Raw genomic sequence first — 55,063 nt, forward strand, 5'->3', positions numbered from 1 at the left:
CGCCTTCGGCCATCAGCTCGCCCTCGGCGCGGACTTCGCCGGGAACGGCCCGGCCCGGGCCGCCTGGTACGCCCTGTACCTGGGAGCGGCGGGGCTCGTGCTGTGGTTCCGCGTGCTGGTCCCCGTCCGCCTGAACCTGCGGCACCGCCTCCACGTCGTGGGCACGGTACGGGAGGCGCCGGGGGTGCACTCGGTGCTGCTGGGCGGCCGCCGGCTGGACGAGCTCGGGGCCGAACCCGGGCAGTTCCTGCGCTGGCGGTTCCTCGCGCCGGGCATGTGGTGGACCGCCACCCCGTACTCGCTGTCCGCGCCGCCCTCACCGCGGGGACTGCGGATCACCGTCAAGTCGCTGGGCGACCACAGCGCCGCGGTGGCCGCGCTCCGGCCCGGGACCCGCGTGTGGGCCGAGGGACCGTACGGGGCGCTGACGGCGGGCCGCCGCCGGGCGGCCAAGGTCCTGCTCGTCGCGGGCGGGACCGGCATCACGCCACTGCGGGCGCTCTTCGAGACGCTGCCCGCGCGCCCCGGCGACCTGACGCTGCTGTACCGGGCCCACCGGCCCGAGGACCTGGCGCTGCGCGGCGAGCTGGAGGCCATCGCCGCCGCCCGCGGCGCGCGGCTGTTCTACGCGCTCAACTCCCCCGACGGCACCCGGGCCCGGATCACCGCGGACGGGCTGCGCGCGGTCGTGCCGGACCTGAGGCGCCACGACGTCTACCTGTGCGGGCCGCCCGGCATGGCGCTCGCCTGCCACGACGCACTGCGCGCGGCCGGTGTGCCCGCCTCCCGCATCCACCATGAGTCCTTCGAACTGTGAGAGCCGTGAGAACGCATCCGCTGCGGCGCACCGCCGTGACCGCCGCAGCCACCGTGTCCGGGATCGTCCTGCTGCCGGCGCTGAAACCGCACACCCCGGCGGTCCCGCTCGCGGTGGCCCCCACTCGCGTCTCCTCGTCCTCCTCGTCCTCCTCCGCGCCGTCGGCGGCGCCGTCCGGCCCGGCGGCCGCGGGGGCGCGCACCGCCGACGGCGAGACCGCGCAGACCCGCTACGGGCCGGTGCAGGTACGGGTCACCGTCCAGGACGGCCGGCTCACCGCGGTGACGGCGCTGCAGGTGCCTTCGGACAACCCGCGCGACCAGCAGATCAACGGCTACGCGGTCCCCGTGCTGACGCAGGAGGCCCTGGACGCGCAGAGCGCGGGCATCGACGCCGTCTCCGGCGCCACCTACACCAGCGAGGGCTATATCACATCGCTGCAGAGCGCGTTGGACAAAGCGGGGCTTTGAGCGCCGCAGCAGAACCGCCCGTACAGATGCGCATGGCGGCCACGACCACGATGATCCACAACAGCAGGGCGGGCAGGCGGCAGTCCATGCGCCGGATCCGGCCCCGCCGTTCCCCAGCGATCCCCCTGCTCCTCCTCGCCTGGGCGGGCGCCGCCTGGGTCGTCTGGCTGTGGTGGGGCAACACGCCCTACATCCAGCCGACCACGGCCCGCTGGCTCACCGCGGCCGGCCGGATCACCGGTCTGCTCGGCGGCTACACCATCGCCCTGGTCGTCCTCCAGATGGCCCGCGTCCCCGCGCTGGAGCGCCGGGTCGGCAGCGACCGGGTGGCCCGCTGGCACGCGATGAGCGGCCGCTACGCGATCTCCCTGGTCGTCGTGCACGTGGCGCTGATCCTGTGGGGCTACTCCGAGCAGTCGGGGCAGCCGATCGTCCAGCAGTCGGTGTCCGTCGTCCTGGACTACCCGCGGATGATCGAGGCGACGGCCGGCACCGCGCTGCTCCTCGTCATCGGCTTCGTCTCGGCGGGCGCGCTGCGCCGCCGGCTGCGCTACGAGACCTGGTACTACATCCACCTGCTCACCTACGCCGCGGTCTATCTGACCTTCTGGCACCAGCTCGCCACCGGGGCCGAGTTCGCGGGCAGCGCCACCGCGCGCGGCATCTGGTACGCCCTGTACGGGGCGGTGACGGGGCTGGTGCTCTGGTACCGGGTGCTCGTCCCGGTCCGGCTGAACATGAAGCACCGCATGCGGGTCGCGGAGACCGTGGAGGAGGCGCCCGGTGTCGTCTCGGTCCTGATCAAGGGGCGCCGGCTGCACCGGCTGGGCGCCGAGCCCGGCCACTTCTTCCGCTGGCGTTTCCTCGCCAAGGGCCTGCGCTGGAGCGCCAATCCGTACTCCCTGTCGGCGCCCCCGCGGCCCGACCTGCTGCGGATCACCGTCAAGGCCGTGGGCGGTCACAGCTCGGCGCTGGCTTCGCTCCAGCCCGGCACGCGGGTGTGGGCCGAGGGCCCGTACGGGGCGATGACGGCCTCCCGCCGCCGTGGCGGCAAGGTGCTGCTGCTGGCGGGCGGGGCCGGGATCACCCCGCTGCGGGCGCTGTTCGAGACGCTGCCGGCCGCCCCCGGCGACCTCACGCTGCTGTACCGGGCCCGCAGCAGGCAGGACCTCGCGCTGTGGGCCGAACTGGAGGAGATCGCGGCGGACCGCGGCGCGCGCCTGGTGTACGCCGTGAACGGCCCGGACGGCGCCCGCCCGGAGATCACCGCGCACGGGCTGCGGCGGATGCTGCCGGACATCGACCAGCACGATGTGTACCTGTGCGGCCCTCCGGGGCTCGCCGAGGAGTCGTACTCCGCGCTGCGCGAGGCCGGAGTGCCGGAACGCCGTATCCACCACGAGTCCTTCGAGCTGTGAGGTCCCCGTGAAGAAGAAGCACCCGCTGCGCCGGATCCTCCTGAGCAGCGTGACGACCGTCTCCGGCGTCGTGCTGCTGCTCGCCCTGAAGCCGACGACGTCGCCCTTCACCTCGCAGGCGGGCGCCCCGGCACAGCAGCTGCCGCCGGTCTCCGCGGCCCCGTCGGCCGCCGGCCCGGACCCGTCGGTGCCGGTGGCGTCGGCCCCCGCGGGCGGGCGGGGCTCCGGCGGGGCGAAGTCCCCGGGGAACGGGAACCAGGGCGGCGCCCCCGCGCGGAAGACCGTCACCGGCGACGTGGCGCAGACCAGCTACGGCCCGGTCCAGGTCAGGATCACGGTGGAGAACGGACGGATCACGTCGGCCGCCGCCGTCCAGGCCCCCCGCGGCACCCCCACCAGCGACCAGCTCACCGCCACCGCCGTCCCGAAGCTCGACCAGGCCGCGGTCACCGCCCAGAGCGCGCAGATCGACACCGTCTCCGGGGCCTCCTTCACCAGCGAGGGCTACCGGAAGTCGCTGCAGAGCGCGCTGGACAAGGCCGGTGCCTGACGATGTCCGACAACCCCCCGCGACTGCGGCACGTCGAGCACTGCATGGGAACGGTGTTCTCCTTCGACGTGCGCGGCGCCCGCGATCCACGCGTCCGGGCCGCGCTGGAGGCGGCCGTGGCCTCCCTGCACCAGGTCGACGAGGTGTTCTCCACCTTCCGCCCGGACAGTGAGATCAGCCGTCTGGGCCGGGGGGAGCTCGCCCTCGCCGACTGCTCCCCCGAGGTGCGCGAGGTGCTGGCACTGTGCGAGGACGCCGAGCACCGCACCGACGGCTGGTTCACCCTGCGCTACGCGGGCGCGGACACCCCGCCCGACCCCACGGGCCTGGTCAAGGGCTGGGCCGTGGAACGGGCCGTACGGACGATCGCGGTGGCCGGGGCGGAGAAGGTCTGCCTCAACGGCGGCGGTGACGTCCAGTTGGCCGGCGGCCCCTGGCGGGTCGGCATCGCCGATCCGCTGCGGCCCGGCGGGCTGGCCACCGTCGTCGAGGCGGACGGCGAACTGGCCGTCGCCACCTCGGGTCCCGCCGAGCGCGGCTGCCACATCCTCGACCCGTACACGGGTGCGCCGCCGTCCGCCGGGCTCGCGTCCCTCACCGTGGTCTGCCCCTCCCTCGTCGAGGCGGACTCCTGGGCGACGGCCGGTTACGCCATGGGCGGCCGGGCCCGGGAGTGGCTGGAAGAGCTCCCCGATGTGGAGGCCTTCGCCGTCGCTCCCGACGGCACCACCTGGCACACCTCGGGATTCGGGCGATTCGTAGCCAAATTGAGCGCTTGACGATCAGCTGTTCCAGGTGGCAAGAATTCGTCACATGGATCTGCAACTGAACGACAAGGTCGTGCTGGTGACCGGAGGGTCCGACGGACTCGGCGCGGCCCTTGTCCGGCGGCTGGCCGCCGAGGGCGCCAAGGTGGCGCTGTGCGGACGTGACCCCGAGCGCATAGAGCACGTGGTGAAGGAACTGGGCGCCACGGGCGCCGATGTGGTGGGCGTGCCCGCGGACGTCACCCGTCCCGAGGACCTCGAGCGCTTCGTCGCCGCCGCCGACGGACGCTGGGGACGGATCGACGCCGTGGTCAACAACGCCGGCCGCAGCGCGGCCGGGTTCTTCGAGCGCCAGGACGACGCGGTGTGGGAGGAGGACCTGCAGCTGAAGCTGCACGCAGCCGTACGGCTGACCCGGCTGGCCCTCCCCCATCTGCGTGCCGCGGGGGGCGGCGGCGTCGTCAACACCCTCGCCGTGTCGGCCAAGGCCCCCGGCGCGGGCAGCACCCCGACCTCGGTCTCCCGCGCCGCGGGCCTCGCCCTGACCAAGGCGCTGTCCAAGGAGCTCGGGCCGGACAACATCCGGGTCAACGCCGTCCTGGTCGGCCTGGTCGAGAGCGGCCAGTGGACGCGGCAGGCCGAGGAGCGCGGCGTGGCCGTGGAGGAGCTGTACGCCACCATGGGCCGCGAGTCCGGCATCCCGCTGGGCCGGGTGGGCCGCGCGGAGGAGTTCGCGGACCTGGTGGCCTTCCTGCTGTCCGGACGGGCCGCCTATGTGACCGGCACCGGCATCAACTTCGACGGCGGCCTCAGCCCCGTCGTCTGATCCGGCCGGCGCCGGGCCCGCTCTACGCGCCGCCCCCGGCCAGGCGCAGCAGGTGGTCGGCGACCGCCTGCCCGCCTGCCGGGTCGCGGCTGATCAGCATGACCGTGTCGTCGCCGGCGATCGTGCCGAGGATGTCGTACACCTCGGCCTGGTCGATCGCGGACGCGAAGAACTGGGCCGCGCCCGGGGGCGTGCGGACGACGACGAGGTTGGCGGAGGCCTCGGCGGAGATGAGCAGCTCGCCGGCGAGACGGCGCATCCGCTCCTCCTTCACGGACTCCCCCAGCGGCGCCATGGGCGTGCGGAAACCGCCCTCGCTGGGCACGGCGTAGATGAGTTCGCCGTTGTTGGTGCGGATCTTGACCGCGCCCAGCTCGTCGAGGTCGCGGGAGAGCGTCGCCTGGGTGACGTTCAGCCCGTCGTCGGCGAGCAGCTTGGCGAGCTGGCTCTGGGACCGCACCGGCTGCCGGTTCAGGATGTCCACGATCCGCCGGTGGCGTGCCATCCGGGTCTGCGGTACGGCCGCGGTTCCACCGCCGTTGTGCTGCTGCGCCTCACTCATCGTCGTGTCATTCTCCGGATCGCGATTCCTCTACGGCGTGTACGGCGTCGAGGACGCCCGGCAGCGCCCCGAGGAACGCTTCCACCTCGGCGTCACCGAGGATCAGCGGCGGGGCGAGCCGCACCGTGTCGGGTACGGCCGCGTTCACCAGGAGTCCGGCGTCCTGAGCCGCCGTCTGCACCTGGGCGGAGAGCGGCTCGGTGAGCACGATACCCAGCAGGAGGCCCGCACCGCGCACGTGATCGACCAGAGGATGGCCGAGCGCCTCGACGCCCTCGCGCAGTTTCTCGCCCTGGCGCTTGACGTTCTCCAGCACGCCCTCGTGCTCGATGGTGTCCAGGACGGCGAGCGCGGCGGCGCAGGCCACCGGGTTGCCGCCGAAGGTGGTGCCGTGCTGACCGGGGGTCAGCAGGTCGGCGGCGGGGCCGAAGGCGAGGGCTGCGCCGATGGGCAGGCCGCCGCCGAGGGCCTTGGCGAGGGTGACGACATCCGGCTCGATGCCCTGGGCCTGGTGCTCGAACCAGTGGCCGGTGCGGCCGATGCCGGTCTGCACCTCGTCCAGGACGAGCAGGGTGCCGGTCGCGCGGGTGATCTCCCGCGCGGCCGCCAGGTAGCCGGCCGGGGGCACGACGACGCCGTTCTCGCCCTGGATGGGCTCGATGACGACGAGCGCGGTCTCCTCGGTGACGGCGGCACGCAGCGCCTCCGTGTCGCCGTACGGCACATGGGTGACGTCGCCGGGCAGCGGGCGGAAGGACTCCCGCTTCTTGGGCTGCCCGGTGAGCGCGAGGGCTCCCATGGTGCGGCCGTGGAAGCCGCCGTCGGTGGCCACCATGTGGGTGCGGCCCGTCAGCCGGCCGATCTTGAAGGCGGCTTCGTTGGCCTCGGCGCCCGAGTTGCAGAACAGCACCCGGCCGGGGCGGCCGGAGAGCTGGAGCAGCCGCTCGGCGAGGGCGACGGTGGGTTCGGCGATGAAGAGGTTGGAGACGTGGCCGAGGGTCGCGATCTGGTCGGAGACCGCGCGGACGACCGCGGGGTGGGCGGTGCCGAGCGCGTTGACGGCGATGCCGCCGAGGAAGTCCAGGTACTCCTTGCCGTCGGCGTCCCAGAACCTCGCGCCCTCGCCGCGGACCAGGGGCAGCCGCGGGGTGCCGTAGTTGTCCATCAGCGAGCCCTGCCAGCGCCGGGTGAGCCCCTGGTTCCCCTGGCCGCCCTGGTCGCCGGTTCCGGTGCCGGTCATGCCCGTCCCCCTTCGTTCGCGGATGCGCCCGCCGAAGCGTTCGCGGCGTCGGGCACGACCATCGTGCCGATGCCCTCGTCGGTGAAGATCTCCAGCAGGATCGAGTGCTGGACCCGCCCGTCGATCACGCGGGCGGTGTGGACGCCGTTGCGCACGGCGTACAGGCAGCCCTCCATCTTGGGCACCATGCCGCTGGACAGCTCGGGCAGCAGCTTCTCCAGCTCGCTCGCGGTGAGCCGGCTGATCACCTCGTCGCTGTTCGGCCAGTCCTCGTACAGGCCCTCGACGTCCGTGAGGACCATCAGCGTCTCGGCGCCGAGCGCCGCGGCCAGGGCCGCGGCGACGGTGTCGGCGTTGACGTTGTAGACGTGGCCGTCGTCGGCGCTGCGGGCGATGGAGGAGACGACCGGGATGCGTCCGTTCTCCAGCAGGGCCTCGATGGCGCCGGTGTCGATGTCGGTGATCTGGCCGACCCGGCCGATGTCGACGGCCTCGCCGTCGATCAGCGGGCGGTGCTGGGTCGCGGTGATGGTGTGGGCGTCCTCGCCGGTGAGGCCGACGGCGAGAGGGCCGTGCTCGTTGAGCAGGTTGACCAGCTCGCGCTGCACCTGACCGGCGAGCACCATGCGGACGACGTCCATGGCCTCGGGCGTGGTGACCCGCAGCCCGGCCTTGAACTCGCTGACCAGCCCCTGCTTGTCGAGCTGGGCGCTGATCTGCGGGCCGCCGCCGTGCACGACGACGGGCTTGAGGCCTGCGTGCCGCAGGAAGACGACGTCCTGTGCGAAGGCGGACTTCAGCTCCTCGTCGACCATGGCGTTCCCGCCGAACTTGATGACGACGGTCCTGCCGTGGTGGCGGGTGAGCCAGGGCAGCGCCTCGATGAGGGTCTGCGCCTTGGGCAGGGCGGTGTGCTTGCGGGTGCTCATGAGCTGTAGGCGCTGTTCTCGTGGACGTACTCGGCGGTCAGGTCGTTGGTCCAGATGGTCGCCGTCTCGGTGCCGGCGGCGAGGTCGGCGGTGACGTGGACCTCGCGGTAGCGCATGTCCACCAGTTCGCGGTCCTCTCCGACGGAGCCGGACTTGCAGACCCAGACGCCGTTGATGGCGACATTGAGGCGGTCGGGCTCGAAGGCGGCGGAGGTGGTGCCGATCGCCGACAGCACCCGGCCCCAGTTGGGGTCCTCGCCGTGGATGGCGCACTTGAGCAGGTTGTTGCGGGCGATGGAGCGGCCCACCTCGACGGCGTCGTCCTCGGTGGCCGCGTTGATCACGTCGATCCTGATGTCCTTGGACGCGCCCTCGGCATCGCGGATCAGCTGGCGGGCGAGGTCCGAGCAGACCTGCTCGACGGCGGCGGCGAAGGACTCGTACGCGGGGGTGACGCCGGAGGCGCCGGAGGCGAGCAGCAGCACGGTGTCGTTGGTCGACATGCAGCCGTCGGAGTCGGCCCGGTCGAAGGTGGTGCGGGTGGCGCCGCGCAGGGCCCCGTCGAGCGTGGCGGAGTCCAGGTCGGCGTCGGTGGTGAGGACCACCAGCATGGTGGCCAGGCCCGGCGCGAGCATGCCCGCGCCCTTGGCCATACCGCCCACCGTCCAGCCGGCTCCCTCGAACACGGCGGTCTTGTGGACGGTGTCGGTGGTCTTGATGGCGATGGCGGCCTTCTCGCCGCCGTGCGCGGAGAGTTCGCCCGCGGCCTTCCCGATGCCCGGCAGCAGCTTGTCCATGGGCAGCCGGACCCCGATCAGCCCGGTGGAGCAGACGGCCACCTCGCCCGCGCTGTGCCCGAGGGCGTCGGCGACCGCCTCGGCGGTGGCGTGGGTGTCCTGGAAGCCCAGCGGGCCCGTGCAGGCGTTGGCGCCGCCGGAGTTGAGGACGACGGCGGAGACCTGCCCGCCCTTGAGGACCTGCTCCGACCACAGGACGGGGGCGGCCTTGACGCGGTTGGAGGTGAAGACGCCGGCCGCGGCGAGGCGTGGACCGTTGTTCACCACGAGGGCCAGGTCCGGGTTGCCGTTCTCCTTGATCCCGGCGGCGATGCCCGCCGCCGTGAATCCCTGTGCTGCCGTGACGCTCACTGTGCCGTCTCCTTGTCCGCTTCTGCGCCGGCCCACCGCAGGGGCGCGGCCTTCGCCGTGATGTCCGTGTGCCGTCCGGCCGCCGGGGCCGTCCCCCGCGCCTCGGCGCCCGTGTCGCAGGGCGTCGCCCGGGTGAGCAGGACGGCGACGGCGCGGCGGGCGCGTGCGGCGGGGCGGGGGGTCATGGCGCGACCCCCGCGGTGGTCAGGCCCAGCCCCTCGGGAAAGCCCAGGGCGATGTTCATGCTCTGCACGGCGCCGCCCGCGGTGCCCTTGGTGAGGTTGTCGATGGCGCTGACGACGACGACACGGCCGGCGGCCTCGTCGTACGCCACCTGGATCAGCGCGGCGTTCGACCCGTACACGGCGGCGGTGGCGGGCCACTGGCCCTCCGGCAGCAGGTGCGCGAACGGCTCGTCGGCGAGCGCCTTCTCGTACGCGGTCCGTACGGCCTCCGCGGTGACGCCGGGCCTGGCCTTGGCGCTGCACGTGGCGAGGATGCCGCGCGGCATCGGCGCGAGGGTCGGGGTGAAGGAGACCGAGACCCGCTCCCCGGCCACCGCCGAGAGGTTCTGGATCATCTCCGGGGTGTGCCGGTGCGTGCCGCCCACCCCGTACGGGCTCATGTTGCCCATGACCTCGCTGCCGAGCAGATGCGGCTTGGCCGCCTTGCCCGCGCCCGAGGTGCCGGACGCGGCGACGATCACGGCCTCGGGCTCCACCAGGCCCGCCGCGTACGCGGGGAACAGCGCGAGCGAGACCGCGGTGGGGTAGCAACCGGGGACCGCGATGCGCTTGGACCCCTCCAGCGCGGCGCGGGCACCCGGCAGTTCCGGAAGACCGTACGGCCACGAGCCGGCGTGCGGGGAGCCGTAGAACCGCTCCCAGTCGGCGGCGTCCTCCAGTCGGAAGTCGGCACCGCAGTCGACGACGAGCGCCGTGTCGCCCAGTTGCTCGGCGACGGCGGCCGACGCCCCGTGCGGCAGGGCGAGGAAGACCACGTCGTGCCCGGCGAGCGCCTCCGCGCCGGTGGCCTCCAGCACGCGGTCCGCCAGCGGCAGCAGATGCGGCTGCAGGCCGCCGAGGCGCTGCCCGGCGTTGGTGTTCCCGGTGAGCGTGCCGATCTCGATCTCGGGGTGGTTCAGCAGCAGGCGCAGCACCTCTCCGCCCGCGTACCCGCTCGCTCCCGCCACCGCTGCCCGGAATGCCATGGACCCTCCTCCTCGATGGCATGACTATACGGCGTCCGGAACTTTTATGCAAAGCTTTCCGGCCCACCGGCCCGGGCCGCTGCGACGGCGGCCGATGGCGGTCCCCCGACCCGGCGAGCCGAACCTACGCCGCAGACCGATCACGGTAAGTGGCGATCTCCGACGAAGATATGTACACACCGTGTACATCATGGTGCTCTCCCGGCGGGGTGAACGCACCGGCGGAGGGCTCGCCTGCAGCGAGCCCTCCGCCGTGGCGCGGGTACGGGATCGACCGAGATGGGAACCGGTTCTCAGCGCTTGGTGGTGCCGTTGAACAGCGAGCGCGACCAGACGTAGCCCACCAGGGCGATGCCGGCGCACCAGGCGAGCGAGATCCAGCCGTTGTCGCCGATCGCCGAGCCGGAGAGCAGTCCGCGCAGCGTCTCGGTCATCGGCGTGAACGGCTGGTTCCCGGCGAACCAGCGCAGTCCCGGCGACATCGAGTCGGCCGGCACGAACGCGGAGCCGAGGAACGGCAGGAACTGGACCAGCAGCGGCTTGTTGCTCGCGGACTCGACGGTCTTGGAGATCAGGCCGAGCGCCGCCGACAGCCAGGTCACCGCGAACGCGATGGCCGCGAGGAGTCCGGCGGCGGCAAGCCATTCGAGCGGGCTCGCGTCCGACCGGAAGCCGACGGCGAGTGCGACGCCGACGACCAGGACCATGCACGCCATCGTCTGGACGACGCTACCGATGACATGCCCCGTCATGAACGACGAACGTGTGATGTTCATGGTGCGGAAGCGGTTGATGATGCCCTCGGTCATGTCGGAGCAGACCGCGATCGAGGTCGACATCGAGCCGGCGGCCACCCCCATGATGATGACGCCGGGCGTCAGATACTCCAGGTAGGCGTCCCGGCCGCCGCCCATTCCGGCGCCGATCGACTCCCCGAAGGCGTACACGAACAGCAGCAGCATCAGGATCGGCGTCATGGCGCTGCCGAACCCCACGGCCGGATAGCGGATCGCGTGCTTGAGGTTGCGCCGCAGCATCGTCGTCGAGTCGTGCACGGCGTGGGCGAGGGTGCTCATCACAGGGTCTCCTTGGCGTGAAGCGGGGCGCCTGCGCCGGTTCCGGTGGCGTCGCGGCCGGTCAGGGCGAGGAACACGTCGTCGAGGTCGGGGGTGTGCACGGAGAAGTCGGCGGCCCTGATGCCGGCCGCGTCGAGCCGGTCGAGCAGGGCGCGCAGCGCGTCGAGGCCGCCGTCGCCCGCCACGCGCAGGGCGAGGTTCTCGTCGTCCCGGGCCGCGCCGGGGAAGGCGGCGGCCGCGCGCTCGTACTCGGCGGAGCCGGTGAACCGCAGCCGTACGTGGCTGCCGGGGATCTGCGCCTTGAGCTCGTCGGCGGTGCCCTCGGCGACGATCCGGCCGCCGTCGAGCACGGCGATCCGGTCGGCCAGCTGGTCGGCCTCCTCCAGGTACTGGGTGGTGAGGAAGACGGTGGTGCCCCCCGCGACCAGCGAGCGCACCGTGTCCCACATGGTGCGGCGGCTGCGTGGATCGAGTCCGGTCGTCGGCTCGTCGAGGAAGATCACCCGGGGGTCGCCGACCAGCGTCATGGCCAGGTCGAGCCGACGGCGCATACCGCCGGAGAAGGCCGCGGCCCGCTGGTGCGCGACGTCCGCGATGCCGAACCGCTCAAGCAACTCCCCGGCACGGGAGCGCCCCTCACGCTTGCCCAGGCGCAGCAGGTCGGCCATGAGGAGCAGGTTCTCCTCGGCGGTGAGCAGGTCGTCGAGCGCGGCGAACTGCCCGGTCACACCGATCGCGGCGCGCACCCCGTCCGGTGACGTGGCGACATCGTGGCCCGCGACCTGGGCCTGCCCGCCGTCGGCGGCGATGAGCGTGGACAGGATCTGCACGGTGGTGGTCTTGCCGGCGCCGTTGGGCCCGAGGAGCGCGAACACGGACCCGGCCGGGATGCGCAGATCGATGCCGTCGAGCACCGTCTTGTCGCCGTACGACTTGCGCAGACCGACGGCGGAGACGGCGGCGGGCGGCTGCGAACCGCCCCATCTTGGAGTGGGCATGACAGATGAAGGCATGGAGCCCTCCCGTTCGAAGACTGAAGTGACTGGGGTGGGTGGGCGAGTGGGCGGATCCGGCGCTCAGGCCCGGGCGCGGCGCACGTCGATGTTGCCCCAGCGGGTCCGGGCGCGGACCGTGACGGCGTCCTCCGTCTCCTCCGGGGGGCCGGAGGCGGCGAGCGTGTTGCGCACCTGCCCGCGCTCGGAGCTGACGTCGAGCCAGGCGGCGGTACCCTCGCGGATGCCGACCTCGATGGCGCCGTAGGAGGTCTCCAGCTGGACGGTGCCGCGGGCGACCTCGGCGACGCGCAGGTTGCCGTGGGCGACGGTGGCCGTGACCGAGCTCTCGGCGCGCTCGACGTCGATGTTGCCGTGGGCGCCGCTCACCCGCAGGTCGCCGGTCACGGCGCCGACGGTCGTGGTGCCGTGCGAGTTCTTCAGGACGGCGGGGCCGTCGACGGTGCCGACGCGCAGGCTGCCGGAGCTGGTGACGATCTCGGCCATGCCCTCGATCCGGTCGACGGTGATCGAGCCGTGGGAGGCGGTCAGCTGAAGCGGGCCGGTCGTGTCGAGGCGGACGTCATTGGACGAGGTCTTCACCCGTACCTCGCCGAGCCGGCCCTCGCCGAGCACCTGGGTCCAGGAGCCGGTCACGTCGACGCGCGAGCCCGTGGGCAGGTCGACCGTCACGTCGACGGCGCCGGAGGGCCCGACAAGGAAGCGCTCCTTCGTCCTGACGGTCAGGACGCCGCTCGCGTACGCGACCTCGGTCTGGTCGGCGGCCCGCACGTCCTTGTCCCGCTTCGGGTCGCGGGGGCGCACCTCGACGGCGGTGTCGCGGCGGTCGCCCGCGGTGAACCGGATGGAACCGGCGCCCACGTGGGCGGTGACCGAGATCGGTTCGGGAGTGTCGAAAGAAGGCATGGCTGTACCGTCCTCGTGAGTCCTCGGGTCGTCCCCGCTGGTGGGACGTGGTGTGGGTGATGCGGGGCGGGCGCGGGCGCGGCTAGCGCACCCAGCCCGTGAAGCTCTGTCCGATGGTGCGGGCCTTCTCCGTCGTACGCGGCGGCCGGGTGCCGCCGTCGACCGCGGCCGACACGGCCCGCACCAGCCACGCGTTGACCGACAGGCCCTCGCGGCTCGCGGCCTCCTCGGCGCGCGCCTTGAGGTGGGCCGGCAGACGCAGGTTGACGCGGGCGGTGCCGCCCTCGTCGCCCTCGGCGGGCGCCTGCGCCCGGAGCGGTTCGACGGGCGCGGCGGCCGCTTCCGCGGCGCCGCTGTCGGCGGGCGGCGGCGTCACGACGAAGTCGGGGTCCAGCCCGCGCAGCCGTACGTCGACCGAGCCGGGGGCGAGTTCGCGGGTGATCTCGTCCATCGCGGCGGAGAGCACATTGAGCATGGTCAGACGGGTCGCCGACTCCAGAGGAGCGGTGAGCCGCTCGGCCAGCTCGCGGGCGTCTTCCCCGCCGGCTTCGGCGGCCACCGCGAGTTCGCGGCGCAGGCTGTCGACATACGGAGTGAGGTCCATGACGTCATGGTGGCACCACTATGGCACCACACGCAAGCCCGAATGGCACCTCGCCGTGGGCGGGTTTGAGAATGACCGCCCTGACCTGGCGAAAGACGGAGGGAAGGACCAGAGCCATGGTGGCGCCATGCATGCTCGTGCGCCTTCGGGAAGCCGAGATTGGCACCACGTGGCACCATGTGGTGCCACGCGACGCCACAAGGGGCCGGCCCGTCCGGCGACCCGCCCAGGTGCGGGCCGAACGGCGCCACCGGGAGCCCCGCACGTTCAGCGGACCTGCCGGGCGGCGCGCACAGCGCGGACCGCCATGAGGGGACGTGCTCCGGGGCGGCCGCCCGGTTACGAACGGCGGCGCGGCTTGCCGCGCTTCGCGGGGCGGGGGGTCTTCGCGGACGCCCGGCCGGCGGACCTGCCCGTGGCGGCCTTGCCTCCGGCCGGCTTGCGCCGCGCTGCGCCCTCGTCGGGGCGCTGCTTCTTCTGCTGCGCCGGTGCCGGGGCCTGCGCGCGGCCGCGCGTGCTGTTGACGGTACGACCGCGCACGATGCCGATGAAGTCCTCGACCATGTCGGTCGTCGTGTCCTCGCGCCACGACAGCGCCACCCGCGACTGGGGGGCGTCGACAACCGGCCGGTAGGTGAGGTCCCGGCGGTGGTGCAGACGGGCCAGCGACTGCGGGACGACGAGCAGCCCCACGCCCGCCGCCACGAGCTCGACGGCGTCCGCCGTCGTGGCCGGGCGCTCGATCGCGGGCCGCCCCGGGCGCTCCTGCCACTCGAGCGTGTCGTCGAGAGGGTGGAATACCACGTCGTCGGCGAGATCCTGCACGGACACCTCGTCGGCGGCGGACACCAGGTGGTCCTTGGGGACGACGACCACCGTCGTCTCGGTGTAGAGCGGGATGGCGCTGAGGTCCGTCCGGTCGATCGGCAGCCGCACGAAGCCCGCGTCCGCGTCGAGGCCGCGGAGCATGCCGGGCGCCTCGGCGGCGGACACCATGACGAGGTCCAGGGGGATGTCCGGCAGCCGCTCCTGCCAGATCCGCACCCACTTGGCGGGGGTCACGCCCGGTACGTAGGCGAGGCGGAACGAGGGGGGAGCATCCTTGCCGGTCATCCGGCCAGGCTACCCGGCAGTGGTCGGGGGCAGCGCACGCGCTCTATATCCTTGGGGCATGACGTCGCACCACTCCGCCCAGACCATGAAGCCCGCGACAGCGGCGAAGAAGCTGGGTGTGTACCTCGAGGCCACCCCCGCCGAGTTCCGGGAGGGCGTCGTCTCGCGCGACGAGCTGAACGCGCTGCAGTCCGACCCTCCCGAGTGGCTTCGGGAGCTGCGCCGCAACGGCCCGCACCCGCGTCCGGTGGTCGCGGCGAAGCTGGGCGTCTCCATCTCGGGCCTCGCCCGCGGCGGGATCACCGAGGCCCTCACCACGGAGCAGATCGAGGCCCTGAAGCAGGAAGCCCCCGAGTGGCTGGAGAAGGAGCGCGCCACCCAGGCCGAGGTGCGGAAGGAAGCGGTCCGCATCAAGGAGAAGAACGCCGAGCGGTCGCGCCGCACCGAGTCCTGACCCGCGCGGGCACCGGGCCCGCGCCCTTGGTCACACGGCGCCCGGCGGCCGCGATCACCGCCCGCTCCGGCGGGCGGACCGGCCGCGTTTCGGCGGCCCTTCGGCGGTCCTCGCCATGCGGTCGCCTTCGTTCCGCTGCGCTCACCGGCCCATCGGGGATAGGCGCCCGCGCGGTGTCCCGGTCCGTTGACAGAGCAGTGGGGACGTCGCAGACTCAGTGCTCAAACGTTCAATGAATGATAGTTCACTGTGCGAACAGGGTCGTTCGCGTCAGAACAGGGGCTGCCATGACCATCACCCGCGAACTGCTGATCGGCGGCAAGGACGTCCCGGCCGCCTCCGGACGTACGGCCGAGGACCTGAATCCCTTCACGGGCGGGGTGTACGCGACCGTCGCCGCCGGGGGCGTCGAGGACATCACCCGGGCGGTGGACGCGGCCGAGGCCGCCTTCCCGGAGTGGGCCGCGCTCAGCCCCTTCGCGCGCCGCAAGATCTTCCTGGACGCGGCCGACCTGCTGGACGCGCGCGGTGAGCAGGCCGCCGAGATCATGGCGCACGAGGCCGGCGGCACCCGCCCCTGGGCGTACTTCAACGTGGGGCTCGCCGCCAATATGCTCCGCGAGGCCGCCGCCGCCATCACCGCGCCGCGCGGCGAGGTGCTCAGCGCCCAGGAGGAGGGCGTCCTCGGCATGGCGGTGCGCGAGCCGGTCGGCGTCGTCGCCGCCTTCGCGCCGTGGAACGCGCCGATCATCCTCGGCGTCCGCGCGGTCGCCGCGCCGCTGGCGGCGGGCAACACGGTCGTGGTGAAGCCGAGCGAGGACGCGCCGGTGGCCTGCGGCCTCTTCGTCGCCGATGTCCTGCGCGAGGCGGGGCTCCCGGACGGTGTGCTGAACGTGGTCACCAACGCCCGCGAGGACGCCGCCGAGGTCGCCGAGGCCCTGATCTCCGACCCCCGGGTCCGCATCGTCAACTTCACCGGCTCGACCGAGGTCGGGCGGATCATCGGCACCCACGCGGCGCGCCGGCTCAAGCCCGCGGTGCTGGAGCTCGGCGGCAAGAACGCGATCATCGTGCTCGACGACGCCGACGTGGACTACGCCGTCGACGCCGCGGTCTTCGGCGTCTTCATGAACTCCGGGCAGATCTGCATGTCCGGCGACCGGATCCTCGTCCACGACAGCCTCGCCGAGGAGTTCACGGCCAAGTTCACCGCCAAGGTCGCCTCGCTGCCCTCGGGCGACCCCTCCCACCCGCACACCGTCGTCGGCCCGCTGGTGAGCGAGGGCTCGGCGCGGCGCGTCGCGGCGCTGGTGAAGGACGCGGTCGCCAAGGGCGCCACCGTCCTGACCGGGGGCGGCGAGCCCGACGGCGCGGTCCACCCGGCGACCGTGCTCCGCGACGTCCCCAAGGACGCGGAGATCTACTACGGCGAGGCCTTCGGCCCGGTCGTGACCGTTGCCGCCTTCGCCGACGACGACGAGGCCGTGGCCCTGGCCAACGACACCGACCACGGCCTGACCGCGGGCGTCATCACCGAGAACGGCACCCACGGGCTCGCCGTCGCCCGCCGGCTGCGCACCGGGATCGTGCACGTCAACGACCAATCGGTGGCCGACGAGCCGCAGGCGCCCTTCGGCGGTTTCAAGTCCTCAGGCTACGGCCGCTTCGGCGGCCGCTGGGGCCTGGAGGCCTTCTCCAACACCCGCTGGGTCACCCTGGCCACGCAGCAGGCGCACTACCCGTTCTGAACCGCGGGAGGACGGCCGGGGCGCCACCGAAAGGGTCGCCCCCGGTCACGGCGGCCCCGTAGGGTCCGCACATGGATGATCCGATCGGTGCGGCCCGCGGCCTGCTGACAGAACGCTTCCCCGACGCCCTCGGCGGCTTCCTCGGCGGGTCCACCGCCCGCGGCGAGGGGACAGCGACGTCCGACCTGGACGTGGTCGTCGTCCTCGACCCGCCCGCCGGGTGCCACGCCGAATCGCTCACGTGGGGCTCCTGGCCGGTCGAGCTCTTCGTGCACACCCCGCAGTCGGCGCGGGCCTTCATGGAGCACGACCGCGACCGCGGCACCGGCACCATGGCCTTCATGTGCGCGCGGGGGGTCGTCATCCTCGACCGCGACGGCACCGCCGCCCGGCTCCGCGACACCGCGGAGCGGATCCTCGACGCCGGCCCGCCGGCGGTCCCCGCCCCCGTCGTCGACCACCAGCGGTACGTCGTCACGGACCTGCGCGACGACCTCCTCGGCGCCCGCGACGAGGAGGAACTGCTCGCCGTCGCCGCCGCCCTGCTGGACCGTGCCGCCGAGCTGCTGCTCGGGGCCCGCAACCACTGGCGCGGCGGCGGCAAATGGCTGCCCCGCCGGCTGCGCGAGGCGGACCCGGAGCTGGCCGTCCTCCTCCTCGGCGGCTACCGCGACCTCGTCCGCGGCGGCCCGCGCGAGCCCTTCGCCGAGGCGGTCGACGCCGTGCTCCACGCCTGCGGCGGCCCCCTGTGGGCGGGCTACCGGCGCACGCCGGGCCCGCGCATGCTCGCGGAACTCGGCCTGCGGCCGGACTGAGCCCTGATCGCGGCCCGCACAACCTGGTTGACGACGGTCCGGCCGGCCCCGGAGCTGCTGGAGGACACCGCCCTCGTCCACGCGACGTCACCTGTTCCCCAAAGGGTGCGGACGCGGCGGCCGAACCTAGACTGGAGGGGCAAGGCTGCGGACCGCCGAGTTCTCAGGAGGTCTCCGATGCACGCGAACAAGGGTGACCGGGTCAGGCAGCACGGGCGGGTCGTCGGCCAGCACGACAAGGTCGCCGAGATCGTCGAGGTCATGGGGCAGGGTGGCGAGCCGCCGTACCGCGTCCGGTACGACGACGGACATGAGTGCATCCTGTCCCCCGGACCGGACTCAACGGTGGAGCACGGGCGGGGCGCGACCCCCTCCCGCTGAGCCGTTCAGCACGGCATCGTGCCGGACCGCGGCCGCCGCACCACGCGGCCGCGGTCCGTCGCACGCCCCGCGGCCGGTCACGTCCAGCGCGGGGTGCGGACCCGCGTCGTGTAGTGGTCGGCGACGACCCGGGCCATCGCGCCGATGGGGTCGGCCGCGACCTCCTTGGCGGAGAAGAAGACGTTGCCGAGCACCTGGGGATGGTTCCGGTCGAGGTCGAGGTGGCGGGAGAGCTCTGCCGGGTCCTGCCAGGCCGCCGCCTCGCCGGAGCCGCCCGCGCGGTACAGGGCCTCCCCGATGTAGAGCTGCACCCGGGTGCCGTCGACGACGTCGGCCCACCAGGGGACCAGCGCGGCGTAGTCGGCGACGTCGAAGCCGATGTGCCAGTAGACCTGCGGCACGATGTAGTCGATCCAGCCCTCGCGGACCCAGCCGCGGGTGTCGGCGTAGAGGTCGTCGTACGTCTGGACCCCGCCGCGGGTGTCGGAGCCGCGCGGGTCCGTGCTGCGGTTGCGCCAGACGGCGAAGGGGCTGACGCCGAAGCGGGTGGTGGGCCGCAGGGACCTGATGCGGGCGGCCGTCTCGCTGACGAGCAGGTCGATGTTGTCGCGCCGCCAGGAGGCGAGGTCGTCGAAGCCCTCCCCGTAGCGGGCGAAGGCATCTTCGTCGTCGAAGACCCGGCCGGCCACGGGATAGGGGTAGAAGTAGTCGTCCCAGTGCACCCCGTCGACCGGGTAGCGGCGGACGGCGTCGAGCATGGCGTCCTGCACGAAGCGGCGGACCCGGGGCAGTCCGGGGTTGTAGTAGAGCTTGCCGCCGTAGGGGACCACCCAGTCCGGGTTCATACGGGCGGGGTGGTCCGGGGACAGGCGTTCCGGGTCCTCGTGGTTGGCGACGCGGAACGGGTTGAACCAGGCGTGCAGCTCCAGTCCGCGCGCGTGGGCCTCCGCCACGGCGGTGCCCAGCGGGTCCCAGCCAGGGTCCCGGCCCTGCACGCCGGTCAGGTACTCGGACCATGGCTCGTACGGGGACGGCCACAGCGCGTCGGCGGTCGGACGCACCTGCATCACGACCGCGTTGAGCCGTCGTGCGACGGCGAGGTCGAGGAAGTCCAGCAGTTCGTCCCGCTGCTGACGGGCCGGCAGCCCCTGGGCGGAGGGCCAGTCGCGGTTGGCGACCGTCGCCAGCCACATACCGCGGAACTGCACCGGTACGCCGGGCCCGCCCGCCGCCGCCCCGGCCGGAGCCGCCGCCGCGGCGGCCTCGCCGGCGGCGAGGACCGTGCCCAGCGCCCCGGCCGCGCCCGCGGCGAAGGCCCTGCGTGAGAGTCGGCGCATGACTGCCCCCTGATCGCCTGTCATATTCCGCCGATAATGGGTCGAATCGACCCAACGGGCAACCTCACCCGGCTCCGGCGTGTCACCGGGCGCCGTCGCACCCCACACGCCCCGTACGGTGCGAACGCCCCCCGGGCCCGTCCGCCACGACGACGCCCGCGGGCATCCCGGGGCGCCCGCGTCCTGCCCGGTCACGGAGCAGGACCCGTCCGGCGGGGGCCCGCGCACCGGCACCGGACCGGTACGCCACCCGGGTGTAATGTCGAGCGGGCTGGTCCGGACCGCACAACGGTCCGGGTCTTCATCTCGCGATCAGGGAGAGGCTGGGCGTTGAACGACGACATCCGTTATGTCGGTGTGGTGGGCTGTGGCCAGATGGGCGCGGGTATCGCCGAGGTGTGCGCCCGGGCCGGACTGGACGTCCGGGTGGCGGAGACCACCGGCGAGGCGCTGGAGCTGGGCCGTACCCGGCTGACGAACTCGCTCCGCAAGGCGGCGGAACGCGGCAAGATCACCGAGGAGGAGCGCGACGCGACGCTCGAGCGCCTCACCTTCACCACCGACCTCGGCGACTTCGCCGACCGCGACCTCGTCATCGAGGCCGTCGTCGAGAACGAGCAGGTCAAGACCGAGATCTTCCAGGTGCTCGACCAGGTGGTGACCCGCCGGGACGCGATCCTGGCCTCGAACACCTCCTCCATCCCGCTGGTGAAGCTCGCCGTCGCGACCTCCCGCCCGGAGCAGGTGCTCGGCATCCACTTCTTCAACCCGGCGCCGGTGCAGAAGCTCGTCGAGCTGATCCCCGCTCTGACCACGGACGGCCAGACGCTGGTACGCGCCGAGAAGCTCGTCACCGACGTGCTGGGCAAGCACCCGATCCGGGCCCAGGACCGCGCGGGCTTCGTGGTGAACGCGCTGCTCATCCCGTACCTGCTGTCCTCGATCCGGATGTTCGAGACGGGCATCGCCAGCCGCGAGGACATCGACAACGGCATGGAGATGGGCTGCGCCCACCCGATGGGCCCGCTCAAGCTCTCGGACCTCATCGGCCTCGACACCGTCGCCTCGGTCGCCGACTCCATGTACGAGGAGTTCAAGGAGCCGCTGTACGCCGCTCCCCCGCTGCTCCAGCGCATGGTGGACGCGGGCCGGCTGGGCCGGAAGTCCGGCCACGGCTTCTACGACTACGTGTAGTCCGGCGGCACGCGGTCCCCGCCCGGGCTGCGCGTGGCCCGGCTACGCGTAGTCCGGCGTCCGCGCCGGCGACTCCCACCGCGCGTCGAGCCGGGCCAGCTCCGCGCGGGCCCGGGCCTCGACCGGGGCAGCGCCGACCGCCGAGCTGATCTCCAGGGCCTCGATCAGGGCGCTCCGGGCCGCCGCCGCCCGGCGAGGGCGGCGCTCGGCGGCGCCCAGCACGATCAGCGTGCGGGCGAGGTCGATGGGGAGCGAACGGCCGCGCAGCCGGTCGGCGGCGGCCTGGATGCGGGCGATGCCCCGCTTGGAACGGCCCAGCAGGCACTCGCGCAGCCCCTCGGCGCGGTCCAGCGCGGAGAGCACGCTGACGGAGGGCCGCGCCCCGGCACGGCGGCGCGCGGCGCGCAGGATCTCGGCCGCGGAGTCCGTGTCGCCCAGGATGACCGTCGCCTCGGCGAGGTCCCCGTACCAGCGCAGCATCACCGGGTCGGCGATGCCCATCGTCTCGCCCAGCCTGCGCACCTGGCGCAGGGTCTCGACGGCGGCCGCGGTGTTCTCGCGCCCTCCCGCCAGCAGTTGCGCGCGGCCGCGGACGCCCAGTGCCCGCAGCAGGAAGAGTTGGTCCCCGTCGGTCATGCAGGCCCGGATGGTGCGGTCGGCGAGCTCCAGCGCGCGGTCCAGGCGTCCGCCGGCGGTCTCGGCGAGCGCGGCGGCGTAGAGCACGGGCGGTGAGTCGTTGCCGGCCCGGACGGGGAGCACGGCGCAACGGGCAACGTTGTCCAGGGCCTCGCGGCAGCGTCCGGACCGCACTTGGATGCGGATCAGCGCCACCAGGGTGGCGGCGGTCTCCTCGACGGAGACGTACTCACCGGTCCTGCCGAGAAGGCCCGCCATCTCACGTTCGGCCTCGGTGATGCGGTCGGCGTCGGCGCCCAGGATCGCCCGGGTGCGGACCAGTTCGCGGGCGCCGGGACCGTCGGGCGGCATCGGGAGGCCGAGCGCCTCGCCGAGCGCCGCCTCGGCGGACTCCGCCTCGCCGTGCAGCGCGTGCAGCCGGGCGAGCAGCGCCAGGGCGGCCACCCGGGTGTCCACGGCGTCCGTTCCCTCGCCGCCGGCGAGCAGCGCCATGTCGGCGGCACGGCGCGCGTGGGCGGCGGCCTGGGCGGGGCGCCCGCCGATGAGGTGGCGTACGGCGGCCCACTGGTGCAGCCGGGCCTCGAGCGCGGGGTGTCCCTCGGCCTCCACCAGTCCGTCCGCTATGAGGCGGCCCGCTCCGCCGAGCGCCTGTCCGGCGTTGCCGAGCATGATCAGCCGGGCCAGCACGCGCTGCCGGGGGGAGCCGGCCTCGGCGAGTACGGTCTCCGCGGCCCGTTCGGCGTCGCCCCGCAGCCCGGCGTCGCTGGCGTACTCGGCGGCGGCGAGCAGCCGGTCGGCGCGGTCCGCCGGGCGGTCCGCAGGGGTACGGCGGGCCGCCAGGGCGGCGAGTTCGGCGGCGGTGGCGGGGGCGCCGCGACGGCGCGCGGACTCGGCGGCGGCGCTGAGCGTGGCCGCGGTGGTCTCGTCCGCGTGCGGATGGGCCAGGGCCAGGTGGCGGGCCTGCTCGACCGGTTCGGGAACGACGCGGGCGAGGAGTTTGTGGGCGGCGCGCCGGCCGTGCTCGGGGGTGTCGGCGTAGACGGCTGCGCGGATCAGCGGGTGCTGGAAGCGGATCGTTCCCTCGGCGTCGGCCACGGCGACCCCGAGTGCCTCGGCGGTGGCCAGATCGCCCTCCGGGTCCGGTACCCCGGCGGCGCCGAGCAGTGCCAGCGTGGGACGGGCCGAGGCACTGGCCACCAGGAGGGTCTGCCGGGCGGAGGCGGGCAGCAGCCGTACCCGGTCCAGCAGCAGATCGCGCAGCCGGGGCGGCACGGACAGGGTGTCGCCGGCCTCGAAGGGCGTGCCGTCGCGCAGCGCGGCGCGGCCGAGTTCCAGGGCGTACAGCGGATTGCCCGCGGCGGTGTCCTGGATGGCCCGGACGGCGGGCTCGGGCAGCCGCGCCCCGGTGTCGTCCAGCAGCAGTTCGGCCACGTCCCCGTCGGACAGCGGCGGCACGGCGAGCGCCGTGGTGCCCGGCGGGCAGCACCGCAGCCCGGGCGGCTCCTCACCCTCCATGACGCGCTCGGCGGCCAGGAAGCGCACGGCCTCACCGGGCGGCAGCCGCCGCAGGGCCAGCGAGAGAACCTCGGCACTGGGCATGTCGAGCCACTGCAGGTCGTCCACGACGATCAGCACGGGGCCGGCCGCCGCGAGGGCCCTCAGCAGTTCGACCGCCGCATCGCGCACCGCCAGCCGGCTCTGCGTCGCGACAGGCTCGTGGCCGCGCAGCAGCGCGGCGCGCAGAGCCGCGCGGGGCCCCTCCGACAGCCCGTCGACGTACTCCTCCGGCACCCGGGCGAAGAGGTCCATCAGGGCCACGAAGGGCAGCTTCGCGTCCTCCTCGGCGGGCACGCAGCGCAGCACGAAGCCGCCCGACGGGACCTCGTCGGTCAGCGCTGCGAGCAGCGCCGACTTGCCGATGCCCGCCGCTCCATGGAGCAGGACGCCCGGACCGGCGGTCAGCTGTGTCCGGGCATGGTCGAGGATCTCCCGACGCCCGATCAGGGACGGCATATGCTCATGACAACGTTTGCCCAACTGCCTTGTCAATGGCCGCAGTCAGCCTTCCACGGAGGCGTCGGTCACGCCAGCCCCTTCCGGGGCACCCCGCGTCGCCACGTGCACGCGGTGCGTGGTGGGGCTTCTCCCGGAAACCCCAACCCCAACCACACACGGCCCGCACACGGCGACACGGGGTCAGGCAACCCCATCGGGATGCGGCAACAGCACCACACGATGCGCCCCCGCATCCGCCGCCAGCGCGCTGTCACACGCCGCGACGACGGTGATCCCCGCGGCCGCGACCCGGCGCAGTTCGCTCCACGCGCCGCGGCTGATGACGGTCGTAGTCACGGAGGGACCACGGCTCCAGGGCGCGCTGTTAAGGGCGAGCTGCATCGCGGAGCGCTGCGGGCCGGGCGGGCCGACCACGGCGATCAGCTCTCCCGTGGGCGCGGACAGATCGGCTCCGGTGACGGTCGGGGTTGCCATGCCTGCCCCTCTCCTCGTTCTGGCCGGTATACGAGCAATGGGCGTTTTGCTCGGAGGTCGACCCAGGTTTACCAAGGATTGGGCCCGATCAGAGGCGCGGCACTCCGGGAACTCCGGTTGCGGTACGGGCACCGGCCGCCTGTGCGGGCACGCGTGGGGCGTCCCGGTGGATCACCAGCAGGGCCGCGTCGTCGGTCAGCCGTCCCCGCGTGTGGCGCAGGAAGGCGGCGCGCACCGCGTCGACCAGGACCGGCGCGCACAACGCACCGCCGCGAGCCGCCGACTGGGCGGCCCATTCAAGCACCGGCAGCAGCGGGAAGAACTCCCCGGCCGTGTCCCGGGCGTCCACCGCGCCGTCGGTGTGCAGGAACAGCGCCTGGCCGGGGAGGAGTTCGCCGCAGGACACGGCCTTCACGTCCGGCCCCGGGTCGAACAGGCCGAGCGGCGGGCACGGATCGCCGGCCTCCAGCGGGCAGGCGCGGAACCGTCCGGGCCGGTCGGGGCAGAGCCGGTACGGCTGCGGGTGGCCGCAGTTGACGACCTGGACGCCGCAGTCCTCGCCGACTTCCAGCAGCATCAGGGTCACGAACTCCTCGGCGGCGTGCGCACGCCCCCGCAGGTGCCGGTGGAACGCCCTGTCCAGCCGCCGGAGCACGCCCCCGAGCTCAGGCTCGTCGTGCGCGGCCTCGCGGAAGCTGCCGAGCAGCGCGGCGACCGTGCCGATGGCCTCCAGGCCGTGGCCGCGTACGTCACCGATGACCGCGCGCACCCCGTAGGGCGTCGCGAGCACCTCGTACAGGTCACCGCCGACCCGGGCACCCCGGCTGGCCGAGAGGTAGTCGCCCGCCACCGCCAGGTCGTTCACCCGTTGCGGCAGCGGGCGCAGCAGCACCTGCTGGGCGGCGACGGCGATCTCCCGCGTACGGTCCAGCTCGGCGGCGAGCCGGGCCCTGCGGTCCACGAGCCAGAAGCAGAGGGCGAGGACGGCGAGGACCGCGACCTCCGTGCCGAGGCGCTGCCCGGTGTCCGGCACCGCCACGGCCACGGCCACCACGGCGAGACCGCCGCCGGCCAGGACGCAGCGGCGCCGGCCCGTCCCCGCGCACGCGATCACCGGCGCCGCCACCACGGCGGGGACCCACTGGACTCCCCCGGGCAGCGCGTACACCATGCCCAGCACCGCGGCCACCCAGAGCCCCGGCAATGACAGGATCGCCAACCCCCGTGCCCTTCGTCCGCGTTCGCCGCTGACTGCCCTGGGTCGGATCATGCCTCGGGGCTCCCCCTGAAGCCGTTGACGCGGCCGACGACGACACAGCCCCCGCGTCGAGTGGGCCCTGGTTCCGACCGATTGTGGCGACTCGGCGCGACGAAGCGGATACCCAGCGGAATCATTTCACCCGATCGGGCTACGTGACCGGGGAGAACGCCGATGGGGCGCCCCCGGCGGACCGGGGCGCCCCACGCGGACGCGATCGAGCGGACGGGCGCCGCGGGCGGCGTCAGGCGCCGCGCAGCGTCGCTCCCGTGCGCTCCGCGGCGGCGGCGACCGCCGCGTCACGGGCCGCGGAGGCCTCGTCGGCGGTGAGCGTACGGTCGGGGGCGCGGAAGCGCAGGCTGTAGGCGAGCGACTTCCTCCCCCCGCCGATCTGCTCACCGGTGAAGATGTCGAACAGCCTCAGCGATTCGAGCAGTTCGCCGGCGCCGGAGCGGAGAGCGGTCTCCACCTCGGCGGCCGGGACGGAGGCGTCCACGACCAGGGCGACGTCCTGGGTGGCCACCGGGAAGGTGGACACGCGCGGCGCGACGACCGGACCACCGGCGGCACGCTCCAGGCGGTCGAGGTCGATCTCCATGGCGGAGGTGCGCTCCGGCAGGTGCAGCGCCTTGATCACCCGGGGGTGCAGCTCGCCGGCATTGCCGACCAGCACCTCCTCGCCGTCGACCACCGCGAGGAGCGCGGCGCAGCGGCCCGGGTGGAAGGGCGCCTGCTGGTCCTGGCGGACGATCAGCTCGACCCCGGCCTCGCGGGCGACGATCCGGCCCGCCTCGATGGCGTCCGCCGCCCCGGTGGGACGGCCCTGGCCCCACCAGCCGGCCTGCTCACGGGCACCGGCCAGGACGACGGCGACCCGCCGCGGCTGCCGCGGCAGGGCGGCGTTGAGCGCGGCGATCTCGGCATCGGTCGGGCGCCGGTCGACCGGCAGCCGCGGCGGCGCGGGCTCCTCGCCGCTGGGGCGGAAGACCAGGCCCGTCTCGAAGAGGGCGAGGTCGTGCGCGCCGCGCCCGACGTTGCGGCGCAGGGCGCCGAGCAGCCCGGCCAGCATGGTCGTGCGGAGCGCGGGCTCCTCGTCCGACAGCGGGTTGGCCAGCTTGACCGTGATGCGGCGCGGGTCGTCCGCGTCGAGGCCGAGCTGGTCGAAGACCGCCTCGCCGACGAACGGGTAGTTCTGCACCTCGACGTAGCCCGCCCCGGCCAGCGCCCGGCCGACCCGGCGGCGCAGCTTCTGCGACTCGGTCAGACCGCGGCCCGAGGGCAGCTTCGGCAGGGTGGAGGGCAGGTTCTCGTAGCCCTCCAGCCGGATGACCTCCTCGGCGAGGTCGTTGGGGTCGCGCAGGTCGGGGCGCCACGACGGCACGGTGACGATCAGCTCGTCGGCGCCGTAGACGTCGCAGCCGACCTGCTGCAGCCGGCGGACCACGGTCTCACGGCCGTACGCCATGCCCGCCACCTTGTCCGGGTGGTCGGCGGGGATGGTGATGGTGTGCGGCGCCGAGGGCGCGATGACCTCGGTGACGCCGGCCTCTGCGGTACCGCCCGCGAGCAGCACCAGCAGGTCCACGGTGCGCTGCGCGGCGGCGGCCGCGGCCTGCGGGTCCACGCCGCGCTCGAAGCGCTTGGAGGCCTCCGAGGACAGCTTGTGCCGGCGCGCGGTGCGGGCGATGGCGACCGGGTCGAAGTGGGCCGCCTCGATGACGACGTCCGTCGTCGTGGCACCCGTCTCGTCGATCTCGGTGTTGGCGCCGCCCATGACACCGGCCAGGCCGATCGGCCCGCGGTTGTCGGTGATCACCAGGTCCTCGGGGTCGAGGACGCGCACCTGGCCGTCGAGCGTGGTCAGCTTCTCGCCCGGGTGTGCCCGGCGCACGCCGATGGCGCCCTCGATGCGGTGGCGGTCGTACGCGTGCAGGGGCTGGCCCAGCTCCAGCATCACGTAGTTGGTGACGTCCACGGCGAGCGAGATCGGCCGCATGCCGGCCTTCTGCAGCCGGCGCTGCAGCCAGATCGGCGAACCGGCCTCCGGGTCCAGCCCGGTGACGGTGCGCGCGGTGAAGCGGTCGCAGCCGACCGGGTCGGCGACGCGCACCTCGTAGCCGTAGGAGTTGGGGCCGGGCACGTCCAGCAGCGCGGGGTCGCGCAGTGGCAGGCCGTAGGCGATGGCGGCCTCACGGGCGACACCGCGCATCGACAGGCAGTAGCCGCGGTCGGGGGTGACCGCGATGTCCAGCACCTCGTCGAGGAGCTCCAGCAGCTCGATCGCGTCGGTGCCGGCCTCGTGCTCCGGCGGCAGGACGATGATGCCGTCGTGGTCGTCGCCCATGCCGAGCTCACGCGCGGAGCAGATCATGCCGTGCGAGTTGCGCCCGTAGGTCTTGCGCGCGGAGATCTCGAAGTTGCCGGGCAGGACACCGCCGGGGAGGATCACGACGACCTTGTCGCCGACGGCGAAGTTGGTCGCGCCGCAGACGATCTCCTGCGGCTCGCCCGTCCCGTTGGCGGTGCCGACGTCGACGGTGCAGAAGCGGATCGGCTTCTTGAAGCCGGTCAGCTCCTCGATGGTGAGCACCTTGCCGACCACCAGCGGGCCCTTGAGGCCGGCGCCGAGCTGCTCGACGGTCTCGACCTCGAGGCCGGCGGAAATGAGCTTGGCCTGGACGTCGCGGCCGGACTCGCCGGCGGGCAGGTCGACGTACTCCCGCAGCCAAGAAAGCGGGACCCGCATCAGATCTCCATCCCGAACGGAAGGGTGAAGCGCACGTCACCCTCGACGATGTCTCGCATGTCCTCGACGTTGTGACGGAACATCAGCATGCGCTCGATGCCGAAGCCGAAGGCGAAGCCGCTGTACTTCTCCGGGTCGACGCCGCAGGCGGTGAGCACCCGGGGGTTGACCATGCCGCAGCCGCCGAGCTCGATCCAGCCCTCGCTGCCGCAGGTACGGCAGGGACGGTCCGGGTTGCCGACGGACTCGCCGCGGCAGACGTAGCAGACCATGTCCATCTCGGCGGACGGCTCGGTGAACGGGAAGTAGTTCGGGCGGAGCCGGGTCGTGATGTCCTCACCGAACAGCGACTGGACCATGTGGTCCAGCGTGCCCTTCAGGTCGGCCATGGTCAGGCCCTCGTCGACCGCGAGCAGCTCGACCTGGTTGAAGACCGGGGTGTGGGTGGCGTCCAGCTCGTCGGAGCGGTAGACCCGGCCGGGGCAGATCACGTAGACCGGCGGCTCGCGGTCGAGCAGGGAGCGGATCTGCACCGGGGAGGTGTGCGTGCGCAGCACGACGCCGCTCTCCTCGGGACCGGCGCCGGCGGGCTTGTCGCCCTCGACGAAGAACGTGTCCTGCATGGTGCGCGCGGGGTGGTCCGCCCAGATGTTGAGGGCGTCGAAGTTGAACCACTCGGCCTCGACCTCGGGGCCCTCGGCCACCTCGTAGCCCATGGCCACGAAGACGTCCTCGATGCGCTCGGAGAGGGTGGTCAGCGGGTGCCGGGCACCGCGCGGGACGCGGTCGTAGGGCAGGGTGACGTCCACCGCCTCCTCGACCAGCACGCGCTCGTCGCGCTCGTTCTCCAGCACCTCCTGCCGGGCCTTGAGCGCCTGGTTGACCGCGCCGCGGGCCTGGCCGACGCGCTTGCCGGCGTCCGCCTTGGCGTGCGGCGGGAGTGCGCCGATCTCGCGGTTGGCCAGGGCGAGCGGCGAGCGGTCCCCGGTGTGGGCCACCTTGACCTCGCGCAGCGCGTCGAGGTCGGCTGCTTCGGCGATCGCGGCGAGCGCCTCGTCGCGCCGGCGCTCGATCTCTTCCGGTTTCAGTGCCTCGACCTCGACAGGGTCGTACGACTTGTTCGGTGCCGACATTTCTTCCCGTTCCGATGTGGGTGATGGCGTGGCCGACCTGCCTGCCCGACCGCTGAATGCCAAGGGTCGAGTCTATCGGGGCCACGGGGAAAGGCTGGTCACGCCCGTCGGGGCCGGTGGATCACCACGCGATTCGCTCAGGCCGTGAAGGCCGGCGCCCCGACGGGCAGAATAAATCGGAACTGGGCGCCCTTCCCGGGCGCGCGACCCACAGTGATCGTACCGCCGTGGGCCTCGACGATGCCCTTGACGATGTACAGACCCAGGCCCGTGCCACCGCGTTTGCTACCCCGCCAGAAGCGGGTGAAGACGCGGTTCATGGACTCCTCCGGGATTCCTGGCCCCTCGTCGCTCACGGTCACTGCCGTGCCGGACCATCCCGGCTCGCGCGGGGAGACCGCCGACGCGGGTGCAGCTGCCACCTCAATGGTGACAGTTCCCTCCCCGTGACGCACGGCGTTTTCCAGCAGGTTCCCCAGGATCTGGTCGACCTTGTCGGGGTCGGCCCACAGCGACGGCAGCGACTCCGCCACCCGCACGGCGAAACGGTCCGCGGGCTGCCCGGCCGCGACGAGGGCGTCCACGTGGCGCCGCACCGCGGCGGCGATGTCGACGAGCTGCCGGCGCACCTCCAGGCGGCCGGAGTCGATCCGGGAGATGTCGAGCAGCTCCGCGATCAGCCGTGTGACACGGTTGGCGTCGGCGTGGACGGTCTCCAGCATGAGCTTCTTCTGGTCCTCGGTGAAGCGTTCCCACTTCGCCAGGAGGGTGGCGGTGAAGCCCTTGACCGAGGTGAGCGGGGAGCGCAGCTCGTGCGCGACGGTGGCGATCAGCTCGGCGTGGCTGCGCTCGGTGCGCCGCCGCGCCTCGGTGCCGCGCAGCGCGACGACCAGCCGGCGCACCGGGCCGGTCGGCCGGTCGCGGACGTACTTGGCGGAGACCAGGACCTCGCGGCCTCCGGGGAGCAGCAGGTTGCGCTCGGGTTGCCCGCTGCGGGTGGCCAGGCCCCCGTACGGGTCGGTGAGCTGCCACCAGCGGCGTCCGTCCAGGTCCTCCAGGGGCAGCGCCTGCTCGATGGGGCGGCCGACGACCTCGGCGGGGTCGAGCGCGGTGATCCGGGCGGCGGCCGCGTTGAAGCAGAGGACGAGGCCGTGCTCGTCGGCGACGACGAGGCCGTCCGGGAGTTCGTCGGGCGTGACGCCGAGTTCGGTCAGGACAGTCGGCCAGCCCTGCAGCGCGCACGGCGGCGTGCCGCCGTTCGTCCTGACGTCCATCCCCGTAACCCCCTCTCCAGGGCGGTCCCCGAGGGCGTCACACTACTAGCTCATTGTCACGGTGCGGCACCCTCCGGGAGCACGCTGCGCGCGGGCGGAGGCGTAGAGGCACACGGCGGCGGCCGTGGCGAGGTTGAGGCTCTCGGCCCGTCCGTGGATGGGGACGCGCACCACCTGGTCCGCGAGTGCGCGGGTCTCCGCCGGCAGGCCCCAGGCCTCGTTGCCGAAGATCCACGCGGTGGGGCCGCCCATCGTGCCCTCGTCCAGTTCGGCGTCCAGGTCGCGGTCCCCCGCGCCGTCGGCGGCGAGCAGCCGTACGCCGGCCCCGCGCAGGCCGCCCACCACGGTGTCCATGGGGACGCCGACGGCGACGGGCAGGTGGAAGAGGCTGCCGACCGAGGCCCGTACGGCCTTGGGGTTGTACAGGTCGACGGAGGCGTCGGTGAGGACGACGGCCTCGGCACCCGCGGCGTCGGCGCAGCGGAGCACGGTGCCGGCGTTGCCGGGGTCGCGCACGTGCGCCAGCACGGCGACGAGCTTCGGCCGGCCGCGCAGGATCTCCTCGAACGGGGTGTCCAGGAAGCGGCACAGGCCGATGATCCCCTGCGGGGTGACGGTGTCCGACATCTCCGCGACGACCTCGTCGGTGGCGGTGAGCACGGGCACCCGGGCGGCGTGGGCCGCGGCGACGATGTCGGCGTGCCGGGCGGCGGCCTCGGGGGTGACGTAGACCTCGATCAGATGGGCCATGGCCTCGCGGACGGCCTGCGGGCCCTCGGCGAGGAAGCGGCGCTCCTTGCCGCGGAAGCTGCGCTTGGCCAGGCGGCGCGCGGCGACGACGCGAGGGGATCGCAGGGATGTCAGCTCGGGGCCGGCCATGGGGGTGCACTCACTTCGGTCGGGGTCTGGCCGGGGCGCGCGGCGCGGCGCCCCGGAACACAGCACGGACCCGCAGGCACACGGCCTGCGGGTCCGGAAGAGCGGTGGGTCAGGCCGCCTTCGGGGCGTTGACGTCGCTCGGCAGGGCCTTCTGGGCCACCTCGACCAGCGCGGCGAACGCGTTGGCGTCGTTCACGGCCAGCTCGGCGAGGATCTTGCGGTCCACCTCGACGTTGGCGGCCTTCAGACCCTGGATGAAGCGGTTGTAGGTGATGCCGTTGGCGCGGGCAGCGGCGTTGATGCGCTGGATCCACAGCTGACGGAAGTCGCCCTTGCGCTTCTTGCGGTCGTTGTAGTTGTAGACGAGGGAGTGGGTGACCTGCTCCTTCGCCTTGCGGTACAGGCGGGAACGCTGGCCGCGGTAACCGCTGGCCTGCTCGAGGATCGCCCGGCGCTTCTTCTGGGCGTTGACTGCCCGCTTGACGCGTGCCACTTGAGTAACTCCTTCTAGGGGGCCGTGGGGTTCTCACGCGGCCCGAAAGCGAATGGGTCCCGGTTCACGATCGCGCCCCCTGTCGGAAGGGGGCGGCGCCGTCACTTGCCGAGAAGCTTCTTGATCTTCTTGGCGTCGGCCGGGGCCAGCACGACGGTGCCGGACATGGCACGGGTCTTCGTCGACGGCTTGTGCTCAAGGTAGTGGCGGATGCCGGCGCGCTCGCGGACCACCTTACCGGAGCCGGTGATCTTGAATCGCTTGCTCGCACCGCTGTGGGTCTTGTTCTTCGGCATGCGCCGTAGTCTCCTCGTCGCTGGCCCTCCCGTCCGCCCTGGGGCGGACGGAGAGCGTCAGTCCTTCATTGCGTTACCCGGAGCGGAACTCCGGGTCCTGGCAACGCCGTCAGACGGCGTCAGCTGGCGTCGGCGGGAGCGTCCTGCTGCTGCTCCTGCTCCTGCTCATCGGGGTCCTTCGGCAGGCGACCGGCCTTGCGGGCGGCCTGCGCCTCGCGGGCCTCGGCCATCGCCTCGGTCTTCTTCTTGTGCGGACCGAGGACCATGATCATGTTGCGGCCGTCCTGCTTCGGCGAGGACTCCACGAAGCCCAGCTCCTGGACGTCGTCGGCGAGCCGCTGCAGCAGTCGGAAGCCCAGTTCCGGGCGCGACTGCTCACGACCGCGGAACATGATCGTGATCTTGACCTTGTCGCCCTGCTTGAGGAACCGGACGACATGACCCTTCTTGGTGTCATAGTCGTGCGGATCGATCTTCGGCCGGAGCTTCATCTCCTTGATGACCGTGTGCGCCTGGTTCTTGCGCGCTTCACGGGCCTTCATGGCCGACTCGTACTTGAACTTGCCGTAGTCCATGAGCTTGCAGACCGGCGGGCGTGCGTTCGCCGCCACCTCGACCAGGTCGAGGTCGTACTCCTGCGCAAGCTCCAGTGCCTTGGCAAGCGGCACGATGCCGACCTGCTCGCCACTGGGACCGACGAGTCGCACCTCGGGGACGCGAATCCGGTCGTTGATGCGGGGCTCGGCGCTGATGGGGCCTCCTCGGTAGCACCACGCGACTGACTGGCTCGACAGCCGCGTAACGTCTGAAACTTGGTCCGGCCCGTGAGGAGGCGTGAAAAAACGCCCCATACGGGTCACAGGCGAATGCTCCTCACAACCGGGAGCACCGCCGCGATATTCCGCGGGGCGCATCGGGTACCGCGTCCTCGTCCGGGGACACGGCGCCTGACCGGTGACCCGCCGCCCTGGAAGGGGCGGCAAGGTGGGAGATCGGAGCCTCCACTTGTGGGCTGGAGCGCTCCGTTTCCGTGACGTCCACGGGGTGTCCAGCCGGTCGATCGTCAAGCATACCAGCGTCCGGCCGCAGACCGTAATCGGTCGGCGTGGCCCTATCGTGTGAGGCATGAGTGACGCCAGCCCCCAGCACGAGTCCCCCTCCGCCGACCGTCCCGACTTCGACACGCTGACCCGCGACATCGCGGACGTCCCGGCGGTCGAGGTGATCACCACGGTCGCGGTGCACCTGATGAGCGCGGCGGCGGTGAACCTCGGCCTCGCGGAGGACGGCGAGCAGCACAAGGACCTCGACGAGGCACGCAAGCTGATCACCGCGCTGGCCGGCCTGGTCACCGCCGGCGCGCCCGAGATCGGCTCCTACCACGCCGCGCCGCTGCGGGACGGCCTGAAGTCGCTGCAGCTCGCCTTCCGCGAGGAGTCCGTCATCCCCGACGCGCCGGGTGAGGGCCCGGGCGAGAAGTTCACCGGCCCCGTCCACGGCTAGAGCCGCCTGCACCGCCTCCCCATTCCAGCGCTCGAGACGGCGCCGTCCCCGACGGGGCGGCGCCGTCAGCGCGTGAAGAGCGGTTCGCCGGGCAGCTTCGTGTCCGCGGGCAGCAGTGCCAGGTCGATCCCGCGCACGAGCGCGCCGCGCAGCACGTCGTCCGCGGCGAGCGTCGCCGAGACGCGCTGCGCGACCTGGCGTACGTCGGCGGCCGGGTCCAGGACCAGCCCCAGCGTGCCGTCGGAGCCGGCGGACGGGACGAGATGGGCGCGGACCACCTCCGGCGCCGCCTCCACCGCGGCCCGCAGGGCCTCGCGGACGGCGGGGTCGGCCAGCGGATCCGCCGTGGCGCGGCCCGAGGCGACGGCGCGCAGCGCGGCGCCGGTCAGGGCGTACGGCACGGGCCCGGCCATGTCGATCAGCAGGGTGTCGGCCTTCTCGTGCGCGAGCGCCTGCAGCGCCTGTCCCAGCGGTACGGCCACCGGCCGCGCGTCCGGCCGCCAGCGTGCGAGGGCCTCGGTCGAGGTGAACGCCGGCAGCGCCCGGCGCCCGTCGGCGGCCTGGATGGTGGGCACCGCCATGTCGCTGGTCTTCTCGCGGCGCAGCCCGCCGGGGCCCTCCTCGACCTCCCCCAGCAGCGCCACCACCGGCACGAGGAAACGCGCCCCCGGGAGGGCGGCGAGCACCTCGGGTTCGGCCGACCGGTCGGCGTCGTAGGCGGCGAGCGCCGCCGCGAGCCGGGGGTCGGCGGAGCCGTCGTCGTCGGAGAAACCGGGGTCGGGGATGTTCTTGAGAGCCACGCCCCGAGGGTATCCGGGGTGCGGGGCGGGGATTTCTTACGGCCCCTTAATACGCCTCTCACGGGTCGCGCAGGTTCCGTCCCTAGGTTCCCAGGGCATGGCTTCCGAGAACCCCGCCGCACGGCGCCGCTGCCGTGCGGGCCGTCGCAGCTGTGCCCGCGCCCCCCGCACCCCGTCCGGCTCCGCCGCACCGCGCGGCATCGTGCGCGCGGTGGTGGCCACCGCCGTCCTGGCGTGCGCGGCGCTCGGCGCCGCGACATACGTGTCCGCGTCGCCGTCGCGCACCGCGGCGGCGGTGACCACCGCGCCGTCCGGGGTGACGGCGAACGTGGCGATCGGGAAGGCGGGCATGGAGCCCCAAGTGGTGTGGAGCGAGGTGCTGGAGAAGGCGCTGCGGGGGGTGTCGGGGGACCCGCGGGCGCGTTACTCGGTCGCGGTCCTGGACACCGCGTCGGGCGCCCGGGCGGTGCGCGGGGACGGGCTGTACGACACGGCGAGCATCGTCAAGGTCGACATCCTGGCGGCGCTGCTGCTCCAGGTCCAGGACGCGGGACGGCAACTGACGGCGCAGGAGAAGGCCCGGGCCGAGGTCATGATCGAGAACAGCGACAACACGGCGGCCACCGCGCTGTGGCGGGCGATAGGCCGGGGCCCCGGCCTCGACGCCGCCAACCGCCGCCTCGGGCTCACCTCGACGACGGCGGGCAGCGGGCTGCTGTGGGGGCTCACCCGGACCACCGCGGCCGATCAGCTCACCCTGCTGCAGCGGGTGTTCGGCTCGGACGGCGTGCTCGACCCGGCGTCACGCGCGTACGTGCGGCGGTTGATGGGGCAGGTGTCGGCCGCGCAGGTCTGGGGCGTACCGAGCGCCGCCGACGGCTCCTACGAGGTCAAGAACGGCTGGCTGCAACGGAGTTCGACCGGGCTGTGGGACATCAACAGCATCGGGCGGGTCCGGGCCGGCGGCCGCACCTACCTCGTCGCCGTGGTCTCCCGCGGAAGTGCCACGCAGGCCGCGGGCGTCTCCCTGGTGGAGCGGGCGGCGCGGGCGGCCGTGGAGGCGTTCAGCCGTGCCGCTGACCGTTCCGGCGCGTCGTGAACCCCGGGCGCAGCCACAGCAGGACCGCCGCGGCGACCAGCCCCGTGCCCGCGACCGCGAAGGCCGCCGCGATGCCGTCACCCAGCGCGTCCCCGTCCGCGGCGGCGGCCGCCTTCGCGGCGTCCGGGCCGGAACCGAAGTACTTGCGCGCATAGGGGACCGCGCTCGGCACGGTGCCCTCCGGCTCGAGCTTGGCCGCCGCCTTCAGCGCGGCCGCCGGGTCCACCAGTCCGTGGCCGACGGCGTCGTCGCGGCCGCCGGGCGGGGTGTCGCGGGCCGTGTCCTCCAGCAGCCGCTTGACCTGGGCGGGGCTCAGCCGGGGGTAGGCGGAGCGGATCAGCGCGGCCGTGCCGGAGACGTAGGCGGAGGCGGTGCTGGTGCCCCAGCCCTCGTAGTAGCGGCGGTTGGGATCGGCGATCACGACGTCGACGCCGGGCGCGGCGACGGTCGCGTACCAGCGGCGGGTGGAGAACGAGGCGCGGGTGCCGTAGCGGTCGACGGCGGCCACCGCGACGACGCCCGGGTACGCCGCGGGGTAGGAGGCCCGGTTGCCCTGTTCGCCGCCGTTGCCGGCGGACGCGACGACGACCACGCCCTTGCGGAGCGCGTACTGGATCGCGTCGTCCTCCTGGGCCTCGGGGTGGGCGGTGCTGCTGTCGTCGCCGAGCGAGAGGTTGATGACGTCGGCGCCGTGGTCGGCGGCCCAGCGGATGCCGTCGGCGAGCGCGCCGCCGCGGGTGGTGCGGGCCTTCTTGCGCTGCGGGTCCTTGTCCTCCAGGATCACCCGCACCGGAAGGATCCTGGCCTCCGGCGCGATGCCCAGCACCCCTTCCGAGTCGCCGGGGCCGTGCCCGTGGCCGGCGATGATCCCGGCCATGCCGGTGCCGTGCCGGGCCCACGCGGTGTCGCCGCGGCGGGCCCCGAAGCCGACCATGTCCTTGCCCTCCAGGACCTGCCCGGTCAGGTCCGGGTGGGTGCCGTCGACGCCCGTGTCGAGCACGGCGACGGTGACGCCGTCGCCCTTGGTCGTCCGCCACGCCTCCTGGGCGTGCAGCGCGTCCAGCGCCCAGTCCGCGTCCCGTACGGCGTCGGCGTGGGCCGGGACGACGGGCAGCAGGGCGAGGGCGGCGGCGGCCAGAGCGGTGGCCAGTCGCCTCATCCGGAGCCTCCCGTCGGGGTGACCGTCAGCGAGTGCGCGGCGCGGCGGGCCCGGGTGTCGACGGCGTCGGCCAGGGCCTCGGCCTCCTGGCCCAGCCCGGCCTGGGCGGGCGCGGCCGTGGCGCCCGCGGTGACGGCGGAGGCGGCCGGCTGCGGGACGCCGATGTCGCGGCCGTCGGCGAAGCCGCTCACGGCGTAGACGACCACGGGGAGGTCTGCCGCCACCGTGACCGTCCAGCTGGCGCGCTGGCGGTCGCCGAAACCGGCCGAGACCGTACCGGGGAAGGCGACCGGGCGGGGCATCAGATCGCCCCGGGAGCCGAGGCGTTCGGTGATCCAGCGGTTGCGCAGCTTGCGCATCGCGGGGGCGTCCGCCTTGGTGACGAGCAGCCCGACCGTGGTCACGGCGCTCGACGTGGCGTCGGTGTAGGTGGCGCGCAGCAGCTTGGCGCAGCCGGCGGGGCGCAGCACCTTCGCCAGCAGCGGGTCGAAGGCCTCCCGGCAGTCCCCTGCGGGGGCCACGCCGATCCGCGTCCAGGTGCGCTCCGCGCCGCCCGGGCCCAGCCCCTGGCCGTGCAGGGTGGGCGGGAAGAGCGTGTCGACGGGCGTGCTGTGCCACAGGCCGCGGGCGAGAGCGAAGTCGCGTCTGCTCGCCTCCGCCGCCGTGGGCGTGGGCGCGGCCGGGTCGTGGTTGATCCACACACCGGCTCCGGCCCCGCCGAGCAGCCCGAGGCCCAGCACCAGGCACAGGGCGGCGGCCGCCGTCCGGGGCCGCGCCTGGGCGGCGTGGGCGGGGGCGTGCGTGGGCCGGGGCGGGTACGGCGGGGGTGCCGCGGGCGGTACGGGCGACGGCCAGGCCGCGGCCGGGGCGTGGGCGGGCGCGGGCGGCACGGGTCCGGCCGCCGGACAGGCCGCCCCGACGGGGCCCCCGGCGCCGGCGGGGCGCGGGTGCGGCGGCGCCGGCGCGGGGGCCGTTCCGCACATCTCCTGGGACAGCCCGTCCTCGGGCTCGCCAGCGGCGGCGGGGCCGGCGGCCGCCCAGGGGGCGGAGGGGGTCCGGCCGGGGGCCGCGGCGGCGGCCCAGTGGGCCGGCGCGGAGGTGTGCGGGGCGGCGCCCGGAGGCGGCGGTATCGGGCGCGGAGGGGACCAGCTCGGCCGGGGGGTCACTCCCCCGTTGTCGAAACCGGTGCTCACCCGGTGCCCCCTCACGGCCGCACGGCGGTCGGCCCGTTCACGCAATGGACTGCGGCGTCACTCTACTGGTCGCGGCGACGTCACGACGCGTCAGTACGGATCACTTGCCCCTACCGCTCGGTAGGGGCATTCTGGCAAGCTTCGCGCATGCCTGATCGCGGAGCTGATCGCACCCGGTACGACCGGGCCACCGCCCACCTCGACGCGCCCGTGGCGATCGTGGACCTGGAGGCGTTCGACGCCAACGCGGACGACCTGGTCCGCAGGGCGGGCGGCAAGCCGATCCGGGTGGCGTCCAAGTCGGTGCGGTGCCGCGCGCTCCTGGAACGCGTCCTGGAACGGGACGGCTTCGAGGGGATCATGTCGTTCACCCTCGCCGAGTCGTTGTGGCTGGCGCGCTCTGGCTTCGACGACGTCCTGCTGGCGTACCCGTCGGCGGACCGGTCCGGCTACGCGGAGCTGGCGGCGGACCCGAAGCTGGCCGCCGCGGTGACCGTCATGGTCGACGACGTGGCGCAGCTCGACCTGGTCGACTCCTCGCGCGCGGGCGGCTCGGAGATCGTCCGCGTCTGCCTGGAGCTCGACACCTCCCTGAGGATGCTGGGGGGCCGGCTCCGCATCGGGGCGCTGCGCTCCCCGCTGCACCGGCCCGCGCAGATGGCGGCGCTGGCCAGGGAGGTGTCCCGGCGGCCCGGCTTCAAGCTGGTGGGGATCATGGCGTACGAGGGCCATGTGGCCGGGGTCGGCGACTCGATCGCCGGCCGGCCGCTGCGTTCGCGCGCGGTACGGCTGATGCAGGCGGCGGCGCGCCGGGAGCTCGCGGCGCGCCGGGCGGAGGCCGTGGCGGCGGTGCGGGCCGTGGCGCCCGGACTGGAGTTCGTGAACGGCGGCGGGACGGGCAGCGTGCAGAGCACGGCCGCCGAGGAGGCCGTGACGGAGATCGCGGCCGGGTCGGGGCTGTACGTGCCGCGGCTGTTCGACAACTACACGTCCTTCCGGGGCCGCCCAGCGGCGCTGTTCGCGCAGCCCGTCGTGCGGCGCCCGGGCGTCGGCGTCGTCACCGTCCTCGGTGGCGGCTACCCGGCCTCGGGTGCGGCGGGCCGGGACCGGCTGCCGGTGCCGTACCTGCCGGAGGGGCTGCGCTACGACCCCCAGGAGGGGCCGGGCGAGGTGCAGACGCCGCTGATCGGGGCGGCCGCCGACGATCTGCTGATCGGTGACAAGGTGTGGTTCCGGCACGCCAAGGCGGGTGAGCTGTGCGAGCGGTTCGACACGCTCCACCTGGTCGAGGGTGACCGGGTGGTGCGAACCGCGCCGACCTACCGCGGCGAAGGCAAAACGTTCCTCTGACGTACGGACGCCCCGGCCGGACGGACCCGGCCGGGGCGCTGCTGCGCGGGGGCGGCGGTCAGACGCCGGTGCCGCCGGATCCCGAGGTCTTGATGCCCTTGGTGATCTCGTCCATCACGGCGAGACCGGGCGCCTCGGCGTTGATGTCGAAGCCGTAGCGGACCAGCACGAGCTTGTCGTGGTTCTTGGGGGACGGGAAGACGAGCGACTGCACATAGCCGTCGTCGCCGTTCTTCGTCACGACCTTCCAGCGGACGTAGTAGCCCTTCTGGCCGGCGACGGTGACCGCGCCCGAGCCGGTCACCTGGTGCGAGGTGATGGCTCCGTAGATGTCGTCGCCGTAGGACTCAGCGGCGTTCTTCGCGACGTCCTCGGTGGCGGCGGCCTTCGGGGTGGCCGCCTTGACGCCGGCGGCGTAGGCGGGCTCCGTGGTGACGCCGCCGCGCACGCAGGTGCGGGAGGAGTCGCCGGGGCAGGCGTAGGGGCCGACGGTCAGGGCGGCGCGGCCGTAGCGGTCCGTCGTGCCCTGCCAGCCGTCCGGCACCGGGACGCTGATGCCGTCGAGCACGTCCACGGCGAAGCCCGGCTCGCTGTCGGGGGCCGTCGACGGCCCGCCGCCGGGGCCGCCGTCCAGCCCGCCGTCGCCGGAGTCGGGGTGGGGCGCGGACGCCGAGGGGGCCGGGGCCGCCGCGGGGGCGTCGCCGCCGCGGCCCAGCGCGACGACGCCGCCGATCACCGCGCCCGCCACCACGAGGGCGGCGACGACGGCTATCGCGATCACACCGCCGCGCCTGCCGCCGCCCCCGCCGGACAGGACCTCGGCGGGGTACGGCGGATGGCCCGGCGTGCCGGGCGCCGCTCCGAAGGCCGGCGCGGGGGGCGTGGCGCTGCGTGTGTACTCGGTCCACTCGGTCCCGTCCCACCAGCGCTCCAGAGCGGGCCCGTTACCTGTCTGCCCGGGTTCTGGGTACCAGCCGGGCGGGGTCGTCATGGTCACGGCGTCACCCTAAGGCCCGGGCCTTAAGATTCCCGTCAGTCGGCCGGTCACAGAGGGGTCACGTACGCCCCCGCGATACCGCCGTCGACCAGGAACTCCGCACCGGTGATGAAGGACGCGTCGTCGCTGGCGAGGAAGGCCACCGCGGCGGCGATCTCCTCCGCCTCCGCGAAACGCCCCACCGGGATGTGCACCAGACGGCGGGCCGCCCGCTCGGGATCCTTGGCGAACAACTCCCGCAGCAGTGGAGTGTTGACCGGCCCCGGGCACAGCGCGTTGACGCGGATCCCCTCCCGGGCGAACTGCACGCCCAGTTCGCGGGACATCGCCAGCACGCCGCCCTTGGAGGCGGTGTACGAGATCTGCGAGGTCGCCGCGCCCATGACGGCGACGAAGCTCGCGGTGTTGATGATCGAGCCCTTGCCCTGCCGCTGCATGTACGGCAGCGCCGCCTTGCAGCACAGGTACACCGACGTGAGGTTGACCTCCTGGACGCGGCGCCAGGCGTCGATGCCCGTGGTGAGGATCGAGTCGTCGTCCGGGGGCGAGATCCCCGCGTTGTTGAAGGCGACGTCGACCGAGCCGTAGGTGTCGTACGCGGTCTTGAACAGCGCCTCCACCTGTTCGGCGTCGGTCACGTCGACCTTGACGAACAGCCCGCCGGCCTCCTCGGCGGCCGCCTTGCCCGCCGCCTCGTCGATGTCGCCGCACACGACGTGCGCGCCCTCGGAGGCGAGCCGGCGCGCCGCGGCCAGGCCGATGCCGCTGCCCGCCCCGGTGACCACCGCCGTCCGGCCCACCAGGCGGCGGCACACCACTGCTTCTGCTTCCGTCATTGCCGGGATCACTCCTCCGTGCTGATGAAGACGTTCTTGGTCTCGGTGAAGGCGGCCAGCGCGTCCGGGCCGAGCTCACGCCCGATCCCCGACTGCTTGAAGCCGCCGAACGGTGTCCAGTAGCGCACCGAGCTGTGGGAGTTGACCGACAGGTTGCCGGCGGCGGTGCCCCGGGCCAGCCGCAGGGCGCGGCCGACGTCCCGGGTCCAGATCGAGCCCGACAGGCCGTACGGGGTGGCGTTGGCGAGCCGCAGCGCGTCGGCCTCGTCCTCGAAGGGCAGGACGACGGCGACCGGACCGAAGACCTCCTCCACCGCGACGCGCTCCCCCGGATCGGTGGGGGCCAGTACGGTCGGCGGGTACCAGAACCCCTTGCCCTCCGGGGCCGTACCGCGGATCGCGACCGGCGTGCCGGGGTCCACGTACGCGCGGACGCGGTCGCGCTGCGCCGCCGAGATGAGCGGGCCCATGTCGGTGGCCGGGTCGGCCGGGTCGCCGACGCCGACCGCGTGGACGGCGGGCTCCAGCAGTTCCAGGAAGCGGTCGTACACCTGCCGCTGGACGAGGATGCGGGTGCGGGCGCAGCAGTCCTGGCCCGCGTTGTCGAGGAAGGCCATCGGAGCCGTCCCCGCCGCTCGCTCCAGGTCCGCGTCCGCGAAGACGATGTTGGGGGACTTGCCGCCGAGTTCGAGGGTGACCCGCTTGAGGGTGTCGGCGCACTTGGCCATGATCTGCTTGCCGACGCGGGTCGACCCGGTGAAGACGATCTTGGCCACACCGGGGTGCTCGACCAGGGCCGCGCCCGCGACGGGGCCTTCACCGGGCAGCGCCTGGAGGAGATGCTCCGGCAGCCCGGCCTCCAGGGCCAGGTCGGCCAGGCGCAGCGCGGTCAGCGGGGTGGTCTCGGCGGGCTTGAGGACGACCGCGTTGCCCGCCGCGAGTGCCGGGGCGGTGCCCCAGGCGGCGATGGGCATCGGGAAGTTCCAGGGCGCGATGACGCCGACGACGCCGAGCGGTTCGAGGAAGGTGATGTCGATACCGCCGGGCACCGGGATCTGCCGTCCGCTGAGCCGTTCCACCCCGCCCGCCGCGTAGTCGAGCAGGTCGCGTACGTTGCCGGCCTCCCAGCGGGCGTTGCCCGCGGTGTGGCCGGCCTCGCGCACCTCCAGGGCGGCCAGTTCGTCGGCGTGGGCGTCGACCACGGACGCGAAGCGGCGCAGCAGCCGCGCCCGGTCGGCCGGGGCCAGGGCCGCCCAGGCGGTCTGGGCGCGGGCCGCGCGGGCGACGGCGGCGTCGACGTCCTCCCGGCGTGCCGCGGGGACGGTGGCGATCACCTCTTCGGTGGCCGGGTTGAGCACGTCCAGCGCTTCGAGCGGTTCGGGTGCTTCGGGCACTCACTGCCTCACATGCGTTCGAAGGAGCGGTAGCGCTCCCAGTCGGTCACGGCGGTGTCGTACGCGTCCTGTTCGACGCGGGCCATGTTCAGGTAGTGCTCGACGACCTCGTCGCCGAAGGCCGCCCGGGCGATCGGGCTGGCCTCCCACAGCTCGGCCGCCTCGCGCAGCGTGGCGGGCACGTGCGCCACGCCGTCGCTGACGTAGGCGTTGCCCGTGACGGGTTCGGGGAGGGTGAGCTTCTGCTCGACGCCGTGCAGGCCTGCGGCGATCATCCCGGCGACGGCCAGGTAGGGATTGACGTCTCCGCCCGGCACGCGGTTCTCCAGGCGCAGCGCGGACGGGGAGTGCCCGACCACGCGCAGCGCGCAGGTGCGGTTGTCGGGGCCCCAGGCGACGGCCGTCGGGGCGAAGGAGCCGGGCCGGAAGCGCTTGTAGGAGTTGATGTTGGGGGCGTACAGCAGCGAGAAGTCGCGCAGCGCGGCGAGCTGCCCGGCCAGGAAGTGCCGCATCGTCTCCGACATCCCGCCCGGCTCGTCGCCCGCGAAGACCGGCTGCCCGTCCTCGTCGCGCAGCGAGAGGTGGATGTGGCAGGAGTTGCCCTCGCGCTCGTTGTACTTCGCCATGAAGGTCAGCGAGTAGCCCTCCTGCGCGGCGATCGACTTGGCGCCGGTCTTGTAGACGCTGTGCTGGTCACAGGTGACCAGGGCCTCGTCGTAGCGGAAGGCGATCTCGTGCTGGCCGAGGTTGCACTCCCCCTTGGCGGACTCCACGCGCATCCCGGCGGCGCCCATCTCGTTGCGGATGCGGCGCAGCAGCGGCTCGATGCGGCCCGTGCCCAGCAGGGAGTAGTCGACGTTGTACTGGTTGGCCGGGGTCAGGTCGCGGTACCCGCCCGTCCAGGCCTGCTCGTAGGTGTCCTTGAAGACGATGAACTCCAGTTCGGTGCCCGCGTACGCGGTCCAGCCGCGTTCGGCGAGCCGCTCGGTCTGGCGGCGCAGGATCTGCCGGGGCGAGGGGGCGACCGGCGCCGAACCGTGGTCCAGGAGGCGCAGGTCGGCGATGACGAGCGCGGTCGCGGCGTCCCATGGGGTGATCCGGAGGGTGCCGAGGTCCGGGTGCATGGCGAAGTCGCCGTAGCCGCGCTCCCAGGAGGACAGGGCGTAACCGTCGACGGTGTTCATGTCGGCGTCCACGGCGAGCAGGTAGTTGCAGCCCTCGGTGCCGTGCTCCAGGACGTCGTCGAGGAAGTGGCGCGCGGCGAAACGCTTCCCCTGGAGCCGCCCCTGCATGTCGGTGAAGGCGACGACCACCGTGTCGATCTCCCCGGAGTCGACACGCCGTCGCAGGTCGTCGGTGCTGAGCGGGGCTGTTGGGTGCACCACGGGTGATCACCTCTCCTACCGGCCGACAGGTGATCCAAAAGTACGGGCAGACGGCCCAGTTGGGTACGGTGCAAAGAGAAATCCGCGCGTCGCAGGGAGGCTCCCGTGGCCCGTCCGCTGATCGGTGTCAGCACGTACTGGGTCGACTCGGCCCGCTGGGGCGGCTGGGAGCTGCCCGCCGCCCTGCTGCCGGCCGGCTATCCGCTGCTCGTACGGCGCTCCGGCGGTCTCGCGGCACTGCTGCCGCCGGACGATCCCGCGCACGCCGCGGACGCCGTGGCCCGGCTGGACGGCCTGGTGATCTCCGGCGGCCCGGACGTCGAGCCCGCACGGTACGGGGCCGAGCCCGACCCGCGCACCGACCCGCCCGGGAAGGAGCGCGACGCCTGGGAGCTCGCCCTCGTCGAGGCCGCCCTCGCCGGCGGCGTGCCCCTGCTCGGCATCTGCCGGGGCATGCAACTGCTCAACGTCGCCCTCGGCGGCACCCTCGCGCAGCACATCGACGGTCACCGCGGCCCGGCGACCGGCGTCTTCGGCGGCCACACCGTCAAGCCGGTCCCCGGCACGCGCTACGCGGACGCGGTGCCGGAGGCGGTGGAGGTGCCCACCTACCACCACCAGGCGGTCGACGCCCTCGGCCGCGGACTGGTGGTCGGCGCCCACGCCGAGGACGGCACGCCGGAGGCCGTCGAGCTGCCCGGCGGCCATTTCGTGCTGGGAGTGCAGTGGCATCCGGAGATGGACGAGGACGAGCGGGTGATGCGGGCGCTGATCGCAGCCGCAGCGATCAGAGCCGCAGCTTGAACCCGACGTGCGAGGCGGTGAAGCCGAGCCGCTCGTAGAAGCGGTGCGCGTCGGTGCGGGCCCGGTCCGAGGTGAGCTGCACCAAGGTGCACCCCAGCCGGCGGGACTCCTCGACCGCCCACTCGATCATCTGCGTGCCCAGGCCACCGCCGCGGGCGTCACGGTGCACCCGTACCGCCTCGATCACCGACCGGGTCGTGCCGCGCCGCGACAGCCCGGGGATCACCGACAACTGCAGCACCCCGACGAGCGCCCCGTCCCGTTCCGCGACGACCACGTGCTGCCCGGGATCGGCTGCCACCCGTTCGTACGCCGCGTAGTACGGCTCCAGGTCGTCCGGGGTCTCGCGGCCCCGCCCGAGACCGTCGTCGGCGAACATCGCCACGACCTCGGGGATGTCCTCGCGGGTCACGGGGCGGAAGTGGAGATCGCTCATGCCCGCAGCCTAGGGCGCAGCCTGGCACGCAGCCACGACAGGGCCGCCTCGCCCTGCGCCCGCTGGAAGGCGCGCAGCGTCGGCAGCCCCGGCGGGGCGGGACGGCGCGCGTGGCCGAGGAACATCCCGGTCAGCGCGGCCAGCGCCGCGTCCACGGCCGCCGGGTCCGCGTCCCGGGCCACCGGGTGGGCGGCGAAGAGGTCCTCCGGCTCGGGGCCGCCCTGCATGGCGACGCTGGGCAGCATGCAGAGCAGGTCGAACCACGGCGTGGACGTGCAGGCCCACGGCCAGTCCACGAACACGACCCGGCCCGCCGGGCCGTCGCCGGTGAGCAGGACGTTGTCGGCCCGCAGGTCGCTGTGGGCCAGTGTGCTTCCGGTCAGCGCCTGCGGCCAGCCCGACTCCAGGGCGGCGAGCTCGTCCAGATGCGCCGCCGCCCACGGGTCGAGGCCGCGCAGGTCGTCCGTCCCCGCGTCCCGGCCGGCGGCCAGCTCCGCCCAGCAGCCGAAGCTCGCCGCGAGGCGTTCGGCGGCCGGGGGCGCCGCGACCGGGCTCGGGGTCAGGCGGGCGGCCAGATCGGCCAGCGCGTCCATGACGCGGCGCAGTTCCTCCGTGTCCCAGGGGTCGGCCGGGGTGCGGCCGGGCACGTCCTCGAAGGCCAGCACGACCCAGTCGTCCTGCTCGAAGGAGTGCAGCAGACGCGGTGCCGGGACGTCCTCGGGCAGGTCGGCGGCGATCCGGGCCTCGGCCCGGTGGATGTGCGGGGAGTCCGGGTTCTGCGCCGGGCTCACGGCCTTCACGAAGGCGCGGCGGCCGTCGGTGAGGGTGAGGCGGGCCGCCACGCCCGGGGAGAAGCCGCCCCGCTGGTCGTCGGCGGCGGCCACGGGGGCGCCCAGGCGGGCCTCCACAGCGGCGGCGAGGTCACGGGGCAGGGCCGCCCAGGGCAGACGGGTGCGGGGCGCGGGTGTCATCCCCCGAGCATCGCGGGCTTCGCCCGCGGGGCCCAAGTGCTTTTTGTGCGGCGCCGTTGTGGTTGCGGTGGGGGGTCCGGCGCGGTCAGTTGCCGCCTCGCTGCGTACGTGGGGGGTCGGTGCCGCGCCGGGGTGCTGCCCCAGCCTTCGGCCGGGGGAGGGTGGGCGTTCTGGACGCTGACGCATATGTGTGTGCGGCATCCGGGACAGATCGAGGTCGTGCCGGCATGCACGTGAATACGCGGTCCGGAATGGCCGGCCCCGAAGGCCCCGACCCCGGCCCACCGCGAACAGCGGGCAAGACGGCGACTGACCGCGCCGGGACGCCCCACGCCAACAGAAGCCCCAACGCACCCGCACCCGACAACGGGCGGCAAGGCGCACCCCACCAACGGTCAGTGGCCGCGCCGGGCGGGGGCGGGGGCGGGGTCGGTGGGGGCCGGCGGGGGGAGGGCGGCGGCGAGGACGGCCGGCGCCTCCGCCAGGGAGGGGCCGTACCAGGTGAGGTGACGCCCGCTCACCAGGGCCGCCGGTATGTCCGGGAACGCCTCGGGTCCGTCGTCCGCCGCGAAACGGTAGGGCTCGTCAGGGAGCACGACCAGCTCCGCGCCGCTCCCGTTCAGCTCCTTGATCGGCACGCGGGGATACCGCTCCTCGTGGTCGCCGTAAACGTTCTCGACGCCAAGCCGGGCCAGCAGATCGCCGGCGAAGGTGTCGCGGCCGAGCACCATCCAGGGGCGCCGCCAGACGGGGACGACGGCCTTGCGGGGGCGCGGGAGGGGCCGCAGGGAGCCCCAGGTCTTCTCCGCGGCGTCGAGCCAGGCGGGGCGCGGGAGGCCGCAGGCCTCGACGACCACGCGGTGCAGTTCCCGGAAGGCCTGCGGGAGGCTGCGTACTTCGGTGACGAGGACCGTCAGCCCCGCGGCGCGCAGCGTCGCGAGATCCGGCTCGCGGTTCTCCTCCTCGTTCGCGATCACCAGGTCCGGCGCCAGCCGGACGATCGCCTCGATGTCGGGGTTCTTCGTGCCCCGCACCCGCGTGACGCGCAGGTCGGCCGGCTGGTTGCACCAGTCGGTCGCGCCCACGAGCAGGGCGGGCGCGGTGGTCGCCACCGCCTCGGTGAGCGAGGGGACGAGGGAGACCACACGCCGTGCGGGGCCGGAGTCGCGACGGGTCATCCCCCCACCGTATCCATCCCCACGGGGTGGGGACGGCCGGACGGCGCGGCTCCGGCGTCCGAGGGAGGGGGAGAGCCGGGTGCCGCGCCGTCCGGGTCATGGGGACGGGTCGAAAGGGACGGGGGAAGGGGGCCGGGTGACCGGGTCAGGTCACCGCGCGCCCACCGGGGCGAGCCGGTCGGCGAGACCGGGGTGACCGGCGAGCCAGTCGCGCACGCCGTCTTGCTCGTGGCCCTGTCCGGCCTTGTGCACGGCGTCCTCCAGCCCGGTGAGCTCCTTCTCGCTCAGCCGGAAGTCCTTCAGCCACTTCGCGACCCTCGGCTCGTCGCCCGCGAAGCCGTTGCGGGCGAGGGTGTGGATGCCGTCGCCCTTGCCCCAGGCGCCGAACGGGTCCTTGAGCTTCTTCAGGCTGTGCTCGCTGTAGGCCCGGTGCGGGGACCACAGGGTGACGACGACGGGCTCCTTCGCCTTGATGGAGCGGTCGAGCTGGGCGAGCATGCTCGCGGTCGAGCCGGTGGTGACCTTGTACTCGCCCTCCAGGCCGTACTTCTTCAGGACCGTGTCGTTGAGCATCTTCATCATCCCGGCGCCGGGCTCGATGCCGATGATCCGGCCGCCGAACTGCTTGCCCTCGCCCTTGAGATCGGCCAGGGAGTCGATGCCCTTGACGTAGGAAGGCACCGTCAGTTCGAGCGAGGTGGGGCCGTACCAGGAGCCGTAGTCGTCCAGCTCGTTCTTGTACTTCTCCCAGTACGACTGATGCGTGACGGGCAGCCAGGAGTCGGTCTCGAAGTCGATCCGCCCGGCGGACATGCCCGTGTACAGGGCGCCGACGTCGTACTGGGTGACCTCCGGCTTGTACCCGCGCCGCTCGAGCAGTTCCTTCCAGAGGTAGGTCGAGGCGATGCCCTCGTCCCAGGGGATGTAGCCGATGTAGACCTGGCGGCCCCTGCCGACGTTCTCGGCGCCGCTGACGGCCGGCTCGTCGTCGGCGGTGCCGAGGACGTTCACCCCGCCGGCGACCAGCGCCAGGGCGACGATGCCGACGACGGCGACGGAGGTCTGCGGGCGGTACTTCCACAGCCGGGAGCCGCGCGGGGCGGCCGCCGCGGCCAGGGCGCGCCGGCCCAGCGGGGAGACGCGGGTGCCGAGGGCGCCGGTGACGCGGTCGAGGTACATGGCGAGGATGACCACGGACAGGCCCGCCTCGAAGCCGAGGCCGATGTCGACCTGGCTGATGGCGGTGAAGACGGAGGCGCCGAGGCCGCCGCCGCCGACCATGCCGGAGATGACGACCATGGACAGCGCCAGCATGATCACCTGGTTGACACCCGCCATGATCGTGGGAAGCGCGAGCGGCAGCTGCACCCGCAGCAGGGTGCTGCGCGGGGCGGTGCCGAAGGCCTCCGCGGCCTCGACGAGTTCGTCGTCGACCTGCCGGATGCCGAGCTCGGTCATCCGCACGCCCGGGGGCAGCGAGAAGACGATCGTGGCGATGATGCCGGGCACCTGGCCGACGCCGAAGAAGAAGATGCCGGGGATCAGGTAGACGAAGGCGGGCATCGTCTGCATGAAGTCCAGCACCGGCCGCAGGGCGGCGGAGACGGTGCGGTTGCGCGCCGACCAGATGCCGAGCGGCACCGCGAGCACGATGGTGATAGCGGTGGCGACGAGCACCAGGGACAGGGTGTCCATGGCCTCGTCCCACTGCTGGACGGAGACGACGACGGCCAGGCCCGCGAAGGCGAGCACGCCCGCGGTCAGGCCGCGCAGCCACAGCGCCAGGACGGCGAGGATGCCGGCGAGCAGCAGTGGCGCGGGGGCCTGCAGGACGGCGTCCAGGCCGTCGTACATGCCGGAGACGACGGCGCTGACGACGTCGAAGAGCGGCCCGAAGTGGTCGCGCAGGTAGGTGACGGCGCTGTCGGTCCAGTCGCCGAGAGGCAGCCTAGGCACGCGCCGCCTCCTTGCGCCGCCGGGCCGGCACCCCGGGCCCGGCGTCGTCCTCGCGCGCGGCGCCGTCCGCTCGCGCCGGCTCGTGCGTGCACGCCGTGTCGTCCGTGCACGGGGCGGCCGGTCCGTCGTAGTCGCCGAGCGCGGCCAGCAGCCGCTCCTGGGCGATCACACCGACCACGTCCCCGGCCTTGTCGCGGACGGCGACCGGGTGCGGGACGCGGGCGCTGACGGGCAGGACGTCGGCGAGGGCGGTGTGCGGGGTGACCGTCTCGCAGCGGCAGTCGCCCGCGTCGGGGCGCCGCGGCGGCTCCATGACGGTCCCGGCGGTCAGCACGCGGGAGCGGTCCACGTCGTGCACGAAGGAGCTCACGTAGTCGTCCGCGGGGCGCAGCAGGACGTCCTCGGGGGTGCCGACCTGGACGATGCGGCCGTCGCGCATGACGGCGACGCGGTCGCCGAGGCGCATGGCCTCGTTGAGGTCGTGGGTGATGAAGACGATGGTCTTCTTCAGGCTGCGCTGGAGCTCCAGCAGCTGGTCCTGCATGTCGCGTCGGATCAGCGGGTCGAGCGCGCTGAAGGACTCGTCCATGAGCAGCACGTCGGCGTCGGTGGCGAGCGCGCGGGCCAGGCCCACGCGCTGCTGCATGCCGCCGGAGAGCTCGTCGGGCCAGGAGTCGCCCCAGCCGGACAGGCCGGTGAGCTCCAGGGCCTGCGCGGCGCGCGCCTCGCGCTCCCTGCGGCCGACGCCCTGCACCTCCAGGCCGTACGCGGCGTTCTGGAGCACGCTGCGGTGCGGGAAGAGCGCGAAGTGCTGGAAGACCATGCTGATGCCGTGCGAGCGCACGCGGCGCAGTTCGCGGGCGCTGAGTGCGGTGAGGTCGCGGCCGTCGAAGAGCACCCGCCCCGCGGTGGGGGGATTGAGCCCGTTGAGCGTGCGCAGCAATGTGGACTTGCCCGACCCGGACAAGCCCATGACGACGAAGATCTCGCCCTCGCGGACGTCGAAGCTCGCGTCGATCACCGCGGCGGTCGTACCGCTCTCGCGCAGCTCGTCGCGTCCGGCTCCGGCCTCCAGACGGCGCACGCCGTCCTCGGGGTCGGCACCGAACACCTTGTACAGATGCTCTGCTTGCAGCCTGTACACATACACCTCACGTGTCGTGGGGAGGACGACCGGCCGCCCCCGCACGCTGGTCGCGGAGCGCTCCTGTCCCGCTCCGGCCCGGCGGCTGCCCCGACACAAGCGGAGCAAACCGTTCCGTGACACAGGTCACGGTGTCGGCGGCGTGCGGCATCATCGGCGTGTGACTCGACGCCTGATGCTCCTGGACACCGCCAGCCTCTACTTCCGCGCGTACTTCGGGGTGCCCGATTCGGTGCGCGCCCCGGACGGCACGCCGGTCAACGCCGTGCGCGGGCTGCTGGACTTCATCGCCCGCCTGGTCGCCGACCACTCCCCGGACGATCTGGTGGCCTGCATGGACGCGGACTGGCGGCCGCAGTGGCGGGTCGACCTGATCCCCTCGTACAAGGCGCACCGGGTCGCCGAGGAGGTTCCCGGCGGCTCGGACGTGGAGGAGGTGCCGGACACCCTGTCGCCGCAGGTGCCGGTGATCGAGGCGGTGCTGGACGCGCTCGGCATCGCCCGGATCGGTGTCGCGGGGTACGAGGCGGACGACGTGATCGGCACCCTGACGGGCCTGGCGCCCGGCCCGGTGGACATCGTGACGGGCGACCGGGACCTGTTCCAGCTGGTCGACGACGCCCGCGGGGTGCGGGTGCTGTACCCGGTCAAGGGCGTCGGCGCGCTCGACGTGGTGGACGAGGCGTGGCTGCGCGGCAAGTACGGCGTGGACGGCCCCGGTTACGCGGATCTGGCGCTGCTGCGCGGCGACCCGAGCGACGGCCTGCCGGGCGTGCCCGGCATCGGCGAGAAGACCGCGGCCAAGCTGCTGGACGCGTACGGCGACCTCGCCGGGATCATGACCGCCGCCCATGACCCCGCCTCGAAGATCACCCCGGCGCAGCGCAAGCGGCTGCAGGAGGCGCGGGACTATGTGGCGGTCGCGCCGAAGGTGGTACGGGTGGCCTCCGACGTGCCGCTGCCGGAGTTCGTTCCGGAGCTGCCGCGCGAGCCGCGCCATCCGCAGGAGCTGGCCGCGCTGGCCGGGCGCTGGGGCCTGGGCGGCTCGCTGCAGCGGCTGCTCAGCGTGCTGGGGCCGGAACGGGCCGGGTGACGGCGAGGACGTCCCGGTCGGGCTGGAGGGTGAGGCCGACGGTGGGGCGGATCTCCTCGTCGCTGGTGTCCAGGTGGAAGCGGCTGCCGAGGGTGGCCAGCACGATCACCGCCTCGACCATGGCGAAGCGCGCGCCGAGGCAGGCCCGGGTGCCCCCGCCGAAGGGGAACCAGCTGTGGTCGGTGACCGGGTCGGGCGCGCCGTCCAGCCAGCGCTCGGGGCGGAACTCCTCCGGCTCCGGCCACCAGCGCGGGTCGCGGTGGGTGGCCCAGGGGCTGATCCAGACCTGGGTGCCCGCCGGGACGGGCTCGCCGCCCAGCGCGGCGCCCTCCCCGGCGACGGCGAAGTTGAGCCAGACCGTGGGCCGCACGCGCAGGGTCTCCTTCACGACGGCCTCGGTCCAGCGCAGTTCGGCGTAGTCCTCGAAACCGGGTGTGCGGCCGCCGAGCACGCGCTCCAGTTCCGCGGTCAGGGCCTCGCGCGCCTTCGGGTTGCGGGACAGCAGGTACCAGGCCCAGGTCAGGGTGGTGGCGGTGGTCTCGTGGCCGGCGTTGTAGAGGGTGACGGTCTCGTCCCGGATCTCCTTGTCGGTGAGCGGGACTCCTTCTTCGTCGACGGCGGCCAGCAGCCGGCTGAGCAGGTCGTCGCGTTCGCCGCCGGCCTCGCGGCGGACGGCGACGATCCGGGCGACCTCGGCGTCGAGGGTGTCGACGGCGGCCTTGAAGCGGATCCGCCCCGGGGTGCGCACCCAGTCGGGCAGCATCGCGCCGAGTCCGCGGAACTCGGCGCCCATCTGCTGCTGGGCGATGTCCATGCAGCGGCCGATGACCTCCTCGCGGACGGCGGCGTCGGTGCCGAACACCGTACGCACCGCGATGCGCTGGGTGAGGCCGGTCATCTCGCGGCGGATGTCGATCCGTTCGCCGCCGGTCCAGCGGTCGCCGAGCTCGCGTGCGCAGTCGGCCATCGTCGCCGCGTACGCGCGCACCTGCTTGGGCCGTACCGACGGCTGGACGAGGGACCTCTTGCGCCGCCAGTCGGCGCCCTTGGCCACCACCACGCCCTCGCCCATCAGATAGCGGAAGGACCAGCCGAGATCGGGCAGGGAGAAGGACGACTCGCGGGCGGAGAGCAGTTCCCCGATGAGGGCGGGATCATTGAGGAAGCGCGCGGGGGTGCGGCCCATGGCCCAGGTGACCTGCCCGGCCCCGTACTCGCGCAGCGCGGTGAAGAAGGCGAGCGGGTCCTTGGCGAACTGCGGGAGGTTTCCCAGCAGCGGCACCCCGCGCGGTCCTGCGGTGATCGCGGTGGCGGTGTCGGACCCCATCTGCAGTGGCCTCCCGGGTAGCGTCTGGTCGCATCGGTCCCATCAAAAACGCAGAACGGCGGATCGGAACCGGCGTTCGAAGATCTCGTGATCTTTCCGAGACCGGGCTGCGCCCGGTGGGCCAGATGAGTTAGGCTTGCCTAACTAATTGCGAGGAGTGCTCATGGCAGACCGTCCGGTGCGCAGGAAGCCGCAGCTCAACCGCGCGCGGGTGCAGCACGTGGAACGGCTGACCCCGCACATGATCCGCGTGGTGCTCGGCGGCGAGGGACTGTCGGGCTTTCCCGTGGGGGACTACAGCGACCACTACATCAAGCTGCTCTTCCCGGCCGAGGGCGTGCGCTACCCGGAGCCGTTCGACATCCAGCGGATCCGCGCCGAGTTCCCCCGCGAGCAGTGGCCGCGCACCCGGACGTACACCGTGCGCCGGTGGAACGCGCAGGCGCGCGAGCTGACCGTGGACTTCGTGTACCACGGCGACGAGGGCCTGGCGGGCCCGTGGGCCGCGCGCGTGGAGCCCGGCGAGGAGATCCTCTTCCTGGGGCCCGGGGGCGCCTACATGCCCGACGCCCGGGCGGACTGGCATCTGCTCGCGGGCGACGAGAGCGCGCTGCCGGCGATCGCCGCCTCGCTGGAGCGGCTGCCGGAGGGCGCCCGCGCCCGTGTGTTCGTGGAGGTGGCGGGCCCGGAGGAGGAGCAGAAGCTCCCCACGCCCGGCGACGCCGAGGTCACCTGGCTGCACCGCGGCTCCGGCCGGGTGGGCGAGGCCCTGGTGCGCGCGGTGTCCGAGCTGGAGTTCCCGCCGGGTGACGTGCAGGCCTTCGTCCACGGCGAGGCGGGCTTCGTCAAGCAGCTGCGCCGGCTGCTCCGCGTCGACCACGGCGTGCCGCGCGAGCGCCTGTCGATCTCGGGCTACTGGCGCACCGGCCACGACGAGGACGGCTGGCAGGCCTCGAAGCCCGAGTGGAACCGCCGCGTCGAGGAGGAGCAGGAGGCTCCCCGGGCGCTGGCGTCCTGACTGCGCGTACGCACGAGGCGTGACCCCGCGGTGGGGTCACGCCTCGTCGTCGTTCCGGCGCCGTTCCGGACTCAGACGGACTTCTGGTACGAGCGGAAGGTGCGGGTCGACAGCCAGACCGCGGCGACCGCGACCGCCAGCAGCGCGCCGCCGCGGGTGAGCACGTCGCCCCAGTCGGGGCTGTCGGCCATCGCCGAACGGCCGGCGACCAGCGCCCAGTTCATCGGGTTGAAGTCCGCGATGTGCCGCATCCAGGACGGCATCAGCGCGGGCGCCATGAAGGCGGAGGACAGGAAGGTCAGCGGCAGCAGCAGGAAGGTGTTGATGCCGATGATGCTCTCGCGCTGCCGCACCAGCATGCCCATGGCGTTGGAGAACGCCCCGACCAGCGTGCCGAGCAGCACCGACGCCACGACGAGCACCAGCAGTCCCACGACCCCGCCGGGGTAGTCGGCGCCGCCGAGCTTGCCGAGGGCCACGATGATGACCGACTGCAGCGCGGTGCTGAGCCCCTGGGAGACGACGTTGCCGTTGATGAGGGCGGCGCGGCTCACCGGGGTGGTGAGGAAGCGGTTGAGGGTGCCGCGCTCGATCTCCTCCAACGTGCCCATGCCGGCCCACATGCTGGAGGACAGCGCGCTCATCACGACCACGCCCGGGACGAGGTAGTCCAGGTACGAGCCGCCGCCGAAGCCCGGCAGCTCCACCACGCGGCGGAAGAGCGCGCCGAAGAGGAAGAGCCAGATCACCGGCTGCACCAGGGTGATGAGCATGTACGCGGGCTGCCGCCAGAACGTCATGAGCTGACGCTGCGTCATGTACCAGGTCTGGGTGAGGGCCGTGCTCATCGCGCACCTCCGGCGGTCGCGGGGAGGGTCGCGGCCCCGGCCGCGGCGGAACCGGCGTCGGCGTCGGCGAACCGGCGGCCCGCGTACCGGAGGTAGACGTCGTCCAGGGAAGGACGGGCGACGGTGACGGAGGCGACGGCGGCGCCCTCGCGCTCCAGGACGGCGAGCACGTGCGGCACGGCCGCGGCGCCGTCGTCGGCGCGGGCGCTGAGCCGGCGCCCGTCCAGCCGGGCCTCGCGGACGCCCGCGAACCCGCCGAGCGCCGTCTCCAGCAGGTGGGCGTCGACCGGGCCGACCGGCTCGCGAAGCTCCACGTGCACGGCGTCGCCGCGCAGTTCGCCCTTGAGCCCGTCGGGACTGCCCTCGGCGACGACCCGGCCGCGGTCGACGATCGCGACGCGCTCGGCGAGCCGGTCGGCCTCCTCCAGGTAGTGGGTCGTCAGCAGGATGGTGAGCCCGTCGTCACCCGCGAGGCGGGCGATCTCCTCCCACATCGCGGTGCGGGCCTCCGGGTCGAGCCCGGTGGTCGGCTCGTCGAGGAAGAGCACCTCGGGACGGTGGACCAGGCCGAGCGCGACGTCCAGGCGCCGCTGCATGCCGCCGGAGTAGGTCTTCACCGGCCGCTTGGCGGCGTCGGCGAGGTCGAATCGGGCGAGGAGCTCGTCGACGCGCCGGGAGAGCGCGGCGCCGCGCAGCCCGTACAGCCGCCCCTGCAGCTGGAGGTTCTCCGCGCCCGTGGCGACGGGATCGGCGCCGGACTTCTGGGCGACGACGCCGATGGCGCGGCGC

The 55,063-nt window shown here is 73.5% G+C and carries 54 protein-coding genes (2 of these 54 running past the window's edge); 17 read left to right on the forward strand and 37 right to left on the reverse strand.

Annotated features, from left to right (window positions below; translation table 11 throughout):
- The 6 genes in view from ACWDAS_RS00815 to ACWDAS_RS00840 are tightly spaced (at most 34 nt apart) and all read left to right on the forward strand, a layout consistent with a single transcriptional unit that may run on beyond the window.
- Positions 1–817, forward strand: partial view of a ferredoxin reductase family protein gene (locus tag ACWDAS_RS00815; protein WP_450386122.1) — the 3' portion only. Its footprint begins 554 nt before the window's first position; only the last 817 of its 1,371 coding nucleotides appear in the window; its start codon lies off the left edge, out of view; its stop codon occupies positions 815–817.
- A gap of 5 nt (positions 818–822) precedes the next feature.
- Entirely contained in the window at positions 823–1,287 is a 465-nt protein-coding gene (locus ACWDAS_RS00820; RefSeq protein ID WP_450386124.1) for an FMN-binding protein, read from the forward strand.
- A 32-nt stretch (positions 1,288–1,319) separates the two neighbouring features.
- The gene (locus tag ACWDAS_RS00825) at positions 1,320–2,705 is read left to right on the forward strand and encodes a ferredoxin reductase family protein (protein ID WP_450386591.1); all 1,386 of its coding nucleotides are present in this window, start codon (positions 1,320–1,322) and stop codon (positions 2,703–2,705) included.
- A gap of 7 nt (positions 2,706–2,712) precedes the next feature.
- Entirely contained in the window at positions 2,713–3,255 is a 543-nt protein-coding gene (locus tag ACWDAS_RS00830) for an FMN-binding protein (RefSeq protein WP_450386125.1), read from the forward strand.
- Between the two features lie 2 nt (positions 3,256–3,257).
- Positions 3,258–4,034, forward strand: a complete 777-nt coding sequence (locus ACWDAS_RS00835) for an FAD:protein FMN transferase (protein ID WP_450386127.1) — start codon at positions 3,258–3,260, stop codon at positions 4,032–4,034.
- A gap of 34 nt (positions 4,035–4,068) precedes the next feature.
- Positions 4,069–4,848 carry an SDR family oxidoreductase gene (locus ACWDAS_RS00840; protein ID WP_450386129.1) on the forward strand — a complete coding sequence of 260 codons (780 nt, stop codon included), beginning with the start codon at positions 4,069–4,071 and terminating at the stop codon, positions 4,846–4,848.
- Positions 4,849–4,870: 22 nt separating this feature from the next.
- Here the strand turns inward: ACWDAS_RS00840 and ACWDAS_RS00845 are convergent, their stop codons facing one another.
- The 11 genes from ACWDAS_RS00845 to ACWDAS_RS00895 form a co-directional block, all read right to left on the reverse strand.
- A complete protein-coding gene (locus ACWDAS_RS00845; RefSeq protein ID WP_450386131.1) occupies positions 4,871–5,410 on the reverse strand; it encodes an arginine repressor in 540 nt (179 codons plus the stop codon).
- Between the two features lie 7 nt (positions 5,411–5,417).
- Positions 5,418–6,650 carry an acetylornithine transaminase gene (locus ACWDAS_RS00850; RefSeq protein WP_450386133.1) on the reverse strand — a complete coding sequence of 411 codons (1,233 nt, stop codon included), beginning with the start codon at positions 6,648–6,650 and terminating at the stop codon, positions 5,418–5,420.
- A complete protein-coding gene (gene argB / locus ACWDAS_RS00855; protein ID WP_450386134.1) occupies positions 6,647–7,579 on the reverse strand; it encodes an acetylglutamate kinase in 933 nt (310 codons plus the stop codon). Before argB ends, ACWDAS_RS00850 begins: the two co-directional genes overlap by 4 nt.
- Positions 7,576–8,727, reverse strand: coding sequence for a bifunctional glutamate N-acetyltransferase/amino-acid acetyltransferase ArgJ (gene argJ / locus ACWDAS_RS00860; RefSeq protein WP_450386136.1), 1,152 nt, complete (start codon positions 8,725–8,727; stop codon positions 7,576–7,578). The genes argB and argJ overlap by 4 nt, the downstream gene beginning before the upstream one ends.
- A complete protein-coding gene (locus ACWDAS_RS00865) occupies positions 8,724–8,912 on the reverse strand; it encodes a hypothetical protein (RefSeq protein ID WP_450386138.1) in 189 nt (62 codons plus the stop codon). Before ACWDAS_RS00865 ends, argJ begins: the two co-directional genes overlap by 4 nt.
- Entirely contained in the window at positions 8,909–9,937 is a 1,029-nt protein-coding gene (gene argC, locus ACWDAS_RS00870; RefSeq protein WP_450386139.1) for an N-acetyl-gamma-glutamyl-phosphate reductase, read from the reverse strand. The genes ACWDAS_RS00865 and argC overlap by 4 nt, the downstream gene beginning before the upstream one ends.
- Before the next feature lie 293 nt (positions 9,938–10,230).
- Positions 10,231–11,013: an ABC transporter permease gene (locus ACWDAS_RS00875; protein ID WP_450386141.1), complete on the reverse strand. Its 783-nt coding sequence runs from the start codon at positions 11,011–11,013 to the stop codon at positions 10,231–10,233.
- Positions 11,013–12,011: an ATP-binding cassette domain-containing protein gene (locus ACWDAS_RS00880; protein ID WP_450386143.1), complete on the reverse strand. Its 999-nt coding sequence runs from the start codon at positions 12,009–12,011 to the stop codon at positions 11,013–11,015. Before ACWDAS_RS00880 ends, ACWDAS_RS00875 begins: the two co-directional genes overlap by 1 nt.
- A gap of 78 nt (positions 12,012–12,089) precedes the next feature.
- On the reverse strand, positions 12,090–12,932 hold the full coding sequence (locus ACWDAS_RS00885) for a DUF4097 family beta strand repeat-containing protein (protein ID WP_450386144.1): 843 nt from the start codon (positions 12,930–12,932) through the stop codon (positions 12,090–12,092).
- A gap of 82 nt (positions 12,933–13,014) precedes the next feature.
- Positions 13,015–13,536 (reverse strand): toxin-antitoxin system HicB family antitoxin, encoded by a 522-nt coding sequence (locus ACWDAS_RS00890; protein ID WP_450386145.1) that lies wholly within the window; start codon positions 13,534–13,536, stop codon positions 13,015–13,017.
- 339 nt (positions 13,537–13,875) lie between these two features.
- Positions 13,876–14,649, reverse strand: a complete 774-nt coding sequence (locus ACWDAS_RS00895; RefSeq protein WP_450386147.1) for a LysR family substrate-binding domain-containing protein — start codon at positions 14,647–14,649, stop codon at positions 13,876–13,878.
- Positions 14,650–14,707: 58 nt separating this feature from the next.
- Between ACWDAS_RS00895 and ACWDAS_RS00900 the strand changes: the two genes are divergently transcribed.
- The 4 genes from ACWDAS_RS00900 (at position 14,708) to ACWDAS_RS00915 (ending at position 18,047) form a co-directional block, all read left to right on the forward strand.
- The gene (locus ACWDAS_RS00900) at positions 14,708–15,103 is read left to right on the forward strand and encodes a DUF5997 family protein (protein ID WP_450386149.1); all 396 of its coding nucleotides are present in this window, start codon (positions 14,708–14,710) and stop codon (positions 15,101–15,103) included.
- Positions 15,104–15,390: 287 nt separating this feature from the next.
- A complete protein-coding gene (locus ACWDAS_RS00905; protein ID WP_450386150.1) occupies positions 15,391–16,851 on the forward strand; it encodes an aldehyde dehydrogenase family protein in 1,461 nt (486 codons plus the stop codon).
- 71 nt (positions 16,852–16,922) lie between these two features.
- Complete coding sequence (locus ACWDAS_RS00910) at positions 16,923–17,666, forward strand: nucleotidyltransferase domain-containing protein (RefSeq protein WP_450386152.1); 744 nt, start codon at positions 16,923–16,925, stop codon at positions 17,664–17,666.
- Positions 17,667–17,843: 177 nt separating this feature from the next.
- Positions 17,844–18,047 carry a DUF1918 domain-containing protein gene (locus ACWDAS_RS00915; RefSeq protein ID WP_450386154.1) on the forward strand — a complete coding sequence of 68 codons (204 nt, stop codon included), beginning with the start codon at positions 17,844–17,846 and terminating at the stop codon, positions 18,045–18,047.
- 77 nt (positions 18,048–18,124) lie between these two features.
- Here ACWDAS_RS00915 and ACWDAS_RS00920 read toward each other — a convergent pair whose 3' ends face one another.
- Entirely contained in the window at positions 18,125–19,384 is a 1,260-nt protein-coding gene (locus ACWDAS_RS00920; RefSeq protein ID WP_450386156.1) for a glycoside hydrolase family 10 protein, read from the reverse strand.
- A 330-nt stretch (positions 19,385–19,714) separates the two neighbouring features.
- Between ACWDAS_RS00920 and ACWDAS_RS00925 the strand changes: the two genes are divergently transcribed.
- Positions 19,715–20,578, forward strand: a complete 864-nt coding sequence (locus tag ACWDAS_RS00925; RefSeq protein WP_450386158.1) for a 3-hydroxybutyryl-CoA dehydrogenase — start codon at positions 19,715–19,717, stop codon at positions 20,576–20,578.
- Between the two features lie 42 nt (positions 20,579–20,620).
- Here ACWDAS_RS00925 and ACWDAS_RS00930 read toward each other — a convergent pair whose 3' ends face one another.
- From ACWDAS_RS00930 to infC, 10 genes are all read right to left on the reverse strand, one after another.
- Positions 20,621–23,227 carry an AAA family ATPase gene (locus ACWDAS_RS00930; protein WP_450386159.1) on the reverse strand — a complete coding sequence of 869 codons (2,607 nt, stop codon included), beginning with the start codon at positions 23,225–23,227 and terminating at the stop codon, positions 20,621–20,623.
- 183 nt (positions 23,228–23,410) lie between these two features.
- The gene (locus ACWDAS_RS00935; protein WP_450386161.1) at positions 23,411–23,704 is read right to left on the reverse strand and encodes a hypothetical protein; all 294 of its coding nucleotides are present in this window, start codon (positions 23,702–23,704) and stop codon (positions 23,411–23,413) included.
- Between the two features lie 88 nt (positions 23,705–23,792).
- Entirely contained in the window at positions 23,793–24,974 is a 1,182-nt protein-coding gene (locus tag ACWDAS_RS00940; RefSeq protein ID WP_450386162.1) for a PP2C family protein-serine/threonine phosphatase, read from the reverse strand.
- A 232-nt stretch (positions 24,975–25,206) separates the two neighbouring features.
- The gene (gene pheT, locus ACWDAS_RS00945) at positions 25,207–27,708 is read right to left on the reverse strand and encodes a phenylalanine--tRNA ligase subunit beta (protein WP_450386164.1); all 2,502 of its coding nucleotides are present in this window, start codon (positions 27,706–27,708) and stop codon (positions 25,207–25,209) included.
- The gene (pheS, locus tag ACWDAS_RS00950) at positions 27,708–28,841 is read right to left on the reverse strand and encodes a phenylalanine--tRNA ligase subunit alpha (RefSeq protein ID WP_450386165.1); all 1,134 of its coding nucleotides are present in this window, start codon (positions 28,839–28,841) and stop codon (positions 27,708–27,710) included. The genes pheT and pheS overlap by 1 nt, the downstream gene beginning before the upstream one ends.
- Before the next feature lie 137 nt (positions 28,842–28,978).
- Positions 28,979–30,115 carry an ATP-binding protein gene (locus ACWDAS_RS00955; RefSeq protein WP_450386167.1) on the reverse strand — a complete coding sequence of 379 codons (1,137 nt, stop codon included), beginning with the start codon at positions 30,113–30,115 and terminating at the stop codon, positions 28,979–28,981.
- A 45-nt stretch (positions 30,116–30,160) separates the two neighbouring features.
- The gene (locus ACWDAS_RS00960) at positions 30,161–30,994 is read right to left on the reverse strand and encodes a TrmH family RNA methyltransferase (RefSeq protein WP_450386168.1); all 834 of its coding nucleotides are present in this window, start codon (positions 30,992–30,994) and stop codon (positions 30,161–30,163) included.
- Between the two features lie 109 nt (positions 30,995–31,103).
- Positions 31,104–31,487 (reverse strand): 50S ribosomal protein L20, encoded by a 384-nt coding sequence (gene rplT / locus ACWDAS_RS00965; protein WP_018564305.1) that lies wholly within the window; start codon positions 31,485–31,487, stop codon positions 31,104–31,106.
- A 101-nt stretch (positions 31,488–31,588) separates the two neighbouring features.
- Entirely contained in the window at positions 31,589–31,783 is a 195-nt protein-coding gene (rpmI, locus tag ACWDAS_RS00970; RefSeq protein ID WP_450386171.1) for a 50S ribosomal protein L35, read from the reverse strand.
- Between the two features lie 119 nt (positions 31,784–31,902).
- Positions 31,903–32,577, reverse strand: coding sequence for a translation initiation factor IF-3 (gene infC / locus ACWDAS_RS00975; RefSeq protein WP_450386593.1), 675 nt, complete (start codon positions 32,575–32,577; stop codon positions 31,903–31,905).
- Positions 32,578–32,908: 331 nt separating this feature from the next.
- On the opposite strand from infC, the gene ACWDAS_RS00980 reads away from it, so the two are divergent.
- Entirely contained in the window at positions 32,909–33,286 is a 378-nt protein-coding gene (locus ACWDAS_RS00980; RefSeq protein ID WP_450386172.1) for a DUF1844 domain-containing protein, read from the forward strand.
- Positions 33,287–33,351: 65 nt separating this feature from the next.
- On the opposite strand, the gene ACWDAS_RS00985 is transcribed toward ACWDAS_RS00980, so the two are convergent.
- On the reverse strand, positions 33,352–34,086 hold the full coding sequence (locus ACWDAS_RS00985; RefSeq protein WP_450386174.1) for an SseB family protein: 735 nt from the start codon (positions 34,084–34,086) through the stop codon (positions 33,352–33,354).
- A 97-nt stretch (positions 34,087–34,183) separates the two neighbouring features.
- Between ACWDAS_RS00985 and ACWDAS_RS00990 the strand changes: the two genes are divergently transcribed.
- Positions 34,184–35,185: a serine hydrolase gene (locus ACWDAS_RS00990; protein WP_450386176.1), complete on the forward strand. Its 1,002-nt coding sequence runs from the start codon at positions 34,184–34,186 to the stop codon at positions 35,183–35,185.
- On the opposite strand, the gene mycP is transcribed toward ACWDAS_RS00990, so the two are convergent.
- A complete protein-coding gene (gene mycP, locus ACWDAS_RS00995; protein ID WP_450386178.1) occupies positions 35,151–36,344 on the reverse strand; it encodes a type VII secretion-associated serine protease mycosin in 1,194 nt (397 codons plus the stop codon). The two genes, ACWDAS_RS00990 and mycP, sit on opposite strands and share 35 nt — an antisense overlap.
- Entirely contained in the window at positions 36,341–37,537 is a 1,197-nt protein-coding gene (locus ACWDAS_RS01000) for a hypothetical protein (protein ID WP_450386180.1), read from the reverse strand. Before ACWDAS_RS01000 ends, mycP begins: the two co-directional genes overlap by 4 nt.
- Positions 37,538–37,684: 147 nt before the next feature.
- On the opposite strand from ACWDAS_RS01000, the gene ACWDAS_RS01005 reads away from it, so the two are divergent.
- Positions 37,685–38,887 (forward strand): amino acid deaminase/aldolase, encoded by a 1,203-nt coding sequence (locus ACWDAS_RS01005; RefSeq protein WP_450386182.1) that lies wholly within the window; start codon positions 37,685–37,687, stop codon positions 38,885–38,887.
- 58 nt (positions 38,888–38,945) lie between these two features.
- Here ACWDAS_RS01005 and ACWDAS_RS01010 read toward each other — a convergent pair whose 3' ends face one another.
- The 4 genes from ACWDAS_RS01010 to ACWDAS_RS01025 are packed head-to-tail and all read right to left on the reverse strand — an operon-like array spanning position 38,946 to position 43,499.
- A complete protein-coding gene (locus tag ACWDAS_RS01010; RefSeq protein WP_450386595.1) occupies positions 38,946–39,878 on the reverse strand; it encodes a DUF2510 domain-containing protein in 933 nt (310 codons plus the stop codon).
- Positions 39,879–39,931: 53 nt separating this feature from the next.
- Positions 39,932–40,720, reverse strand: coding sequence for a 3-oxoacyl-ACP reductase (locus ACWDAS_RS01015; protein ID WP_450386184.1), 789 nt, complete (start codon positions 40,718–40,720; stop codon positions 39,932–39,934).
- An 8-nt stretch (positions 40,721–40,728) separates the two neighbouring features.
- Entirely contained in the window at positions 40,729–42,114 is a 1,386-nt protein-coding gene (locus tag ACWDAS_RS01020; protein WP_450386185.1) for an aldehyde dehydrogenase family protein, read from the reverse strand.
- 8 nt (positions 42,115–42,122) lie between these two features.
- Positions 42,123–43,499, reverse strand: coding sequence for a glutamine synthetase family protein (locus tag ACWDAS_RS01025; protein WP_450386186.1), 1,377 nt, complete (start codon positions 43,497–43,499; stop codon positions 42,123–42,125).
- Between the two features lie 105 nt (positions 43,500–43,604).
- Here ACWDAS_RS01025 and ACWDAS_RS01030 point away from each other — a divergent pair, with 105 nt between their 5' ends.
- Positions 43,605–44,303 carry a gamma-glutamyl-gamma-aminobutyrate hydrolase family protein gene (locus ACWDAS_RS01030; protein ID WP_450386188.1) on the forward strand — a complete coding sequence of 233 codons (699 nt, stop codon included), beginning with the start codon at positions 43,605–43,607 and terminating at the stop codon, positions 44,301–44,303.
- On the opposite strand, the gene ACWDAS_RS01035 is transcribed toward ACWDAS_RS01030, so the two are convergent.
- The 5 genes from ACWDAS_RS01035 to ACWDAS_RS01055 form a co-directional block, all read right to left on the reverse strand.
- On the reverse strand, positions 44,287–44,739 hold the full coding sequence (locus tag ACWDAS_RS01035; protein ID WP_450386189.1) for an N-acetyltransferase family protein: 453 nt from the start codon (positions 44,737–44,739) through the stop codon (positions 44,287–44,289). The two genes, ACWDAS_RS01030 and ACWDAS_RS01035, sit on opposite strands and share 17 nt — an antisense overlap.
- Complete coding sequence (locus ACWDAS_RS01040) at positions 44,736–45,710, reverse strand: aminoglycoside phosphotransferase family protein (RefSeq protein WP_450386191.1); 975 nt, start codon at positions 45,708–45,710, stop codon at positions 44,736–44,738. The genes ACWDAS_RS01035 and ACWDAS_RS01040 overlap by 4 nt, the downstream gene beginning before the upstream one ends.
- A 395-nt stretch (positions 45,711–46,105) precedes the next feature.
- On the reverse strand, positions 46,106–46,888 hold the full coding sequence (locus tag ACWDAS_RS01045; protein WP_450386192.1) for a helical backbone metal receptor: 783 nt from the start codon (positions 46,886–46,888) through the stop codon (positions 46,106–46,108).
- 150 nt (positions 46,889–47,038) lie between these two features.
- Positions 47,039–48,844: an ABC transporter permease/substrate binding protein gene (locus ACWDAS_RS01050; RefSeq protein ID WP_450386194.1), complete on the reverse strand. Its 1,806-nt coding sequence runs from the start codon at positions 48,842–48,844 to the stop codon at positions 47,039–47,041.
- Positions 48,837–49,988 (reverse strand): quaternary amine ABC transporter ATP-binding protein, encoded by a 1,152-nt coding sequence (locus ACWDAS_RS01055; protein ID WP_450386196.1) that lies wholly within the window; start codon positions 49,986–49,988, stop codon positions 48,837–48,839. The genes ACWDAS_RS01050 and ACWDAS_RS01055 overlap by 8 nt, the downstream gene beginning before the upstream one ends.
- Before the next feature lie 175 nt (positions 49,989–50,163).
- Here ACWDAS_RS01055 and ACWDAS_RS01060 point away from each other — a divergent pair, with 175 nt between their 5' ends.
- Entirely contained in the window at positions 50,164–51,081 is a 918-nt protein-coding gene (locus tag ACWDAS_RS01060; protein WP_450386597.1) for a 5'-3' exonuclease, read from the forward strand.
- Here ACWDAS_RS01060 and ACWDAS_RS01065 read toward each other — a convergent pair.
- Entirely contained in the window at positions 51,050–52,408 is a 1,359-nt protein-coding gene (locus ACWDAS_RS01065; RefSeq protein WP_450386198.1) for a cytochrome P450, read from the reverse strand. The two genes, ACWDAS_RS01060 and ACWDAS_RS01065, sit on opposite strands and share 32 nt — an antisense overlap.
- 163 nt (positions 52,409–52,571) lie before the next feature.
- Here ACWDAS_RS01065 and ACWDAS_RS01070 point away from each other — a divergent pair, with 163 nt between their 5' ends.
- Positions 52,572–53,426 carry a siderophore-interacting protein gene (locus tag ACWDAS_RS01070; RefSeq protein ID WP_450386200.1) on the forward strand — a complete coding sequence of 285 codons (855 nt, stop codon included), beginning with the start codon at positions 52,572–52,574 and terminating at the stop codon, positions 53,424–53,426.
- Positions 53,427–53,497: 71 nt separating this feature from the next.
- On the opposite strand, the gene ACWDAS_RS01075 is transcribed toward ACWDAS_RS01070, so the two are convergent.
- Positions 53,498–54,274, reverse strand: a complete 777-nt coding sequence (locus ACWDAS_RS01075) for an ABC transporter permease (RefSeq protein ID WP_450386202.1) — start codon at positions 54,272–54,274, stop codon at positions 53,498–53,500.
- Positions 54,271–55,063 carry the 3' portion of an ATP-binding cassette domain-containing protein gene (locus tag ACWDAS_RS01080; RefSeq protein WP_450386204.1) on the reverse strand. It continues 236 nt past the right edge of the window, so 793 of the gene's 1,029 nt are visible here — the last part of the coding sequence; its start codon lies off the right edge, out of view; the stop codon is at positions 54,271–54,273. Before ACWDAS_RS01080 ends, ACWDAS_RS01075 begins: the two co-directional genes overlap by 4 nt.

Source organism: Streptomyces sp. NPDC001070 (assembly GCF_053598835.1).

Coding starts and splice junctions, on each gene's coding strand:
- ACWDAS_RS00825 (WP_450386591.1), top strand. CDS start 1,320: ATGGCGGCCACGACCACGATGATCCACAACAGCAGGGCGGGCAGGCGG.
- ACWDAS_RS00835 (WP_450386127.1), top strand. CDS start 3,258: ATGTCCGACAACCCCCCGCGACTGCGGCACGTCGAGCACTGCATGGGA.
- ACWDAS_RS00840 (WP_450386129.1), top strand. CDS start 4,069: ATGGATCTGCAACTGAACGACAAGGTCGTGCTGGTGACCGGAGGGTCC.
- ACWDAS_RS00845 (WP_450386131.1), bottom strand. CDS start 5,410: ATGAGTGAGGCGCAGCAGCACAACGGCGGTGGAACCGCGGCCGTACCG.
- ACWDAS_RS00850 (WP_450386133.1), bottom strand. CDS start 6,650: ATGACCGGCACCGGAACCGGCGACCAGGGCGGCCAGGGGAACCAGGGG.
- argB (WP_450386134.1), bottom strand. CDS start 7,579: ATGAGCACCCGCAAGCACACCGCCCTGCCCAAGGCGCAGACCCTCATC.
- ACWDAS_RS00865 (WP_450386138.1), bottom strand. CDS start 8,912: ATGACCCCCCGCCCCGCCGCACGCGCCCGCCGCGCCGTCGCCGTCCTG.
- argC (WP_450386139.1), bottom strand. CDS start 9,937: ATGGCATTCCGGGCAGCGGTGGCGGGAGCGAGCGGGTACGCGGGCGGA.
- ACWDAS_RS00875 (WP_450386141.1), bottom strand. CDS start 11,013: ATGAGCACCCTCGCCCACGCCGTGCACGACTCGACGACGATGCTGCGG.
- ACWDAS_RS00880 (WP_450386143.1), bottom strand. CDS start 12,011: ATGCCCACTCCAAGATGGGGCGGTTCGCAGCCGCCCGCCGCCGTCTCC.
- ACWDAS_RS00885 (WP_450386144.1), bottom strand. CDS start 12,932: ATGCCTTCTTTCGACACTCCCGAACCGATCTCGGTCACCGCCCACGTG.
- ACWDAS_RS00890 (WP_450386145.1), bottom strand. CDS start 13,536: ATGGACCTCACTCCGTATGTCGACAGCCTGCGCCGCGAACTCGCGGTG.
- ACWDAS_RS00895 (WP_450386147.1), bottom strand. CDS start 14,649: ATGACCGGCAAGGATGCTCCCCCCTCGTTCCGCCTCGCCTACGTACCG.
- ACWDAS_RS00900 (WP_450386149.1), top strand. CDS start 14,708: ATGACGTCGCACCACTCCGCCCAGACCATGAAGCCCGCGACAGCGGCG.
- ACWDAS_RS00905 (WP_450386150.1), top strand. CDS start 15,391: ATGACCATCACCCGCGAACTGCTGATCGGCGGCAAGGACGTCCCGGCC.
- ACWDAS_RS00910 (WP_450386152.1), top strand. CDS start 16,923: ATGGATGATCCGATCGGTGCGGCCCGCGGCCTGCTGACAGAACGCTTC.
- ACWDAS_RS00915 (WP_450386154.1), top strand. CDS start 17,844: ATGCACGCGAACAAGGGTGACCGGGTCAGGCAGCACGGGCGGGTCGTC.
- ACWDAS_RS00920 (WP_450386156.1), bottom strand. CDS start 19,384: ATGCGCCGACTCTCACGCAGGGCCTTCGCCGCGGGCGCGGCCGGGGCG.
- ACWDAS_RS00930 (WP_450386159.1), bottom strand. CDS start 23,227: ATGCCGTCCCTGATCGGGCGTCGGGAGATCCTCGACCATGCCCGGACA.
- ACWDAS_RS00935 (WP_450386161.1), bottom strand. CDS start 23,704: ATGGCAACCCCGACCGTCACCGGAGCCGATCTGTCCGCGCCCACGGGA.
- ACWDAS_RS00940 (WP_450386162.1), bottom strand. CDS start 24,974: ATGATCCGACCCAGGGCAGTCAGCGGCGAACGCGGACGAAGGGCACGG.
- pheT (WP_450386164.1), bottom strand. CDS start 27,708: ATGCGGGTCCCGCTTTCTTGGCTGCGGGAGTACGTCGACCTGCCCGCC.
- pheS (WP_450386165.1), bottom strand. CDS start 28,841: ATGTCGGCACCGAACAAGTCGTACGACCCTGTCGAGGTCGAGGCACTG.
- ACWDAS_RS00955 (WP_450386167.1), bottom strand. CDS start 30,115: ATGGACGTCAGGACGAACGGCGGCACGCCGCCGTGCGCGCTGCAGGGC.
- ACWDAS_RS00960 (WP_450386168.1), bottom strand. CDS start 30,994: ATGGCCGGCCCCGAGCTGACATCCCTGCGATCCCCTCGCGTCGTCGCC.
- rpmI (WP_450386171.1), bottom strand. CDS start 31,783: ATGCCGAAGAACAAGACCCACAGCGGTGCGAGCAAGCGATTCAAGATC.
- ACWDAS_RS00980 (WP_450386172.1), top strand. CDS start 32,909: ATGAGTGACGCCAGCCCCCAGCACGAGTCCCCCTCCGCCGACCGTCCC.
- ACWDAS_RS00990 (WP_450386176.1), top strand. CDS start 34,184: ATGGCTTCCGAGAACCCCGCCGCACGGCGCCGCTGCCGTGCGGGCCGT.
- mycP (WP_450386178.1), bottom strand. CDS start 36,344: ATGAGGCGACTGGCCACCGCTCTGGCCGCCGCCGCCCTCGCCCTGCTG.
- ACWDAS_RS01005 (WP_450386182.1), top strand. CDS start 37,685: ATGCCTGATCGCGGAGCTGATCGCACCCGGTACGACCGGGCCACCGCC.
- ACWDAS_RS01010 (WP_450386595.1), bottom strand. CDS start 39,878: ATGACGACCCCGCCCGGCTGGTACCCAGAACCCGGGCAGACAGGTAAC.
- ACWDAS_RS01015 (WP_450386184.1), bottom strand. CDS start 40,720: ATGACGGAAGCAGAAGCAGTGGTGTGCCGCCGCCTGGTGGGCCGGACG.
- ACWDAS_RS01035 (WP_450386189.1), bottom strand. CDS start 44,739: ATGAGCGATCTCCACTTCCGCCCCGTGACCCGCGAGGACATCCCCGAG.
- ACWDAS_RS01040 (WP_450386191.1), bottom strand. CDS start 45,710: ATGACACCCGCGCCCCGCACCCGTCTGCCCTGGGCGGCCCTGCCCCGT.
- ACWDAS_RS01045 (WP_450386192.1), bottom strand. CDS start 46,888: ATGACCCGTCGCGACTCCGGCCCCGCACGGCGTGTGGTCTCCCTCGTC.
- ACWDAS_RS01060 (WP_450386597.1), top strand. CDS start 50,164: ATGCTCCTGGACACCGCCAGCCTCTACTTCCGCGCGTACTTCGGGGTG.
- ACWDAS_RS01065 (WP_450386198.1), bottom strand. CDS start 52,408: ATGGGGTCCGACACCGCCACCGCGATCACCGCAGGACCGCGCGGGGTG.
- ACWDAS_RS01070 (WP_450386200.1), top strand. CDS start 52,572: ATGGCAGACCGTCCGGTGCGCAGGAAGCCGCAGCTCAACCGCGCGCGG.
- ACWDAS_RS01075 (WP_450386202.1), bottom strand. CDS start 54,274: ATGAGCACGGCCCTCACCCAGACCTGGTACATGACGCAGCGTCAGCTC.